General features: G+C 74.0%; 43 protein-coding genes (1 of these 43 running past the window's edge). 28 read left to right on the top strand and 15 right to left on the bottom strand.

Annotated elements, in window-relative coordinates:
• Nucleotides 1–387: 387 nt before the first annotated feature.
• From fdnG to K6U79_01035, 4 genes are read left to right on the top strand one after another with little or no spacing between them, the layout of a single operon-like run.
• Nucleotides 388–3,390: a formate dehydrogenase-N subunit alpha gene (gene fdnG / locus K6U79_01050; GenBank protein MCL6520946.1), complete on the top strand. Its 3,003-nt coding sequence runs from the start codon at nucleotides 388–390 to the stop codon at nucleotides 3,388–3,390.
• 4 nt (nucleotides 3,391–3,394) lie between these two features.
• Nucleotides 3,395–4,117 (top strand): formate dehydrogenase accessory protein FdhE, encoded by a 723-nt coding sequence (locus K6U79_01045; GenBank protein MCL6520945.1) that lies wholly within the window; start codon nucleotides 3,395–3,397, stop codon nucleotides 4,115–4,117.
• A 3-nt stretch (nucleotides 4,118–4,120) separates the two neighbouring features.
• Nucleotides 4,121–4,969, top strand: a complete 849-nt coding sequence (locus tag K6U79_01040; protein ID MCL6520944.1) for a 4Fe-4S dicluster domain-containing protein — start codon at nucleotides 4,121–4,123, stop codon at nucleotides 4,967–4,969.
• On the top strand, nucleotides 4,947–5,621 hold the full coding sequence (locus K6U79_01035) for a cytochrome b/b6 domain-containing protein (protein ID MCL6520943.1): 675 nt from the start codon (nucleotides 4,947–4,949) through the stop codon (nucleotides 5,619–5,621). The genes K6U79_01040 and K6U79_01035 overlap by 23 nt, the downstream gene beginning before the upstream one ends.
• A 62-nt stretch (nucleotides 5,622–5,683) precedes the next feature.
• On the opposite strand, the gene K6U79_01030 is transcribed toward K6U79_01035, so the two are convergent.
• Nucleotides 5,684–6,067 (bottom strand): hypothetical protein, encoded by a 384-nt coding sequence (locus tag K6U79_01030; GenBank protein ID MCL6520942.1) that lies wholly within the window; start codon nucleotides 6,065–6,067, stop codon nucleotides 5,684–5,686.
• 211 nt (nucleotides 6,068–6,278) lie between these two features.
• On the opposite strand from K6U79_01030, the gene K6U79_01025 reads away from it, so the two are divergent.
• The 3 genes from K6U79_01025 (at nucleotide 6,279) to K6U79_01015 (ending at nucleotide 9,593) form a co-directional block, all read left to right on the top strand.
• Nucleotides 6,279–6,863 carry a DUF981 domain-containing protein gene (locus tag K6U79_01025; GenBank protein ID MCL6520941.1) on the top strand — a complete coding sequence of 195 codons (585 nt, stop codon included), beginning with the start codon at nucleotides 6,279–6,281 and terminating at the stop codon, nucleotides 6,861–6,863.
• An 88-nt stretch (nucleotides 6,864–6,951) separates the two neighbouring features.
• Nucleotides 6,952–8,160, top strand: a complete 1,209-nt coding sequence (locus tag K6U79_01020) for an ROK family transcriptional regulator (GenBank protein MCL6520940.1) — start codon at nucleotides 6,952–6,954, stop codon at nucleotides 8,158–8,160.
• 122 nt (nucleotides 8,161–8,282) lie between these two features.
• Nucleotides 8,283–9,593 (top strand): MFS transporter, encoded by a 1,311-nt coding sequence (locus K6U79_01015; protein MCL6520939.1) that lies wholly within the window; start codon nucleotides 8,283–8,285, stop codon nucleotides 9,591–9,593.
• A 47-nt stretch (nucleotides 9,594–9,640) separates the two neighbouring features.
• Here K6U79_01015 and K6U79_01010 read toward each other — a convergent pair whose 3' ends face one another.
• Complete coding sequence (locus tag K6U79_01010; GenBank protein MCL6520938.1) at nucleotides 9,641–10,534, bottom strand: glycosidase; 894 nt, start codon at nucleotides 10,532–10,534, stop codon at nucleotides 9,641–9,643.
• A 137-nt stretch (nucleotides 10,535–10,671) separates the two neighbouring features.
• Between K6U79_01010 and K6U79_01005 the strand changes: the two genes are divergently transcribed.
• Nucleotides 10,672–11,148 carry a carboxymuconolactone decarboxylase family protein gene (locus tag K6U79_01005; GenBank protein ID MCL6520937.1) on the top strand — a complete coding sequence of 159 codons (477 nt, stop codon included), beginning with the start codon at nucleotides 10,672–10,674 and terminating at the stop codon, nucleotides 11,146–11,148.
• Between the two features lie 48 nt (nucleotides 11,149–11,196).
• On the opposite strand, the gene K6U79_01000 is transcribed toward K6U79_01005, so the two are convergent.
• On the bottom strand, nucleotides 11,197–11,391 hold the full coding sequence (locus tag K6U79_01000) for a DUF2905 domain-containing protein (GenBank protein MCL6520936.1): 195 nt from the start codon (nucleotides 11,389–11,391) through the stop codon (nucleotides 11,197–11,199).
• Nucleotides 11,392–11,631: 240 nt separating this feature from the next.
• Between K6U79_01000 and leuS the strand changes: the two genes are divergently transcribed.
• Genes leuS through K6U79_00985 form a run of 3 tightly spaced genes read left to right on the top strand, consistent with a single transcriptional unit; the run spans nucleotide 11,632 to nucleotide 15,625 of the window.
• Nucleotides 11,632–14,106: a leucine--tRNA ligase gene (gene leuS / locus K6U79_00995; protein ID MCL6520935.1), complete on the top strand. Its 2,475-nt coding sequence runs from the start codon at nucleotides 11,632–11,634 to the stop codon at nucleotides 14,104–14,106.
• Between the two features lie 50 nt (nucleotides 14,107–14,156).
• Nucleotides 14,157–15,155, top strand: coding sequence for a tryptophan--tRNA ligase (gene trpS / locus K6U79_00990; GenBank protein ID MCL6520934.1), 999 nt, complete (start codon nucleotides 14,157–14,159; stop codon nucleotides 15,153–15,155).
• A gap of 29 nt (nucleotides 15,156–15,184) precedes the next feature.
• The gene (locus K6U79_00985; protein ID MCL6520933.1) at nucleotides 15,185–15,625 is read left to right on the top strand and encodes a DUF4149 domain-containing protein; all 441 of its coding nucleotides are present in this window, start codon (nucleotides 15,185–15,187) and stop codon (nucleotides 15,623–15,625) included.
• 82 nt (nucleotides 15,626–15,707) lie between these two features.
• Here K6U79_00985 and K6U79_00980 read toward each other — a convergent pair whose 3' ends face one another.
• Nucleotides 15,708–16,490 (bottom strand): OmpA family protein, encoded by a 783-nt coding sequence (locus K6U79_00980; protein MCL6520932.1) that lies wholly within the window; start codon nucleotides 16,488–16,490, stop codon nucleotides 15,708–15,710.
• Nucleotides 16,483–17,286 carry a flagellar motor protein gene (locus tag K6U79_00975; GenBank protein MCL6520931.1) on the bottom strand — a complete coding sequence of 268 codons (804 nt, stop codon included), beginning with the start codon at nucleotides 17,284–17,286 and terminating at the stop codon, nucleotides 16,483–16,485. Before K6U79_00975 ends, K6U79_00980 begins: the two co-directional genes overlap by 8 nt.
• Nucleotides 17,287–17,402: 116 nt before the next feature.
• Here K6U79_00975 and K6U79_00970 point away from each other — a divergent pair, with 116 nt between their 5' ends.
• The 14 genes from K6U79_00970 (at nucleotide 17,403) to K6U79_00905 (ending at nucleotide 32,237) form a co-directional block, all read left to right on the top strand.
• Nucleotides 17,403–19,721: a hypothetical protein gene (locus K6U79_00970; GenBank protein ID MCL6520930.1), complete on the top strand. Its 2,319-nt coding sequence runs from the start codon at nucleotides 17,403–17,405 to the stop codon at nucleotides 19,719–19,721.
• Nucleotides 19,722–19,780: 59 nt separating this feature from the next.
• The gene (locus K6U79_00965; protein MCL6520929.1) at nucleotides 19,781–20,545 is read left to right on the top strand and encodes a fumarylacetoacetate hydrolase family protein; all 765 of its coding nucleotides are present in this window, start codon (nucleotides 19,781–19,783) and stop codon (nucleotides 20,543–20,545) included.
• An 80-nt stretch (nucleotides 20,546–20,625) separates the two neighbouring features.
• Nucleotides 20,626–21,081 carry a nucleoside-diphosphate kinase gene (gene ndk, locus K6U79_00960; GenBank protein MCL6520928.1) on the top strand — a complete coding sequence of 152 codons (456 nt, stop codon included), beginning with the start codon at nucleotides 20,626–20,628 and terminating at the stop codon, nucleotides 21,079–21,081.
• Nucleotide 21,082: 1 nt separating this feature from the next.
• Entirely contained in the window at nucleotides 21,083–21,871 is a 789-nt protein-coding gene (gene mtnP, locus K6U79_00955; protein ID MCL6520927.1) for an S-methyl-5'-thioadenosine phosphorylase, read from the top strand.
• The gene (locus K6U79_00950; GenBank protein MCL6520926.1) at nucleotides 21,838–23,112 is read left to right on the top strand and encodes an adenosylhomocysteinase; all 1,275 of its coding nucleotides are present in this window, start codon (nucleotides 21,838–21,840) and stop codon (nucleotides 23,110–23,112) included. The genes mtnP and K6U79_00950 overlap by 34 nt, the downstream gene beginning before the upstream one ends.
• 1 nt (nucleotide 23,113) lies before the next feature.
• Nucleotides 23,114–24,466, top strand: coding sequence for an amidohydrolase (locus K6U79_00945; protein ID MCL6520925.1), 1,353 nt, complete (start codon nucleotides 23,114–23,116; stop codon nucleotides 24,464–24,466).
• Nucleotides 24,467–24,469: 3 nt separating this feature from the next.
• Complete coding sequence (locus K6U79_00940; GenBank protein MCL6520924.1) at nucleotides 24,470–25,111, top strand: histidine phosphatase family protein; 642 nt, start codon at nucleotides 24,470–24,472, stop codon at nucleotides 25,109–25,111.
• 97 nt (nucleotides 25,112–25,208) lie between these two features.
• The gene (locus K6U79_00935) at nucleotides 25,209–25,676 is read left to right on the top strand and encodes a hypothetical protein (GenBank protein MCL6520923.1); all 468 of its coding nucleotides are present in this window, start codon (nucleotides 25,209–25,211) and stop codon (nucleotides 25,674–25,676) included.
• Nucleotides 25,645–28,512, top strand: coding sequence for a ribonuclease H-like domain-containing protein (locus K6U79_00930; protein ID MCL6520922.1), 2,868 nt, complete (start codon nucleotides 25,645–25,647; stop codon nucleotides 28,510–28,512). Before K6U79_00935 ends, K6U79_00930 begins: the two co-directional genes overlap by 32 nt.
• A 71-nt stretch (nucleotides 28,513–28,583) precedes the next feature.
• Nucleotides 28,584–28,799, top strand: a complete 216-nt coding sequence (locus tag K6U79_00925) for an alpha/beta-type small acid-soluble spore protein (protein ID MCL6520921.1) — start codon at nucleotides 28,584–28,586, stop codon at nucleotides 28,797–28,799.
• Nucleotides 28,800–28,948: 149 nt separating this feature from the next.
• The gene (locus tag K6U79_00920) at nucleotides 28,949–29,335 is read left to right on the top strand and encodes a TIGR04086 family membrane protein (protein ID MCL6520920.1); all 387 of its coding nucleotides are present in this window, start codon (nucleotides 28,949–28,951) and stop codon (nucleotides 29,333–29,335) included.
• 133 nt (nucleotides 29,336–29,468) lie between these two features.
• On the top strand, nucleotides 29,469–30,947 hold the full coding sequence (locus tag K6U79_00915) for an aldehyde dehydrogenase family protein (protein MCL6520919.1): 1,479 nt from the start codon (nucleotides 29,469–29,471) through the stop codon (nucleotides 30,945–30,947).
• 70 nt (nucleotides 30,948–31,017) lie between these two features.
• Complete coding sequence (locus tag K6U79_00910; protein MCL6520918.1) at nucleotides 31,018–31,470, top strand: cupredoxin domain-containing protein; 453 nt, start codon at nucleotides 31,018–31,020, stop codon at nucleotides 31,468–31,470.
• A 38-nt stretch (nucleotides 31,471–31,508) separates the two neighbouring features.
• Nucleotides 31,509–32,237, top strand: a complete 729-nt coding sequence (locus K6U79_00905) for a hypothetical protein (GenBank protein MCL6520917.1) — start codon at nucleotides 31,509–31,511, stop codon at nucleotides 32,235–32,237.
• Between the two features lie 72 nt (nucleotides 32,238–32,309).
• Here the strand turns inward: K6U79_00905 and K6U79_00900 are convergent, their stop codons facing one another.
• On the bottom strand, nucleotides 32,310–33,572 hold the full coding sequence (locus K6U79_00900; GenBank protein MCL6520916.1) for an arginine deiminase: 1,263 nt from the start codon (nucleotides 33,570–33,572) through the stop codon (nucleotides 32,310–32,312).
• Between the two features lie 38 nt (nucleotides 33,573–33,610).
• Between K6U79_00900 and K6U79_00895 the strand changes: the two genes are divergently transcribed.
• Together K6U79_00895 and K6U79_00890 are read left to right on the top strand one after the other, a co-directional pair.
• Nucleotides 33,611–34,600 (top strand): RluA family pseudouridine synthase, encoded by a 990-nt coding sequence (locus K6U79_00895; protein MCL6520915.1) that lies wholly within the window; start codon nucleotides 33,611–33,613, stop codon nucleotides 34,598–34,600.
• Nucleotides 34,587–35,120: an acyl-CoA thioesterase gene (locus K6U79_00890; GenBank protein MCL6520914.1), complete on the top strand. Its 534-nt coding sequence runs from the start codon at nucleotides 34,587–34,589 to the stop codon at nucleotides 35,118–35,120. The genes K6U79_00895 and K6U79_00890 overlap by 14 nt, the downstream gene beginning before the upstream one ends.
• 166 nt (nucleotides 35,121–35,286) lie before the next feature.
• Here the strand turns inward: K6U79_00890 and K6U79_00885 are convergent, their stop codons facing one another.
• From K6U79_00885 to K6U79_00855, 7 genes are all read right to left on the bottom strand, one after another.
• Nucleotides 35,287–35,739, bottom strand: coding sequence for a hypothetical protein (locus K6U79_00885; protein ID MCL6520913.1), 453 nt, complete (start codon nucleotides 35,737–35,739; stop codon nucleotides 35,287–35,289).
• A 111-nt stretch (nucleotides 35,740–35,850) separates the two neighbouring features.
• The gene (locus K6U79_00880) at nucleotides 35,851–36,396 is read right to left on the bottom strand and encodes a 2-oxoacid:acceptor oxidoreductase family protein (GenBank protein ID MCL6520912.1); all 546 of its coding nucleotides are present in this window, start codon (nucleotides 36,394–36,396) and stop codon (nucleotides 35,851–35,853) included.
• Nucleotide 36,397: 1 nt separating this feature from the next.
• Nucleotides 36,398–37,147, bottom strand: a complete 750-nt coding sequence (locus K6U79_00875; protein MCL6520911.1) for a hypothetical protein — start codon at nucleotides 37,145–37,147, stop codon at nucleotides 36,398–36,400.
• Between the two features lie 36 nt (nucleotides 37,148–37,183).
• Nucleotides 37,184–38,254, bottom strand: coding sequence for a 3-methyl-2-oxobutanoate dehydrogenase subunit VorB (vorB, locus tag K6U79_00870; protein ID MCL6520910.1), 1,071 nt, complete (start codon nucleotides 38,252–38,254; stop codon nucleotides 37,184–37,186).
• Nucleotides 38,255–38,327: 73 nt separating this feature from the next.
• Complete coding sequence (locus K6U79_00865) at nucleotides 38,328–38,558, bottom strand: 4Fe-4S binding protein (protein ID MCL6520909.1); 231 nt, start codon at nucleotides 38,556–38,558, stop codon at nucleotides 38,328–38,330.
• Between the two features lie 172 nt (nucleotides 38,559–38,730).
• Nucleotides 38,731–39,330, bottom strand: a complete 600-nt coding sequence (locus K6U79_00860; GenBank protein MCL6520908.1) for a hypothetical protein — start codon at nucleotides 39,328–39,330, stop codon at nucleotides 38,731–38,733.
• The gene (locus K6U79_00855) at nucleotides 39,327–40,031 is read right to left on the bottom strand and encodes a phosphopantothenoylcysteine decarboxylase (GenBank protein ID MCL6520907.1); all 705 of its coding nucleotides are present in this window, start codon (nucleotides 40,029–40,031) and stop codon (nucleotides 39,327–39,329) included. The genes K6U79_00860 and K6U79_00855 overlap by 4 nt, the downstream gene beginning before the upstream one ends.
• A 114-nt stretch (nucleotides 40,032–40,145) precedes the next feature.
• Here K6U79_00855 and lexA point away from each other — a divergent pair, with 114 nt between their 5' ends.
• A complete protein-coding gene (gene lexA, locus K6U79_00850; GenBank protein ID MCL6520906.1) occupies nucleotides 40,146–40,808 on the top strand; it encodes a transcriptional repressor LexA in 663 nt (220 codons plus the stop codon).
• On the opposite strand, the gene K6U79_00845 is transcribed toward lexA, so the two are convergent.
• A complete protein-coding gene (locus K6U79_00845) occupies nucleotides 40,796–41,965 on the bottom strand; it encodes an acyl-CoA dehydrogenase family protein (GenBank protein MCL6520905.1) in 1,170 nt (389 codons plus the stop codon). The two genes, lexA and K6U79_00845, sit on opposite strands and share 13 nt — an antisense overlap.
• A gap of 49 nt (nucleotides 41,966–42,014) precedes the next feature.
• Nucleotides 42,015–42,979, bottom strand: partial view of a 4Fe-4S dicluster domain-containing protein gene (locus K6U79_00840; protein ID MCL6520904.1) — the 3' portion only. Its footprint extends 1,048 nt past the window's final position; only the last 965 of its 2,013 coding nucleotides appear in the window; the start codon falls outside the window, past its right edge; its stop codon occupies nucleotides 42,015–42,017.

Here is a 42,979-nt window from a genome sequence, read left to right as displayed (position 1 = left end):
GCCAGATGGCCCTCCGGCAGCCACTCGTCCAGCGACGGCGGGAGCAGGTAGACCTGCTCGGGGTGGTAGGGGCGGAATGTCTTCTCCATAGGGCTCCCATTAAGCGCCAGGAGCCGAACTCCTGCCGGCCTGGGCGGGATTACTCGCACAGGCTGCTAGCATTCGGCAGGGTTTTCGGCCTTTGGCTCAAAATCCAATGCCGGATCGCACATCCGGATCCATAAATATCTTCCAAACTGGGTTAACAAGCGACGGCTTCGTCGGGGAGGTGAAGACGGGTCGGATCGCCTGGTGCCGATCCTTGGAAACCTGGTACCCCCGCCGGCCGCCGGCCGGACGGTGGAACTGCGTCGATGCGCCAACGGAGCAGAAGGGAGCGATCGTACCTTGGAGATCACGCGCAGGGAGTTTCTCAAGGGGGCGACGTGGACCGGCGTCGGCCTGGCGCTGGCTCAGCTCGGCTTCGATCCGCGCCCGGTGCAGGCGGCGGCCGCCGAGCTCCGCACCGTCGGCGCCCGTGAGGTCTGGAGCACCTGCACCTACTGCTCGGTCGGCTGCGGCCTGGTCGCCTACGTCCGCGACGGAAAGGTGATCCACATCGAGGGCGACCCGGAGCACCCCAACAACGACGGCGGCCTCTGCAGCAAGGGCTCGTCGCTCTCGGTCATCCCCAACTCGCCCCGGCGGCTCACCCGGCCGCTCCGGCGGGCGCCCGGCTCCGACCGCTGGGAGCCCATCTCCTGGGAGGACGCCTTCGACCGCATCGCCTGGAAGATCCACGAGGTCCGCGAGCAGTACTGGATCCGCCAGGAGACGCTCGACGGGCAGGTCTACACCGTCAACCGGAACGAGGCCATGGGCTTCTTCGGCACCGCCCTGGTCACCAACGAGGAGGCGTACCTCTGGGTTAAGATGGCGCGGCTCCTGGGCGCCGTCTACATCGACCACCAAGCGCGCCTCTGACACTCCCCCACGGTTCCCGGTCTGGGAGCCTCGTTCGGCAGGGGAGCGATGACCAACAACTGGCCGGATCTCGAGCACGCGCAGGTGATCCTCATCGAGGGGTCCAACGCGGCCGAGAACCATCCGCTCTCCATGCACCACATCATGAAGGCCAAGGCCAACGGCGCGGTGGTCATCCACGTCGACCCGCGCTTCACGCGCACGTCGACCATCGCCGACCTCCACGCCCAGATCCGGCCAGGGACGGACATCGCCTTCATCGGCGCCATCATCCGCTACGTGCTGGAGAACCGGCTCTACGACGAGGAGTACGTCAGCGCCTACACGAACGCGCGCTACCTGGTCAACCCGGAGTATGGCTTCTCGGACGGCCTCTTCGCCGGCTTCAACCCCGAGACGCACAAGTACGACGCGACCAAGTGGGCCTACCGGCTCGGTCCCGACGGGAAGCCGCTTGTCGCCGACAGCCTGGAGGCGGAGGGGACCGTCTTCGCCGCCCTCCGGCAGCACTTCCGCCGCTACGACCTGCAGACGGCCCAGCGGATCACGGGCATCCCCGCCTCGAAGATCGAGGAGATCGCCCGCACCTTCGCCAGCCGCCGGCCGGGCACCATCCTCTACGCACTCGGCATCACGCAGCACACCACCGGCGTCCAGAACATCCGCGCCTACGCCATCCTGCAGATGCTCCTGGGGAACATCGGCGTGCCGGGCGGCGGGGTGAACGCGCTCCGCGGCGAGACCAACGTGCAGGGCGCCACCGACATGGCCGTCGCCTTCAACTACCTGCCCGGCTACCTCAAGCCGCCGGCGCCCGCCGACAAGGACCTGAAGGCCTGGTTCGAGCACAACGGCTCCTTCCGGGGGAAGTTCCTGGTCAACCTGCTGAAGGCCTGGTTCGGCTCCAACGCGACACCGGAGAACGATTTCGGCTTCGGCTGGCTGCCCAAGGGGCAGAAGCCCTACTCGAGCTACCACATGTTCGAGGCGGCGCTGCGCGGCGATCTGAAGTTCCTCTGGATCATGGGGCAGAACCCGGCGGTCTCCAACGCCAACGTCAACTTGACCCGGCGGGCGCTGGAGAAGGTGGAGTTGCTGGTGGTGACGGATCTCTTCGAGACGGAGACCGCTTCCTTCTGGAAGCGGCCGGGCGTCGACCCGAAGACGATCCCGACCGAGGTGATCCTGCTGCCCGCCGCCTCCTTCCTGGAGAAAGAGGGGACGGTCACCAACTCCAGCCGCTGGGTGCAGTGGCGCTACCGCGCCGTCCCGCCGGTCGGCCAGGCGAAGACCGACGCCGAGATCATCGACGCCGTCTTCCGCCGCGTGCGCGACCTCTACGCCGGCAGCAGCGACCCCAAGGACGAAACGATCCTGAAGGCGGCCTGGAACTACGACCCGGGTTCGATCTACGACCAGGTGCTGCGCGAGATCAACGGCTACCACGCCGACGGGAGCCCGGTGAAGGGGATCGCGGAGCTCCAGGCCGACGGTTCCACCTCCTCGGGCAACTGGATGTACGCCGGCCTCTACGCCGGCGGCGAGAACCTGACCAAGCGGCGCGACCGGAGCTACGACCCGGGCGGCCTCCACTACTACCCGCATTGGGCCTGGAGCTGGCCGGGCAACATGCGCGTCCTCTACAACCGCGCCTCCGCCCGGCCGGACGGAAGCCCGCGGCGGCCGGATCTGCCGCTCGTCTGGTGGGACGCCGCGGCCGGCAAGTGGGCGGGCTACGACGTGCCCGACGTGACTGCGGCCACCGACGCGCCGGATTCGGCCGGCGGGAGGAAGGCCTTCCGCATGAACGCCGAGGGCGCGGCCCGGCTGATGGCCCCGACCTACGCCGATCCCGGCGCCAAACCGGGCGATCCGCCCCGGGACGTCTCCACCGTCCTGGCCGACGGGCCCTTCCCGGAGTTCTACGAGCCGGTGGAGAGCCCGGTCCCCAACCCGCTCCACCCGGACGTCCCGGTCAACCCGGTGGTGATCTATCCGCGGCTGAAGAGCGGGCAGCCGGTGGGGAAGCCCGACCGCTACCCGGTGGTGTTGACCACCGGCCAGCTGACCGAGCACTGGCTCTCCGGCGGCATCACCCGCAACATCCCGTGGCTGAACGAGATCATGCCGGAGCCCTTCGTCGAGATGAGCCTGGAGCTGGCGCGCGAGCTGGGCGTCCGCCCCGGCGACAAGGTCCGGGTCGAGACCGCCCGCGGCCAGGTGGTGATGAAGGCGTTGCCCACGGCCAGGATCCGGCCGCTGCAGGTGGACGGCAGGACGGTCCAGGTGGTCTGGATGCCGCCGCACTGGGGCTACGCGGGCCTCGACCACGGTCCCTCGGCCAACGAGGTGACCATCGACGCCCTCGACCCCAACGCCTCCATCCAGGAGACCAAGGCCTGCCTCTGCCGCGTGGAGAAGGTGTGAAGCGATGGAACTGCAAGCGCTCTACGACTGGGTGATGGAGGAGGAGGCGGATGCGCCGGCGACGCTCGACCCCGAGCGGGTGCGCGAGCAGCTGGGCCGCGGCCGGCCGCTGATCGAGCTGGTGGCGGCGGCCGGCGCGGCCAGCCGCCGCTTCGCGCGGCTCGTCGAGCGGGCGCCCGAGCGGCTTCCTCTCCGTCTCGAGGCGGGCTGGGCGGAGGGACCGGGCTGGCGCTACACGCTGGCCTGGGCCAGCTGGCTGCCCGAGCTTCGGGAGGCGGCCCGCCCCCACCGGGAGCTGATCCGCCAGCTCTGGCACGAGCCGCGCTGTCCGGTCTGCGGGGGACTGGCGGCCTGGGCGCTCCTCCGCCAGAGGAAGTGGCACCGCGACCGCTCGCTCCTCTGCGCCCGCTGCGGCGCCGAGTGGCCCTACGCCCGCTTCCGCTGCCCCGCCTGCGGCAACGAGGAGCCCGAGGCGCTGGGCGTGCTCGAGGTAGAGGGGCTGGAGGGGTACCGCCTCGACGTCTGCCATCGCTGCCAGACCTACACCAAGGTGCGCCTGGTGCCGGCCGACCAGCCGGTGGACGGCGTGCTGGAGGACTTGATGACGCTCCACCTCGATGCGCTGGCCGAGCGGGAGGGCTTCCTCCGCCGGGGGGCCGGCATCCTCCCCTGGGAGACCGCCGGCCGCGAGCTGCCCGGGGCGGAGCCCGCGAAGGGAGGGGCCTGACCCGTGGCGGCCCAGGAAGTGGCCATGCTGACGGACGTCTCGCAGTGCATCGGCTGCAAGGCCTGCGAGGTCGCCTGCAAGGAGTGGAACCAGCTGCCGGCGGAGAAGACGAGCTTCCAGGGAAGCTACCAGAGCCATCCCGGCCTGACGGCGCACACCTGGACGGTGGTCCGCTTCACCGAGCAGGTAAAGCCGGACGGCCAGCTCCGCTGGCACTTCGACAAGATGAGCTGCATGCACTGCACGGAGGCCGCCTGCGTCCTGGCCTGCCCGGTGGACGCGCTCCGCCACGACCCCAGCGGCGTGGTCCGGCTGGAGACGGCGCGCTGCGTCGGCTGCGGCTACTGCGAGGAAGCCTGCCCCTTCCAGGCGATCCATGTCGACCGCCAGGCCTTCGACACCGCCAAGGTGGCCGGCAAGTGCACCTTCTGCTACGACCGCATCTCCAACGGCCTGGAGCCGGCCTGCGTCCACGCCTGCCCGACCGGCGCCATCCGCTTCGGCCCGCGCGAGCAGCTGGTCGCCTACGGCCGCCAGCGCGCGGCCGAGCTCCGCCAGCAGGGACACGCCGACGCCAGCCTTTACGGCGAGAAGGAGCTGGGCGGCCTCCACTACATGTACGTGCTGACGGAGAAGCCCGAGGTCTACGGCCTGCCCGTCGACCCGCAGGTCTCGCCGACCCAGCGCCTCTGGAAGAACGTCCTTCAGCCCGTGGGGCGGACCGTTCTGGGCGCCGGCCTCTTCGCCGCGGTGGCCCACTTCGTCGCCGCCCAGCGCGCCTTCGGCGCCCGGGAGGCGGGCCGGAAGGGAGAGGGGGAGGGAGCGCCCCATGGACCGCATACCGAGGTTTAGCGCCTTCCAGCGCGCCTTCCACTGGACCTACGCCGCCGCCTTCCTGGTCCTCCTGGCCACGGGCCTGACCTTCTTCGTTCCCGCCCTGGCCCCGTGGAACGGCCCGGCGACGCGGCTCGTCCACCGGATCGCGGCGCTGGTCCTGATGCTGAGCGGCCTCAGCTACGCCCTCCTGGACGGGAGAGAGTTCCTCGTCGACCTGCGGCAGATGCTCCACTGGCCGCGCGAGGACTGGCGCTGGATGAAGGCCGGTCCCGCCTTCTACACCACGGCGCGGGGCGAGCTGCCGCCGCAGGGGCGGTACAACGCCGGCCAGAAGCTCAACCTCTGGATCCAGATGGTGGCCTTCGTCCTCTTCGCGGCGACGGGCCTGGTCATGTGGTTCGGCCGCGGCTCCGTCTCCCAGGAGCTCTTCCGCTGGATGGTGGTGGGGCACGACCTCGCCTTCATCCTAGCAAGCGGCATGTTCCTGCTCCACCTCTACCTCTCGCTCGTCCACCCGTACACGCGCAGCTCGCTCGAGGCGATGAAGACGGGCTCGGTCAGCCTGGCGTACGCCGCGCAGGAGCATCCGCTCTGGCTGGAGGAGCTGGGCATCCGCCCGCCCTCCGGACATCCGGGCACGAAGGCGAAGCGGGGAGGACGGCGCTGAGCGGCGACGGGCCGTGCAGATGCGCGCAGGAGGCGGGGTGGCTGGCCGCCCCGCCTCCTTCCTCAACCGTGGACGAGGCCGGCGCCGATCCAGAAGCCCAGGTAGGTGAGCGCCAGGAGCCCGAGGGCGACGAAGGCCACCGTCCGCCACGGGTTCCGCGCCGGCGGCGCGGGGGGCGCCTCGTCCTCCTCCTCGTCCTCCGCGTCGGGCGGAAGCCCGGGCCCCTCCCAGCCCTCGCGCCCGGCCGCCAGCTCCTCCGTCCGCCCGAGCCCGCCCCCCGCCTGGGCCATGGCGTCCTCCTGCATGGCGCGGGCGCTCTCGGCGATACGCTGGGCCAGTCGCCGTTCGGCGCGGTCGGCCTCCTCCCCGCGCGCGATGCGGTCGGCCCAGTCCACCACGTCCTCCAGCAGCGTCGCGATCAGGAGCCAGATCAGCCGGGTCGGCACGGCGCCTCCCCCCGTCCCTCGCATCTCCCGCCGCTCGTGGTCACGGCCTCCTTCCCCGGGTAGCGTAACCGGCGACCGGTCCGCCGGACGCCGAAACCTTCCTGTGTTGCGATATGCGAAGATATGGAATAGCCGGTCCTCCGCTGGAAAAGATGGTAGCGCGGGCCGGGGGAACCGGCAGCGAAGCGGAAGCGGGAGGGAGTGGACAGGCATGTTCATCGACTACGCGGGCGTCATGCTCGTCGGTATGGCCGCAGGGTTCGTCATCCTGGCGCACTACCTCTACAAGAACCCGGGACCGGAGGAGCGCGAGCCCTGGGCGGCCGGCTTCTTCGCCGCCGGCCTGGTGGGGCTGGCCACCTCGGTGCCCATGCTGGTCAACTGGCCGCTCCCCGGCAGCTACAACGTCGCCTTCGGCGAACCGGCCCTCTTTCTCTCGGCCGCCTTCCTCGGCGCCGCCGTCACCCTGGCCATGCGCTGGGAGCCGCTCATCCCGGCGCTCTACGGCTTCTGGGGCGGCCTGATGGCGGTGGTCATCGGCCTCCGCATCATCAACCTCGGCCTCACCCAGGAGCCGCTCCTGGCGGGTGTGGGCTACCTGGCCGCCGGCCTGGGAGGCATGCTGACCCTGCCCGCCATCCAGTGGCGGCAGCAGCGCGCCTGGGCGCTGGCCGCCGCCGTCCTCCTCGGCCTCGCCGCCGCGGTCTTCCTCCTCACCGGCTATATGGCCTTCTGGAGCCACCTGGCCAGCTTCTCCAAGTGGGTGCCCGCCACCATGGGGCGCGGTACCCCCTGAGCCCGAGCCTGCCCCCCAGGCAGGAAAGCGGCCGCCCGGGGGGCAACTTCACCTTCCGAAGGAAGCACGGCCCACCGGGGGTGAGCGGGTGCGCACCGGCGACCGCGACCTGATCCGCGATCTGAACATCTCCATCGTGCTCAACACCATCCGCCAGCACCAGCCCATCGCCCGGACGGAGATCGCCGCCCGCACCGGCCTCAGCCCCGCCACGGTGACCGGCATCACCGCCCGCCTGCTGGCCGAGGGCTGGATCCGGGAGGCCGGCTTCGGCGAGGCCAGCGGCGGGCGGCGCCCCATCCTGCTTCGCCTGGACGCGCGCTCCCGTTTCTCCGTCGGCGTCAAGCTGGCCGCCGACGAGGTCTCCGCGGCCGTGGGCGACCTGGGCGCCGACCTGCTGGAGGTGGTGACGCTCCCGCTGCCCCAGGAGGCCCCGGGCATCGTGGAGCAGGTGGCGGAGGCGGTGCTGCGGGCGCTGCGCGGCGCCGGCGTCGCGCGCTCGGCCGTCATCGGCGTGGGCGTGGCGCTGCCTGGTGTCGTCGACCCCGTGCGGGGGCTCTCGCTCTTCGCCCCCTGGCACCCCTGGGAGCACTTCCCGCTCAAGAGCCAGCTGGAGGAGCGGCTCGGGCTCCCCGTCCTGCTGGAGAACGACGCCAACGCCTTCACCCTGGCCGAGCGCTGGTTCGGCGCGGGCCGCGGCGCGCACCACCTGGTGGGGGTGATGATCAGCGCCGGCATCGGCGCAGGCGTCGTCATCGACGGCCATGTCTACCGCGGCGCCGCCTACGCGGCGGGCGAGATCGGCCACCTGGTGGTGGAGCCGGAGGGGCCCGCCTGCGTCTGCGGCCAGCACGGCTGCCTGGAAGCGGTGGCCGGCGACCGGGCGCTGGCGCGGGAGGGGGCTCGCCTGCTGCAGGCCGGCCGCGCCCCCGTCCTCGCCCGCCTGGCCGGCGGCGACCCGGCCCGCGTCCGCCGCCAGGAGGTGGTGGAGGCGGCCCGCCGGGGCGACGCCGCCTGCCGCCAGCTCCTCGAGCGGGCGGGCGAGACCATCGGGCGCGCCGTGGCCGCCATGGTCAATACGCTCAACCCCGAGGCGGTGGTGGTGGGAGGAGGCCTGCCGGACCAGGCGGGGCCGCTCCTCCTGGAACCGCTGCGCAGGGCGGTCGATCGCCACGCCTTCCACGCGCCGGGCCACTCCTTCCGGGTGCTGCCCGCCGGCCTGGGCGAGCGCGCCTGGCTGGTGGGCGCCCTGACCCTGGCCGTGGAGGAGGCCTTCCGCGCCCCCATCCCGGTCTAGACCGGACGCTCGCGAGACGCGTTTCGGGAAATGTTTGACAGGCCGGTGCCGCCGCCGGAGAATGGGCCTGCAGGTCGTCGTTTCCAACAAGGCAGACCGGCCAGGAGGGAGCGGCCCAGCGCATGCGCGAGCTCTTCCGGCAGCCCGACTTCGCCCGGCTCCTCGCGGGGCGGGTGGTCACCACCGCCGGCGACGCCCTCTACGCCGTCGCCTCCATGTGGCTCGTCCAGGAGTTGACGCACAGCACCTTCTACACCGGGCTGGCGGGGACGCTCGCCTTCCTGCCCTACCTGCTCCAGCTCTTCGTCGGGCCGCTGGTCGACCGCTGGCCCATCCGCCGCACCCTGACGCTGACCCAGGGCCTCCAGGGAGCCCTGGTGCTGGCCGTGCCCCTCCTCGCCCTGCCCGGGCGGCCGCCGCTCTGGGCGATCCTGGGCCTGATCCCGCTCCTGGCCCTGGCCGGACAGTTCGGCGAGCCGGCCGAACAGGCGGCGCTGCCCCGCATCCTGCCGCCGGAGCACCTGGTGCGGGCCAACTCGCTCTTCACCTTCGCCGCCCAGGGCACCAGCCTCGTCTTCCGCGCCCTGGCCGGCCTTCTGGTGGCGGCCGTCGGCGCGGTCCCGCTCTACGCCCTGGACGCGCTCAGCTTCCTCGGCGCCGCCTGGATCTTCACCAGGCTGCGCGTCCCCCCGGCCCCGCGGGCGACCGCGGAGGCGGCCGGCGCCGGAGAGGAGTCCGGGAGCGGGGCCGGCGGCGAGACGCCGCTCCGCCGCTACCTGGCCGAGCTGGGGGAGGGGCTCGGGCTGGTGGCGCGCTCGGTGGCCGGGCGGATCACGCTGGGCGCGGTGGCGCTCAACTTCGTCATCGCCGCCATGATGGTCGTCCTGCCGGCCCACGCCGCCGCCCACGGCGGCCCGAACGTCTACGGGGCCATGCTCTCGGCCATGGCCGCCGGCACCATCGCGGGGGCGCTCCTGGCCCCGCGCCTGGAGCGATGGCGCATCTCCACCGCCATCGGGCTGGTCAGCCTGGCGGGCGGCGCCGCCTGGCTGCTGGCCGCGCTGGGCACGCTCCCGCCGCTCCTCGTCGGCGCCTTCGGACTGGGCTGGGTGCCGGGCGGGGTGGTCAACGCGCTGGTGGGCGGCGGCCTGCAGCGCATCGTGCCGCGCCAGCTGATGGGGCGGGTGGCCTCGGCCATCACCAGCCTCGTCTCCCTCGCCATGCCGCTGGGCTCCTTCCTGGGCGGCCTGGCGGGCGAGGCCTGGGGGCCGACGGCGGTCATCGCCGGCACCGCGCTGGTCCAGCTCCTCTTCGGCCTCTACTGGCAGGCGGACCCTGTCCTGCGCCGCCTCCCCGCCACACGCCAGCTGGGCGAGGAGCACCTCTTCCCGCGGCCTCCCGGCTCCTCGGCCGCCCCCGCCGCCGGCGCCTGAGGCGGGAGGGCGCCTGCCGCCACCCGCCGGGGGAGGGCGGCCTCCGCTCAGAAGCGGATCTCGGACTTTCTCAGCTCGGCCACGCCGATGCGGGTGTCGGCGGCGCCATAGTAGACGAGGAAGCGGTCGCCCACGTCGACGGCGCCGCAGCTGAAGACCACGTCCGGCACCAGCCCCTCCCGCTCCCACTCCAGCTCCGGCTCGAAGATGGGCTCCGGCAGCCGGGCCAGCACGCGGTAGGGGTCGCGCGCGTCCAGGAGCGCCGCGCCCAGACGATACGTGTTCCTCTCGTCGACCCCGTGGTAGATGAGCAGCCAGCCCTGCTCGACGCGCAACGGCTGCGGCCCGATGCCGATGCGGCTCGACTCCCAGCTGCCGGGGCGGGGCCGCAGGATGACGCGGTGCTCCTCCCAGTGGTACAGGTCGCGCGAGACGGCCAGCCAGATGTCGGGCGGACGGCGGTGGAAGAGGAAGTAGCGTCCGTCCAGGCGCTCGGGCAAGAGGCCACCGTCCTTGTTGGGCTCCTCCAGCAGCACCCGGCGGCCGCCCCAGCGGACCAGGTCGCGCGAGACGGCCATGGCAATGCGGTAGTCCTCCGGCTCGCGCCCGCCGAAGGCGGTGTAGACCATGTAGTAGCGGTCGTCCAGGCGGACCAGGCGCGGATCCTGCACCCCCCGTCGCGCCTGGCCGCCGTCGCCCACCATCACCGGCCGGGGACGGCGCAGGAAGTGGATCCCGTCCAGGCTCTCGGCGTAGCCGATGGCCGAGACATAGGGCTCGCCCTCGGCGCGGAAGGGCCGGTCGCTGCCCCGGTAGAGGAGGACGACGCGGCCGTTGTGGAGGATGGCGCCGGGGTTGAAGACCGCCGCCGCCTCCCAGCGGTGGGCCGGGTCGGGTTCCAGGATCGGACGCTCGCTCAGCCGGCGGAGTCGGAAGGCCATGGCGGGAAGTAGCCTCTCCGGCCGCCGCCGCCCTTAGACGGAGCGCCCCGTGACCGCCGTCACGGCACGCCGGCGCGGGAGCGCTAGGATGGCCGCCGGGCGCCCGGCGGGCGCCGGCAAGCAGGGAGGTGGAGTACGTGGAACCGCGGATCGACTACCGCAGCCTGGCGCCGGAGGCGGCCGAGGCGCTGCGCGGTCTCAACGCCTACGTCCGTCGCAGCGGGCTTCTGGAGCCCTCGCTGGTCCGCCTGGTGGAGGTACGCGCCTCGCAGATCAACGGCTGTGCCTTCTGCCTGGACATGCACACGCAGGAGGCGCGCCTGGCGGGGGAGGGGGAGCAGCGCCTCTACGCGCTGGCCGCCTGGCGCGAGGCGCCTTTCTACACGCCGCGCGAGCGGGCGGCGCTGGCCTGGACCGAGGCGGTGACGCGCCTGGAGGACGGCCACGTCCCCGACCAGGTCTACCAGGAGGCGCGGCGCCACTTCAGCGAGCGGGAGCTGGTCGACCTGACGTTGGCGGTGGTGGCCATCAACGGCTGGAACCGGCTCAACGTCGCCTTCCGGACGCCGGCCGGCACCTGGCGCCCGCCGCAGGACGGCGCCGCGCCCTCCTGACCGGCCGCCGAGGAGCCGGCGCGCGCAGCGCCTCCGGCCGGCGCCGCCCTACCGCCGGCCGAGGAAGAGGTTGAGCAGCAGGGTGAGCAGCAGGCTGAGCAGGAGCGAGGAGGCCAGCGGGGCGTAGAGCGTGAAGGAGCCGTGCTGCCAGACGAAGTCCCCGGGCAGCCGCCCCAGATGCAGCCAGCGGCCGCCCAGGTAGAAGAGGGCGCCCACCGCCAGCAGCAGGGCGCCGAAGAGCATCAGCCAGCGCCCGATCTCCAACTCTCCCGTCCCCTCCCGGAGCGGCTCCCGGCGCGTGTCGCCGCCCCGGCCGGCGCCGTCTCCAGCGCCTATTCTAGCGGCAGGCTGGCGGCGAATTGACAGCGCGGCGCCGGAATCGCTAGAATTCGAGCCAAATCATGCCGACTGCGGCGCGGCCGAAGCCCGTCCCGGGTGGGAGACGGGCTTCGCCTTTCGAGGATCGGAGACGGGGGGAAGCGCGTGCCCGACTACGACTTCCGGGGCATCGAGGCCAGGTGGTCGCGGAGCTGGGAGGAGCAGGGACTCTACCGCACCGTCGTCCGCGAGGACCGCCCCAAGTTCTACGCGCTGACCATGCTTCCTTATCCCAGCGGCGACCTGCACATCGGCCACTGGTACGCCATGACGCCCTCGGACGCCCGCGCGCGCTTCCTGCGCATGCGCGGCTACAACGTCCTCTTCCCCATGGGCTTCGACGCCTTCGGCCTGCCGGCCGAGAACGCCGCCATCAAGCGCGGCGTCCACCCGCGCGTCTGGACCTACCGGAACATCGAGCGGATGCGCGCGCAGCTCCGCTCCATGGGCGCCATGTTCGACTGGAGCCGCGAGGTGGTCACCTGCGAGCCCGAGTACTACCGCTGGAACCAGTGGTTCTTCCTGCGCATGTACGAGCGCGGGCTCGCCTACCGGAAGATGGCGCCGGTGGACTGGTGCCCCAGCTGCAACACCACGCTGGCGCGCGAACAGGTGGTGGGGGAGGACCGGCGCTGCGAGCGCTGCGACACCCCGGTCGTCCGCCGCGACCTGGAGCAGTGGTTCTTCCGCATCACCGCCTACGCGGACGAGCTGCTCGACTTCTCCAAGATTGAGTGGCCGGAGCCCGTCGTCACCATGCAGCGCAACTGGATCGGGCGCTCGGAGGGCGTCGAGTTCGAGTGGCAGGTGGCGGGGCGGCCCGAGCTGCGCTTCCGCACCTTCACCACGCGCATCGACACCCTCTTCGGCGCCTCCTTCTGCGTGCTGGCGCCCGAGCACCCCCTGGTCGACGCGATCGTCACCCCCGACCGGCGCGAGGAAGTGGAGCGCTACCGCTACAAGAGCTCGCGCGAGTCCGAGATCGAGCGCCTCTCCACCGAGCACGTGCGCGACGGCGCCTTCACCGGCGCCTACGCGCTCCACCCCTTCACCGACGAGAAGGTGCCCGTCTGGATCGCCGACTACGTCCTCCTCTCCTACGGGACCGGCGCCATCATGGGGGTGCCCGCCCACGACGAGCGCGACTTCGACTTCGCCCGCCGCTACGGCCTGCCCATCCCGGTGGTCATCGCGCCGCCGGACTGGGACGGCCAGCCGCTCCGGGAGGCGTACACGGGCCCGGGGCGGATGGTCCACTCGGGCGAGTTCACCGGGCTCCCCAACGACGAGGGCTGGCGGCGCCTGGCCGAAGCCGTGGAGGCGCGGGGGATCGGGCGGCGCACCGTCCACTACCGCATGCGCGACTGGCTGATCAGCCGGCAGCGCTACTGGGGGACGCCCATCCCCATCGTCTACTGCGAGCGCTGCGGCACGGTTCCCGTGCCGGACGAGCAGCTGCCGGTGCTCCTGCCCGAGGAGGCGGAGTTCCTGCCCACGGGCGAGTCGCCGCTCAAGCGCGACGAGGCCTTCCTGCATACCGCCTGCCCGCGCTGCGGCGGCCCGGCGACGCGCGAGACGGACACCATGGACACCTTCGTCGACTCCAGCTGGTACTGGTTCCGCTACCTGAGCCCGCACGAGCGCGAGCGGCCCTGGGATCCGAAGGAGGCGGCCTACTGGCTGCCGGTGGACCAATACACCGGCGGCGCCGAGCACGCGGTGATGCACCTGCTCTACGCGCGCTTCTTCACCAAGGTGCTGCGCGACCTGGGCCTGGTCGACTTCGACGAGCCCTTCCTGCGCCTGAAGAACCAGGGCGTGGTGCTGGGCGAGGACAGCCAGAAGATGTCCAAGTCGCGCGGCAACGTGGTGGCGCCCGACGAGCTGGTGGAGCGTTACGGCGCCGACGTGGTCCGCGTCTACCTGATGTTCATGGCGCCCTGGGAGCAGGGCGGGCCCTGGAGCTCCAAGGGGATCGAGGGCGCGCACCGCTTCCTCAACCGCGTCTGGCGGGTCGCGCTGGCGGCGCTGGGCGAGGCCCCGGAGGGGCCGGCCGCCGGCGAGGCGGAGGAGGCGGGGGAGCGGGTGACGGAGGCGGAGCTGCTCCGCGCCATGCACCGCGCGGTCCAGCGGGTGACCGCCGACATGGAGCGCTTCGACTTCAACACGGCTGTGGCCGCGCTCATGGAGCTGACCAACCTCCTCATGCGCGCGGCGCAGCAGGGCCTGGCCCGGAGCGACGCCTACCGCCGGGCGGTGGAGCGGCTCCTCCTCTGCCTGGCGCCCATGGCGCCCTTCGTCACCGAGGAGCTCTGGCACCGGCTGGGTCATGCCGGCTCGATCCACCTGGAGCGCTGGCCCGAGGTCGACCCCGCCGCCCTGGTGGAGGAACAGGTGCTGGTGGTGGTCCAGGTGAACGGCCGCGTCCGCGAGCGGATCTCCGTCCCGCGCGGGCTCCCGGAGGAGGAGCTGGCGCGCCGCGCCCTGGAGTCGGTGCGCGACCGCCCCTACGTGGCGGGGAAGCCGGTGCGGCGCCTGATCACCGTCCCGGATAAACTGGTCAACGTGGTCGTCGGCTAGCGCCGCCCGGCGGTTCGCGGGCGCGCCGGCGGCGGCAAGGAGGCAGGGGAGTGAAGCGAGCGTTCTCCGGCGTCCAGCCCTCGGGGAACATCCACATCGGCAACTACCTGGGCGCCGTCCGCCAGTTCGTCCAGCTCCAGGACGTCTACGAGGGCATCTACTGCGTCGTCGACCTGCACGCCATCACCGTCCCGCAGGAGCCCGCGGAGCTGCGCCGGCAGATCCGCGAGGTGGCCGCCTTCTATCTGGCGGCCGGCCTGGACCCGGCGCGCTCGACGCTCTTCGTCCAGTCCGACGTCCCCGCCCACCCGGAGCTGGCCTGGATCCTCAACTGCTTCGCCACCTTCGGCGAGCTGAGCCGCATGACCCAGTTCAAGGACAAGGCGCGCAAGAGCAGCCAGGAGTCGGTCTCCGCCGGCCTCTTCAACTACCCGGTGCTGATGGCCGCCGACATCCTCCTCTACCAGGCCGACGTGGTGCCGGTGGGGGAGGACCAGAAGCAGCACGTGGAGCTGACGCGCGACCTGGCCGAGCGCGTCAACCGCCGCCTCGGCCCGCTCTTCCGCGTCCCCGAGCCGCTCATCCCCCAGCTGGGGGCGCGCATCATGGGCCTGGACAACCCCCAGGCCAAGATGTCCAAGAGCGCCGAGAGCCCCTGGAACTACATCAGCTTCGGAGACGACCCGGACCTCATCCGCCGAAAGATCGCCCGCGCCGTCACCGACTCCGGCCGCGAGGTGGTCTACGACCCCGAGGCCAAACCGGCCATCGCCAACCTGCTCACCATCTTCTCGGGCTTCACCGGCCGCCCGGTGGAGGAGCTGGAGCGCGAGTACCGCGACACCGGCTATGCCCGCTTCAAGGCGGACCTGGCCGAGGCGGTGATCGCGGGCATGGAGCCCATCCGGCGCCGCTTGGCCGAGATGGAGGCCGAGCCTGGCTACCTGGAGGAGGTCCTCCGCCAGGGGGCGGAGCGCGCGGCCGCCATCGCCGAGTCGACGGTGCGGCAGGTGAAGGAGGCGCTGGGGCTGGGGCTCGGTCGCGCCTGAGCGCCCCCGCCCGCATGCCCCAGGAAGGGGTGCACCCGGTGCGCACGCTGCTCGCCTTTCTCTACTTCGGCTCGCTGGGCGTCTGGCTCGGTGCCATCCTCTTCTTCAGCCTGACGGTGGCGCCGGCCGTCTTCCGCCTCCTGGGCTCCGACGGCGGCGGACGCGTGGTCGGCGCCATCTTCCCCACCTACTACCTGCACGGGGCGCTGACCGCGCTCCTGGCCCTGGCCGTCCTGGCCCTGGCGCAGCGGCTGCCCGCCGCGCGGCCCCTCCCGGTCTCCGCCCCCGGCGCCGCCGCCGTCGCGCTCCTCGTGGCGCTGGCGGTCGACCTGCTCGCCTGGTGGGTGCTGGAGCCGCGCGTCCGAGCCGCCGCCGGCTCGCCCGCCTTCGGCGCGCTCCACGGCCTCAGCATAGGCCTCAATCTGGTCGTCCTTCTCGCCGTGGCCGCCGCGCTCTGGCTCTCGCTCTGAGCCGCTCCGACTCCGGCGGGCGCGAGGAGGGGGAGGGGGGCGGCCGAGCAGAGCCGCGCGGCCGCGAGCGGTCGCGCTCCGCTCAGCCGCCCTCGGGCGCCTTCTGTTGCGGCGGCCAGATCTGCTGCGGCGGCGTGTCCGTCGCCGTCTGGCGCAGGACGACGATGTCCACGCGCCGGTTGAGGGCCAGGCTGGCCGGGTCGCTGCCGGTCGCCAGCGGGTGGTACTCGCCGTAGGCGACCGCGGCCAGCCGGTGGGGGTCGATGCCCTGCGACTGGAGGTAGCGGATGACCGTGGTCGCCCGGTAGGCGGAGAGCTCCCAGTTGCTGGGGAAGAGGTCGGTACGGATGGGACGGCTGTCGGCAAAGCCGTGCACCTCCAGCGGGTTGGCCACGTCGCGCAGCGCAGCCGCGATGGAGTCGAGGACGGGCAGGGCTTCCGGCTTCAGCGCGGCGCTGCCGGTGTCGAAGAAGACCGACTCGCCCAGGCTGATCTGGAGCTCGCGCCCGGTGAGCACCACCTGCACGCGGTCGCCCAGCCCGCGCTGGCGAAGCGCCGCCGCGATGCGCTCGCCGATGGTGCGCAGGTCGCTTCCTTCCGCGGTCTCGCCGCGGGAGGGCGCGGGCTGGAGCACGTCCCGCCCCGCCGGTACGGCCGGCGTCACCACGATGGCCGAGCTCCCCCCGCCGTTGAGAAGCGCGCGCAGCGCCGCCGCCAGCTGCTGGTACCTGGCCTGGTCCACCTGCGACATGGAGTAGAGGACGATGAAGAAGGCCAGAAGGAGCGTGATCATGTCGGCATAGGTGAGCAGCCAGCGCATCATGCCGGCCGCCTCGGACTTGGGGCGCTCCGCCGGCCTACGCATGCTGCTCCCGGGCCGCCACGCGCGAGGCGGGCGGCTCGCCGCCCTGCCCGAGGGGGATGCCGCTCAGGGTGGCCAACTTCTCGCGGACCACGTTGGGGCTCTCGCCGTTGGCCACGGAGAGGATGCCCTCCAGGATCACCCGCCGCCACTCCGCCTGGCTCTGCGCGCGGGCGTGGATGCGGGCGCCCAGCGGCAGCCAGAGGACGTTGGCCAGGAAGATCCCGTAAAAGGTGGCCATGAAGGCGACGGCGATGGCGGGGCCGATGCGCGAGGTGTCGGAGAGGTTGCCCAGGACGTGGACGAGGCCGAGCACGGTACCGATGATCCCCATGGTGGGCGAGTAGCCCCCGGCCGCCTCCAGCACGGCCGCGGAGCGCTCCCAGCGCGCGAGTTCCGCTTCCGTCTCCGCCTCCAGCATCTCGCGGACCATTTCGGGCTCGCTGCCGTCGACCACCATCTGCATGCCGCGCGCCAGGAAGGGCTCGCGCACGCCCGCCAGGTCCTCCTCGATGGCCAGCAGACCCTCCCGCCGCGCCTTCTGCGCCAGCGTCACCAGCTCTTCCAGGAGCCCGCGGCGGTCGGCCGGCTCCGCGCGGAAGACGGCCGCCAGGCTGGCCGGGACAGCGGCCACGTCGGCCCGACGGGAGCTGACGACGGTGGCGCCGACGGTGCCGCCCAGCACCAGCAGGATGGCGGAGGGGTTGAGGAGCGCGGCCAGGTGGGCGCCCTCCATCAGCTGCGAGCCGAGGATGGCGGCCACAGCGATGACGAGGCCCAAGGGAAGCGTGATGTCCAAGACGGCCACCCCTCTCCTGCCCGGGCATCGGACGCCGGGCGCCCGCCTTAAGACGCCGGCGCCGCCGGCCGCCGTGCTACAATCGCTCCGTTCGTCCGACCTCGCGCCGGGGAGGGATGGCTACGCGCCCCGCGGCGGCCCGGCCTCTTGCCGTCATCCTGACGGGCTTCCTCGTGCTCCTTCTTTCCGCACCGTTCCTCGGGCCCGGCCGCGCCCTGGCCGCCGGCGGCGCCACCGCCCCGGCCGCCAGCGACGGCGGCCGCGTGGTCCTCGTCCTCCTGCCCTACGTGGACTGGCCCGACCTGGCGGGCGGCGACCTGCCCGCCTTCCGGCGCCTGGAACGGGAGGGGGCGACGGGGCTGGTCAACGTGCTCACGCCGCAGCGGAACGCGCCCGCCACGGCCGCCCTGGCGCTGGGCAGCGCTTCCATCCAGCCGGGCGCGCCCGGCCTGGCGGAGGCCTACCAGCGCGGGGAACGGATCCCAGCCGCGCTTGCCGACGCCGGCGCCCGCGCGGCGGAGGTCTACGCCTGGCGGTACGGGCGCCGGCCGCCGGCGGGCCGCGCCATCCTCGAGCTGGGCATGGGGCCGCTCCTCGCCCAGGCCGCCGCGGCGCCGCTCGCCGTCCAGCCGCCGTACGGCTTCCTGGGCGACGCCCTCCACGCGGCAGGCTTCGAGACGGCCGTCCTGGGCAACTCGGACGCCGCCGGCCTGCCCCAGCGCTTCGCCGTGCCCGCGGCCATGGACGGCGCCTGGAGCGTGGACGCCGGAGAGGTGGACGACGGGCTCCTGGTCGCCGATGCCTCTTTCCCCGGCGGCGTGCGCACCAGCCTCTCGCGCCTCTTGGCCGCCTACGACCGGCTTCCTCCCCGGGTGGGCCTGGTGGTGGTGGAGGCCGGCGACATGGCCCGGGTGGAGAGCGAGGCGTCGGCCATGAGCCCCGCGGCGCTGCAGGCGGCGCGGCGGCAGGCCCTGACCGGAGCCGACCGGCTGGTGGGCGCCCTCCAGGCGCGTCTCGACCCGCGGCGCGACCTCCTGCTGGTGCTCAGCCTGGCGCCCACGCCCGCCGCCGGCCGCCAGGACGCCTACCTGGTTCCCGTCTTCGCCTGGGGGAAGGGGGTGGCCGCCGGCAGCCTCCTCACCTCGCCCACCACCCGCCAGGCCGGGGTGGTGGAGGTCACCGACGTGGCGCCCACGGTCCTCGAGGCGCTGGGCGTCACGCCGCCTGCCGAGCCGGGCGTCACCGGGCGGCCCATGGGCACGGTGGCGGCCGCCGACCCGGTGGCGGCGGTGCAGGCGATCTACACCTCGACGCTGGCCAACGCGGCGCGGAGGCCCTCGCTTCTCTACTTCTTCGTGATCAGCGGCATCGTCCTCTTCTTCGCCTCGGCCGCGGCGCTGGTGGCCATCCACCTCAGCCGGCCCGCGACGGCGGCGCGCATCCGCCGCCTGCTGCGGGCGGCTCTGGTGGCCTTCAGCCTCTCGCCGCTGGCCCTGCTGCTGCTCGCCTTCTTCCCGCAGCTGGGGCCCGGCACCTCCATGGCGCTCTTCCTGGCCATGCTGGCGGTGCTGGGCGCCCTGGCGCTCCGCCTGCCGGCGCCGCGCGGGCGGCGCCTTCTGGCCCCGCTCCTCTGGATCGACCTGGCCACCGTGGCCTTCGTCCTGGGCGATCTGCTGACCGGCTCCTGGGCCGACGCCAACTCGCCCCTGGGCTACAGCGCCCTCTACGCGGCCCGCTTCTACGGGCTTGGCAACGAGTACGGGGGCGTCCTCATCGGCGCCAGCCTGATGGGCGTCACCGGCCTCCTCGACCTTCTGGGCAACCGCCGGGGCTGGAGGGAGGCGGCCGTCCTCCTCTTCGCCGTCATCGGGGCGGTGCTGCTGGACCCGGAGCTGGGCGCCAACTTCGGCATCGCCCTGGCCGCCCTGGTCGGCTACTTCGTCGCCACCGTCCGCCTCTGGGGGCGGAGGCTGGGCGTCCGCGAGGCGGTGCTGGCGGTTCTCCTGCTGCTCGTCGGGACGGGCGTGATGGTGGGGATCGACCTCCTGGCCGGCCACGCCTCGCACATCGGGCGCGCCTTCGCCCAGGCGGCGCAGGGCGGAGGCGGGCTCGCGGACTTCCTGGCGCTCGTCGCCGGGAAGCTGGGGATGAACTGGAAGCTGATCCGCCTGACCAACTGGAGCTGGCTCTTCCTGGCCGCGCTCTTCCTCTACCTCCTGGTCGCGCTCCGGCCGGGAGGATTCGGGGAGGCCTTCGAGAAGCGCCATCCTGCACTGGTGGCGGGATTCGCGGGCGCCGCGCTGGGCAGCGTGGCGGCGCTCCTCTTCAACGACTCGGGGATCGTGGCGGCGGCCACCGCCATGGTCTACGTCTCGCCGCCCGCCATCGTGCTGGCCGCCTACCGCGACGGCGGGGCGGAGGGCGGGAATCCGTAGACGCCGGGAGCGCCGGGGGCGCACGCCCGCCGGGCTCGATGCCAAGGAGGGGGCAGGGTATGACGGAACGGCTGGTGCGTCTGGCGCTGCCGGACGGGCGGGTGGCCTACGGCCGCCGCCAGGACGACGTGATCGAGCTGCTCGGGGGAGCGCCCTGGACCGTCTGGGGGAAGCCTACCGGCGAGCGGGTGGAGGCGGCCACGGCGCGCCTGCTGGCGCCCGTCCAGCCCGGCAAGGTGGTGGCGGTCGGCCTCAATTACCGCATGCACGCCGAGGAGATGAAGGATCGGCTGCCGGACGAGCCGGTCCTCTTCCTCAAGCCGGCCAGCTCCGTCATCGGCCCGGGCGAGCCCATCCGCTGGCCGGCCATGAGCCGGGAGGTCCACTACGAGGCCGAGCTGGCGGTGGTCATCGGCCGGCGCGCGCGCAACCTGGAGCCGGACGAGGTGGAGGGCGCCATCCTGGGCTACACCTGCGGCAACGACGTCACGGCGCGCGACCTGCAGCGCAAGGACGGGCAGTGGACGCGCTCCAAGTCCTTCGACACCTTCTGCCCGCTGGGGCCGGAGGTGGTCCGCGGCATCGACCCCTCCGGCCGGGGGATCCGCACGCTGGTCAACGGCGAGGTGCGCCAGGAGGGGAACACCGGCGACCTCCTCTTCGACGTCGCCTACCTGGTCCGCTTCGTCAGCCAGGTGATGACGCTGGAGCCCGGCGACGTCATCCTCACCGGGACGCCGGCCGGGGTGGGACCCGTGCGGCCGGGTGACGAGGTGCGCGTGGTGATCGACGGGCTGGGCGAGCTGGTCAACCCGGTGGAGTAGGAGCGCCGCCGCCCGCCGGCCGTCCCCGGGCGGGGACGGCCGGCGGCGCGCGACGGGGAAGGAGAGGGGTGCGGTTGGCGATCGAACGGACCTTCGTGATGGTCAAGCCCGATGGCGTACAGCGCGGCCTGGTGGGCGAGGTGATCCGCCGCCTCGAGCAGAAGGGGCTGAAGCTGGTGGCCATGAAGCTGGTCCGCCTCGACCGGGCGACGGCCGAGGCGCACTACGCCGTCCACCGCGAGAAGCCTTTCTACCGCGCGCTGGTCGACTTCGTCACCGCCGGGCCGGTGGTGCCCATGGTCTGGGAGGGCCCCTCGGCCGTCGAGGTGGTGCGCAACCTGCTGGGCGCCACCGACGGGCGCAAGGCGGCCCCCGGCACCATCCGCGGCGACTTCGGAGCCGACATCCAGATGAACCTGGTCCACGGCTCCGACTCGCCGGAGACGGCCGCCGGCGAGATCGCGCTCCACTTCCGGCCGGAGGAGCTGGTGGAGTGGAGCCGGACGCTGGACGCCTGGCTGCACGAGGAGGGCTGAGATGCGCCTGGCCTTGATCGGCGGGACCGGCGTCTACGATCCGGAGGTCCTGGAAGGGGTGCGCGAGCTCTCGGTGGAGACGCCCTACGGGCTCGTCCACCTGCTGGCCGGGCGCTTCCCGGGGGGCGAGGAGGTGGCCTTTCTGGCGCGCCACGGGCGGCATCACAGCATCCCGCCTCACCGCGTCAACTACCGCGCCAACCTCTGGGCGTTGAAGAGCCTGGGCGTCGAGCGGGTGCTGGCCACGGCGGCGGTGGGCTCGCTGGACCGGGAACTGGCGCCGGGCACCTTCGTCCTGGTCAACCAGTTCCTCGACTTCACCCGCGGCCGGCCCTCCACCTACTTCGACCGGGAGGGCGACGGCGTGGCGCACGTGGACGTGAGCGAGCCCTACTGCCCGGAGCTGCGCGCCCTCCTGGAGGAGGAGGCGCGCGGCCTGGGCATCCCCGTGCGGCAGGGGGGCGTCTACGTCTGCACCGAGGGCCCGCGCTACGAGACGCCGGCCGAGATCCGCGCCTACCGGCGGCTGGGCGGCGACGTGGTGGGCATGACGGGCGTGCCCGAGGTGGTGCTGGCGCGCGAGCTGGGCCTCTGCTACGCCGCGGTGGCCATGGTGACCAACCTGGCCGCCGGCATCGCCGACCACCCGCTCACCCACGCCGAGGTGAACGAGGTGATGGAGCGGAACGGCCGGCGCCTGCGGGAGCTCCTGGCCGCCACGCTGGGGCGGATCCCGGCCGAGCGGGCGCGCTGCGGCTGCGCGGTCACGCCGGAGGTGTACGGCCGGTGAGCGTGGTCCGCGACCCCTCCCTGGCGCCCTCGGGGAGGCGAAAGATCGACTGGGCGGCTCGCCACATGCCGGTGCTGGCCAGCCTGGCGCGCGAGCTGGAGGAGGGCGGCGAGCTGCGCGGGCGGCGCCTGGCCCTCTGCCTCCACCTGGAGGCGAAGACCGCCCGGCTGGCGGAGGTCCTACACCAGGCGGGCGCCGAGGTGAGCGTGGCCGGCTCCAACCCGCTCTCCACCCAGGACGACGTGGCCGCCGCGCTGGCCGAGGCAGGGGTGGAGGTCTTCGCCTGGCGGGGCGCCACCCCCGAGGAGTACCGCGAGTTTCTGGAGCGGGCGCTGTCCGGCCGACCCGAGCTGGTCATCGACGACGGCGCCGACCTGATCGGCCTCCTGCACGGCGAGCGGCGCGACCTCCTCGGCGGCGTGCGCGGCGCCGCCGAGGAGACGACCACCGGCATCCGGCGCATCCGCGCCCTGGAGGCGGAGGGGCTGCTCGCCTTCCCCGTCATGGCCACCAACGACGGCCTGGCCAAGCACCTCTTCGACAACCGCTACGGCACCGGCCAGTCGGTCTGGGATGCCATCATGCGCACCACCAACCTGACCGTGGCGGGGAAGACGGTGGTCGTACTGGGCTACGGCTGGTGCGGCAAGGGGGTGGCCGCCCGCGCGGCCGGCCTGGGCGCCCACGTCGTCGTCTGCGAGGTCGACCCCGTCCGGGCCAACGAGGCGCTGATGGACGGCTTCCGGGTGATGCCCTCGCTGGAGGCGGCAGCCGTGGGCGAATTCTTCGTCACGGTCACCGGCATGCGCGACGTGCTCCGCCGCGAGCACTTCGAGCGCATGCGCGACGGGGCCGTGCTGGCCAACGCCGGCCACTTCGACGTGGAGATCGCCAAGCCCGATCTGGCCGCGCTCGCCGTCCGCCGCGAGGAAGTCCGCCCCCACGTGGAGGGCTTCGTGCTGGCGGACGGCCGCCGGCTCTACCTGCTGGCGGAGGGGCGGCTGGTCAACCTGGCGGCGGGCGACGGCCACCCGGTCGAGATCATGGACCTCTCCTTCAGCCTGCAGGTGGAGGCCATCCGCTACGTCGACCGCCACGCGGACGAACTGGGGCGGCGCCTGGTGCCCATCCCGCGCGAGCTGGACGAGCGCGTCCTCGGTCGCCGCCTGGAGGCGCTGGGCGTCCGCATCGACCGGCTGACGCCGGAACAGGAGGCCTACGGCCGGAGCTGGAGGGTCTGAGATGGGCGGGGCGGAGCGGAACGAGGCGGGGCGGCCGCTGGAGGCGGCGCTGGCCATCGAGGGGGCGACGCTGGTCGACCCGGTGCTGGGCGTGGTCGAGGAGGCGCTCCTCCTGGCCGATCCGGCCCGCATTCTCTGGGTGGGCCCGCGGGCGGAGGCGCCCGCCTGGCGGCTGCGCCCGGAGGGGGAGAGGGTGGAGGCGCGGGGCCGCTTCCTGATGCCGGGGATGGTGAACGCCCACTCCCACGCCGCCATGACGCTGATGCGCGGCTACGCCGACGACCTGAGCCTGATGCCCTGGCTCGAGACGCGCATCTTCCCCGTCGAGGCGCGCCTCCGGCCGGAGGATACCTACTGGGGGGCGCTCCTGGCGGCGGTGGAGATGCTGGAGGCGGGCGTCACCGCCTTCGCCGACATGTACTTCTTCATGGAAGAGACGGTGCGGGCGGTGGTGGAGGCGGGCGGCCGCGCCGCCATCGCGCGCGGCATGGTGGAGCCGGGCGACGGGAGCGGCGCGCGTGCGCTGGCCGAGGCGGAGGCGCTCTTCCGCGACTGGCACGGCGCCGCCGGCGGGCGCATCCGGGTGATGCTGGGGCCGCACGGCGTCTACACCACCACGCGCGACTTCCTGGGCCGGGTGGCGGAGCGGGCGGCGGCGCTGGGCGCCCGCGTCCACATCCACCTCTCGGAGAACGACGACGAGAACGACCAGAGCCGGGCGAAGTACGGGAAGAGCCCGGCGGAGGTCTGCGCCGAGACCGGCCTCTTCCAGGTGGGCTGCCTGGCGGCGCACTGCGTCCGGGTGGGCCCGGGCGACATCGAGCTCCTGGCCGAGCACCGCGTCGGCGTCGCCCACAACCCCGTCTCCAACCTGAAGCTGGCCAGCGGCATCGCCCCGGTGGTCGAGATGCGGCGCGCGGGGGTGACCGTCGGCCTGGGCACCGACGGGGCCGCCAGCACCAACCGCCTGGAGATGTTCGAGGAGATGCGCCTGGCCTCCATCCTGCAGAAGGCCCGCCTGGGCGACGCCGCCGCCCTGCCGGCGCGCGAGGCCTTCGCCATGGCGACGCTGGAGAGCGCCCGCGCCCTGGGCTGGGCGGACGAGATCGGCAGCCTGGAGCCGGGGAAGGCCTGCGACGCCGTCCTCGTCGACCCCGACCGCTCGCCGGCGCTCTGGCCGCGCTTCGATCCCTTCTCGGCGCTGGTCTACTCGGCCGAGCCGGCGGCGGTGGAGGCGGTCTGGGTGGGGGGGCGGAAGGTGGTCGAGGACGGGCGCGTGCGGACGGTGGACGTGGAGCGGCTCCGCCGCGAGGTGAGCCGGCGGGCCGCCCTCCTGACGCGGGAGGCGGGCTGAGCCTTGCCCCGCCGCCGCCTTCTCCTGGTGCGGCACGGCGAGACGCTCTTCAACCAGAGCGGCCGCTACCAGGGCCACACCGACATCCCCCTGAGCGAGGAAGGGCGCCGCCAGGCCGAGGCGCTGGCCGGGCGGCTGGCTCCGCTCACCCTGGCCGCCGTCTGGTCCTCCGACCTCTCCCGTGCGCGCGAGACGGCGGAGCGGCTGGCCCGTCCGCACGGCCTCGAGGTGCGCGTCGACCCGGACCTGCGCGAGATGTCCTTCGGCGCCTGGGAGGGGCTGACCCGCGCCGAGATCGAGGACCGCTACGGCGAGGACTGGCGCCTCTACGTGGAGGACGCCACCCGCCACCCGCCCACCGGCGGCGAGACGCTGGCGCAGCTGGAGCAGCGGTCGGTGGGCGCGCTGCGGCGCGCGCTGAAGCAGCTGGAGGAAGAGGGGAGGAGGGGTGCGCTCCTCCTCGTCTCCCACGGGGGGACGATCAAGGTGATCACCTCCTTCCTGATGGGTTGGAACCTGCAGCACCGCTACCGGCTGGTGCTGGAGAACACCTCGCTCACCCTGCTCGACCTCGAGACGGAAGAGCTCGGCCGGAGCCGCCTCCTGCGCTGGAACGACACCGCCCACCTCGGCCTCGGCCTCTGACGGCGCGCCGCCGGGCGGCCGCCGGCCGGCGGGGGTGGCATGCCGCGCCGCGGCTTCCCATAGGCTCGGGTAGCGCGCGGTGAAGGCGGTGGAAGCCGTGTCGGCGGTGCGCCATCTGGCCGTCCTGCTGCTGGCCGGGGCGGCGGCAGGGCTGGCCGCGCTCCTGATCTTTCTCGGGCTGAGCGCAGGGCGCGAGCTCTTCGCGCCGGCCTACTGGGCCTACCTGCTGCGGGCGCTCTTCAGCGGCGCCGAGGGGCCGCTCGTGCCGCTCTTCCTGCTCCTGGGCGTGCTCGGCCTGGGCCTGGGCGAGCTGGGCCTCCTCCTGCCCTGGCGCCTGGCGCCCTGGCTGCGCGGCCTCGCCGGCGGCGGCCTGGCCTCGCTGGGCTACGTGCTGGCCGTGCTCGGCTCCAACCCCCTCCCCTGGCGCGGCTTCTGGGCCTCGCTGGCCTACGCCCACCTGGCCGTCCTCCAGTTCTGCCTCCCGCTGGCGCTGGCCGTGGCCCTGGCGGAGAGAACGTTACAATGGGCCGGGGGTGGCCGGCTCGAAGCGTTTCGTCGCCTTTGACACCGAGACCAGCGGCCTCGATCCGGCGCGGGACCGGATCCTCCAACTGGGCGCCGTCCGCTGGGAGGACGGCGCCGTCGCCGCCCGCTTCGACCGCCTGCTGCGCTTCGAGGGCGAGCTGCCGCTGGCCGTCGTCCGGCTGACCGGCCTCCGCCCCGAGGCGCTCCGGCGGGCGCCGCCGGCGGCGGAGGCTCTGCGCGACTTCGCCGCCTTCGCGGGCGACGACCCCTTGGTGGCGCACAACGCCGCCTTCGACCTGGCCTTTCTCGACCGCGCGCTGCACCAGGAAGGCCTCCCGCCCCTCACCAACCGCTGCTACGACACCCTGGAGCTGGTCCGGCTGCTCGACCCGCTCCTGCCCGGCTACCAGCTGGCGCAGCTGGCGCGGTCCTACGGGCTAGGCCTCGAGCGCGCCCACGACGCCGCCGCCGACGCCGAGGCGACGGCCCGCCTCTTCGCCCGCCTGCTGGAACGCCTGGAGGAGCTGGCGCCGGAGCTGCGCGAGACGCTCCTGGCCTGGCTTCTGCCCACCGCCTCGCCACTGGTCGACCTGCTCGCCGGGGAGGCGGCGCCCCCCGGTCCCGCCGCGCCGCCGCCCCGGCCGCGCCTTCTCCTCGCCCCGGAGGCGGACGGGGAGGAGAGGGAGGCGGCGGGCGGAGAGGCCTTCGTCCTCGTCGGCCGCGGCGACGGCGGGCGGCCGCCGTCCGGGGCGGCCGAGCTCTTCGCTCCCGACGGGCTCCTCGGCCGCCTGGAGGGCTTCGAGGCGCGTCCCGGCCAGGCGCGCATGGCGGCGGCGGTGGAGCGGGCGCTCCGCCGGGGCCTCCACCTGGTGGTGGAGGCGGGGACGGGCACGGGCAAGTCGCTGGCCTACCTGGTGCCCGCCCTCCTCTTCGCCAGCCGGGAGCGGCGCCGGGTGGTGGTGGCCACCCATACCGTCAACCTCCAGGAGCAGCTCTGGGAGAAGGAGCTGCCCTGGCTGGCCCGCCACCTGCCCGTCCCCTTCCGCGCCGCCCTGCTCAAGGGACGCAGCCAGTACCTCTGCCTCCTGCGCTGGGAGCGGCTCGCCTCCGACCCCGCCTCGGTGGAGGAAGCCGAGCGGCCCGCTCTGGCGCGCCTGAGCAGCTGGCTCGCCCGCACCCGCCGCGGCGACCGCAGCGAGGCGCCGCTCTTCGGCGAGGAGGAGCGGCTCTGGGCGCGGCTGGCGGTGGACGCCCAGGCCTGCCTGGGCGCCGACTGCCGCTGGGCGGAGCGCTGCTTCTGGCTGCGGGCGCGACGCGAGGCGGAGCGGGCCGACCTCCTGGTGGTCAACCACTCGCTGCTCCTCGCCCACTACGCCGCCGGCGAACAGGTCCTGCCGCCCTTCGCCCACGCCGTCCTGGACGAGGCCCACCACCTGGCCGAGCAGGCCGCCCACCACTTCGGCGTCCGGCTCTCGGCCGAGGAGGCCGAGGAGAACGCCGAGCGGCTCCTCTCGCCGCGCCGCGGGCTCCTGGGCGCCCTGGCGCCCCTGGCGGCGGCGCCCGCCTTCGGCGCCGAGCTGGCCGCGGCGCTGGAGCGCGCCCGCCTGGCCGCCCAGGAGTCGCGCCAGGCGGGGCGCGACTTCTGGCAGGCCCTGGGGGCGCGCTGGCGGGCGACCGCCGGTGCGGGCGGGGAGACGGTGCCGGCGGGGGCGGAGCGGCTTCCCGGCGGGCTCGGCCGGCAGGGCAGGCTGGCCGAGCTGGGAGCCACCTGGCGCGACCGGCTCGGGCGGCTGGCGGCCGAGCTGGAGCGGCTGGCCCAGCGGCTCCCGGCGGGGCGCGAGCTGCGCGCCGAGCTGCGCCTGGAGCTGGAGGCGGCGCGGGCGGAGACGGCGCGCGAGCTGGAGGCGATGGAGAGCATCCTCGCCGCCGACCCCTCGTCGACGGTGGTCTGGCTGGAGCCGCTGGCCCGCCGCCGCGACGGCCGCCTGGCGGTCAGCCCGCTCCTGGCGGCGGCGCCGGTGGAGCCGGGCGCGCTCCTGCGCGAGCGCCTCTGGCAGGACCTGGAGGCCGCCGTCCTCACCTCAGCCACGCTGACCGTCGCCGGCGACTTTTCACCCCTCCTGGGACAGCTCGGGCTCGAGGAGGACGATCGCCTGGAGCGGCTGGTGGTGGAGTCGCCCTTCCGCTACCGCGAGCAGGCGCTGCTGGCCGTCCCCTCCGACCTGCCCGACCTGGGCCGTGAGCCGGCCGCCTCGGCGGCGGTGGCCGACTTTCTGGCCGCGCTCCTGCCCCGCACCGGCGGGCGCGCTCTGGTCCTCTTCACCTCCCACCGGATGCTCCGCTCGGTCTACTTCCTGCTCAAGCCGCGCCTGGAGGCGGAGGGGCTGGAGCTGCTGGCACAGGGGCTGGACGGCAGCCGCAGCCGGCTGGCGGAGGCTCTCCGCGCCGACCAGGGCAGCGTGGTGCTGGGCTCGAGCAGCTTCTGGGAGGGCGTCGACGTGCCCGGCGATGCGCTCAGCTGCGTGGTGATGGTCAAGCTGCCCTTCGCCCCGCCCACCTCGCCGCTGCTGGCGGCGCGGAGCGAGCTGATGGACCGCGCGGGGGGGAACGGCTTCCTGGGGGTGGCGGTGCCCGACGCCGTCATCCGCTTCAAGCAGGGCTTCGGCCGCCTCATTCGGCGCGCCGGCGACCGGGGCGCGGTGGTGGTGCTGGACAGCCGCCTGGTCGATCCGCGCCGGAGTTATGGGAAAATTTTCCTCGACTCGCTGCCCGGTCCCTCTCTGCTCGTGGCGCCGGCCGGCGAGGTGGTCGAGCGCGTGGCCGAGTGGCTGGGCGAGCCAGGGACGCCTAGGGCCGGCTCCGCCGCCGGGATCTGACGCGAGTAGCGGGCGGCGCGGCGGCGCAGGGTATAGGTGTCGGCGGCGCGCGCCGACACGGGGGGTTGCAGATGGCGAGGCACGGTGGCCGTCGCGTCGAGAACCCTCGGGCCGAGCGGGAGCTCGACCAGCTGAAGTACGAGGTGGCCGGCGAGCTGGGTCTGCGCGACGACATCCGCCGGCGTGGGTGGGGTGGCATGACCACCCGCGAGGTGGGACGGATCGGCGGGCAGATGGTGCGGCGGATGATCCGCTTCGCCGAGAAGAGGCTCGGCCGGCCCGAATAGGCGCCCCCGCGGTTCGCGGCGGCGGCGCGGGGGATGCCGATGACGGGCCACCCGGGGGCCCGCTCCGAACGGGGCCGGTCCGCATGCAGCGGACCGGCCCCTGGCATGGGACGACCCCCTCCGCACATAGGAGCAGGAGGGGAGAGGGCGTGCGGACGAGTCGGGAGACGGCCGGGGCGGCCTTCTCGGCGGCGGCGCTGGCGACGGGGCTGGCGGTCTCCCTCGTGGCGGCCGCGGTGCTGGCCGTGGCGCTGACGCTGGTGGGGCACTTCAGCCGGTTGAGCGATCCCTGGCTGGCGCGGGGCGGCTTCTACGCCGGCCTGCTGGCGCCGCTGGCGGGCGGTCTGGCGGCCGGCCGCGCCGCCGACCGGCTGGGCTGGCTGCACGGCGGCCTGGCGGGCGCGGTCTACGTGCTGCTGGCCGTGCTGGTGGACACCCTGGCCGGCGGGGGCGTCGCCCGCCTCCCGCTCCTGCGCGAGTTGGTCCTGGGGATGGGGCTCGGGGCGGCCGGCGGCATGCTGGGGGTCGCGCTCTAGAGCCGGGCGCGCCGGCGTCGGCGGAACCCGGCGGCGGCGAGCCGGGGCCGGGGTCGCGCGGGAGGCGCGCCGCACGGCGCGGCGAAATCCCTTCCTGCGGGTCGGCCGAGACGACCTCTAGGGAGGGATTCCGTTGGAGCGCTTGCGCAACCTGATCGGCGGCCAGTGGGTCGACGCCTCGGGCGGCGAGACCTTCGCCAGCATCAACCCCGCCACCGGCGAGGTGGTGGCCGAAGTCCCCGCCTCGGGCCCGGAGGACGTGGACCGGGCCGTCCAGGCGGCCCGGGAGGCCTACCGCTCCTGGCGCCTCTACCCGGCGCCGCGGCGCGCCGAGATCCTCTTCCGCGCCGCCCAGCTGATGGTGGAGCGGAAGGAGGAGCTGGCACGCGCCATGACGCGCGACATGGGCAAGGTGCTGACCGAGTCGCGCGGCGAAGTGCAGGAAGGCATCGACATGACCTTCTACATGGCGGGTGAGGGACGCCGCCTGACCGGCGAGGTGGTGCCCTCGGAGAGCCCGGACAAGTTCGCCATGGCCCAGCGCGACCCCATCGGCGTGGTGGCCGCCATCACCCCCTGGAACTTCCCCTTCTCCATCGCCACCTGGAAGCTGATGCCCGCGCTGGTGGCCGGCAACACGGCCGTCTTCAAGCCCGCCAGCGACGCGCCGCTCCTCGGCTACCTCCTGGCCCGCATCCTGGAGGAGGCCGGCCTGCCGCCGGGCGTCCTCAACGTGGTCTTCGGCTCCGGCGAGGCCGTGGGCGACGCGCTCCTGCGCCACCCCGGCGTCGACCTGATCTCCTTCACCGGCTCCAACGCGGTGGGGCGCCAGGTGGCGCGGATCGCCGCCGAGCAGATGAAGCGCTACCACCTGGAGCTGGGCGGGAAGAACGCCATCACGGTCCTGGACGACGCCGACCTGGACCTGGCCGTGCAAGGCATCCTCTGGAGCGCCTACGGGACGACGGGCCAGCGCTGCACCGCCGGCTCGCGCGTCATCGTCCAGCGCGGCATCCACGACGCGCTAGTCGAGCGGCTGAAGGAGGGCGCGCGCAGGCTCCGCCTGGGCGACGGCCTCGACCCGGAGACGGAGGTGGGCCCGCTCATCAACCGCCGGGCGCTGGAGAAGGTGGAGCGCTACGTCCGGATCGGCCAGGAGGAAGGGGCCGTGCTGGTAGCCGGCGGCCATCCCGTGACCACGGGCGAGCTGGCGAAGGGCTTCTTCTACGAACCGACCCTCTTCGACCAGGTGGGGCCCCGCTTCCGCATCGCCCAGGAGGAGATCTTCGGCCCCGTCCTCTCCATCATTCCCGTCGACTCGCTGGAGGAGGCCGTCGAGGTGAACAACGGCGTCGAGTACGGCCTCTCCTCCAGCATCTACACGCGCGACGTCAACAAGGCCTTCAAGGCCATGCGCGACCTGGTGACGGGCATCGTCTACGTCAACGCCGGCACCATCGGCGCCGAGATCCAGCTGCCCTTCGGCGGCACGCGCGGCACGGGCAACGGCCACCGCGAGGCGGGCCGCGCCGCCCTGGAGGTCTACACGGAGTGGAAGGCGGTCTACGTCGACTACAGCGGCCGCCTGCAGCGGGCACAGATCGACCGCTGAGCCCGGGCCGGCCGGCGCCGGAATAAGCCGGGCGGAGCGGGGGAAGGGCTGGAGCCGGAGGTGGGGAAGGATGCGGCGACCCGCCCGGACCAGCCCGGGGAGGGCCGGGCGCGCCCTGCGCCCGGCCCTTCTGGCCGCTCTCCTCCTGCTGGGGAGCGCCTGCTCCAGCCTGCCCGTGGAGCAGCGGACGGTGGTGACGGCCCGTCCCTACTACTACGACCCGGCCACCATCCGCGTCCGCGCCGGCACCCCGGTCCGCATCGACATCCGCGCCTATGACCGGCGAGCCTATGGCTTCGTCGTCGACGGCCTCGGCCTCCGCGCCCGCGTGCCGGCGGGCGGTCGCTCCGAGGTCCGTTTCACGCCGGAGCGGCCCGGCACGTACACGATCCGGAACGACGTCGACTGCGGCGCGCCCTGCCGCTCCATGCGCGCCCTCCTGATCGTCGAGCCGAAGCAGGGGGGAGGCGGCGGCCGCACGGCGGGTGCCCCGCCGGCGGGGCGGTCCGGCGCGCTAAGATAGCCGTAGCTGCCAACCTGGAAGGAAGGGGGCGGGGAAGCGTGCTCCTCGTCTATCCGCTGGTCGTGGCGCTGGTCTGCGCCCTCTTCGGCTACGGGACGCTCCGCCAATATCTGGAGCGGCGGCGTCCCCACCAGCTGCTCTGGACCGTCTCGCTGGCGATGGGCTTCCTCGGCGCCGTGGGCTACCTGCTGGCACTCCGGACCGCCAGCCTGGCCTGGTTCCGTATCTACTACCTCTTCGGCGCCATGCTCATGGCCGCCTACCTGGGGCTGGGCAGCCTCTTCCTCCACGACCGCGGCGGGCGCTGGTCACGCCCGATCTTCTGGCTGGTCCTCCTCCTCTCGCTGGCGGGGGCGGTCGCGCTCTTCCGGACGCCGGGCGACGCCGCCGCGGTGGCCCGCCTGGACGGCGGGCCGGGCACGCAGGTGCTGGCCCTGGACCGGAATCCGGCGGCCCTCGTCCTGCTCATCCTGCTCAACACCTTCGGCCTGGTGGCGGTGGCGGGGCTGGCGCTGCTCTCCGCCTGGCAGCTCTCGAGGAAGCAGGCCTCCGGCGCCTTCACCCAGGGGAACGCGCTGATCGCGCTGGGCACCATCCTTCTCGGCGCGGCGGGCTCGCTGGCGCGGCTCGGCCAGCCCGCCTGGTTCTGGCCGCTGATGGCGCTGGGCTTCGTCGTCCTCTACGGCGGCTTCGCCCGGGTGAACGCCGCCGCCGGCGCCGCCCGCCAGGCGACGGCCGGCCCGGCTGCCCCGGGCACGGGGCGCTAGGCCGGTCGCGGGCGGGGGATGCCGGCAGCCGCGCGCACCGGTCGCCCCCGCCGCGCGCGGGTTCCTTCCGGACTACCCCTCCGGCTCCGCCCGGCGCAGCGGCATGGTCATGCAGCGCGGGCCGCCGCGCCCGCGCGAGAGCTCCCCGCCCGGGATCGTCTCCACGCGGATGCCGTGCCGCTCCAGCTCGCGGTTGGAGACCTCGTTCCGCTCGTAGGCCACGATGTGCCCCGGCTCCAGCGCCAGCGTGTTGGCGCCGTCGTTCCACTGCTCGCGGGCCGAGGCGACGGGGTCGTCGCCGCCGGTGGGGATGAGGTCCACCTCGCCGCCCACCACCCACTCCAGCGCCCGCCGTACCCCCTCGACGCCCGCCACCTCCGGCCGCCCGTCCCTCCCGGGGAGAAGGGTGTAGACGCGGAGGCCGCGCTCCACCACCACCTGGTGGACGGCGAACTGGCGCGGCGCCACCATGGTCAGGACCGTGTCCAGGTGCATGAAGGCACGGTGGCGGGGCAGCTCCACCGCCAGCACGCGGGAGGCGACGCCGGCCTCGAAGAAGTCGGCGGCGACGCGCTCGACGGCCCGCGCGCCGGTCCGCTCGCCCATGCCGACGGCGACGCACTCCGGCGAGAGGACCAGGATGTCGCCGCCCTCGACGGGATAGGGAAGGTCGCGCGCGTACCAGCGCGGCGGGTCGCCGCGCGCGAAGAGCGGGTGGTGGCGGACCACGTACTCCAGCAGCAGGCTCTCCCGGCGCCGGGCCTCGCTGGCCATGCGGTTGACCAGCACCCCGTGGCCGACCACAGCCGCCGGGTCGCGCATGAAGTACAGGTTGGGCATCGGCTCGAGGACGAAAGGGGTGGGCGGTTCCACCAGATCGGCCAGGCGGCGCCGGGCGGGCGCCGGCAGGCGGCTCCGGCGGAGGCCGGCGACGGCGGCGGAGACCAGCTCCGCCGGGGCGAGCGTGGCCAGGTGGTCGGCCAGGAGGCGCCCCTCGTCGCGCCAGGGGTCGTCGGGCGGGTAGCCGCTCTCCTCCAGGAAGCGGGCGATGAAGCTCCGGCGCACCTCTTCCTCCGCCAGCACCTCTTCCAGCTGCTCCTCCAGGTAGAGCACCTCGACGCCGTGCCGCCGCAGCACCTGGACGAAGGCGTCGTGCTCGCGCTGCATGCCGGGCAGGTAGGGGATGTCCTCGAAAAGGAGCGCGTGGAGCCGCTCGGGCGTCAGGTTCTCGATCTCCTCGCCCGGCCGGTGGACCATCACCCGCTCCAGGCGGCCGATCTCGGAGCGGACCGCCAGCGACGCCCGCCGGCTCTCGTTCCCCGCCTCCGTTTGCAAGCCTTCCCACCCCCGTCTACCATGGGCGCTGAGATGTGGTGGCGCTGAGCCGTCGAAGAGGCTGCCCGCCCTATCCCCTGGAGAGCATCCCCGGCGGGGCGGTGGCGGTAACCGTGGCGGCGGAGTGGGAGGGGGCCACGCTCCAGACCTTCTGGCGGAGCGGGCTCGGCCTCTCGCTCCGCCTCTTCCGCGCCTTCAAGCGTGGCGGCTCGGTCCTCCGCCAGGGCGGGGAGGGGGAGTGGGAGCGCCTGCGGGGGCCCGACCGGCTCCGCGCCGGCGACCGCCTGCGGCTCCTTCCTCCCGAGGAGGAGAGCCGGGTGCGGCCGGAGCCGCTCCCGCTCCGGGTGGTCTGGGAGGACGCCCACCTCCTGCTGGTGGCCAAGCCGCCGGGACAGGTGGTCCACCCGACGCACGGGGTGGCGGGAGGCACGCTGGCCAACGCGGTCGCCCATCACCTGGCGCGGACGGGCGAGAAGGCGGGCGTCCACCCGGTCCACCGCCTGGACCGGCCGACCAGCGGGCTCGTCCTCTTCGCGCGGAGCCGGCTGGCCCACGACCGCCTTTCGGCCTGCGGGCTCCACCGCTTCTACCTGGCCCTGGTGGAGCGGCCGGAGGGGAGAGGGGCGCTGCCCCGGCGCGTGGAGGCGCCGCTCGCCCGGGAGCCCGGCCGGGCGCGCCGCCTCGTCGCCGCAGGCGGCCGGCCCGCGCGCACCCGTCTGCGCCCGCTCGCCGCGACGGAGCGCTGGGCGCTCCTCCTCGTCCGGCCCGAGACCGGGCGGACCCACCAGATCCGCGCCCACCTGGCCTGGTCGGGCTTCCCGGTCCTGGGCGACGCGCTCTACGGAGCGCGGATAGCCGGTCCCGACGAGCCCGCCGGGGCCGTCGCGCTCCACGCCTGGCAGCTGGCCTTCCGCCATCCCGTCGACGGGCGCCCGCTCCGTTTCCGGCTGGCGCCGCCCGACGGCTGGCGTCCCTGGCTGGAGCTTCTGGGAAACACAGGAAGGAGGCTCTTGCATGACCCCCGCTGAACCCGCCGCCGGCGCGACGGACGAGCCGTCCTGGCAGCCGGACCGCCCGCGCCCGCCGGAGGCCTCGCGCGCCCAGCTGGTGCTGATGGTGGAGCCGTCCGACGCCAACGCCCTGGGCATGATGCACGGCGGCCGCCTGCTCTACCTGATGGACGAGGTGGGCGGCATCTGCGCCATGCGCCACGCCCACCGCCAGGTGGTGACGGTCAGCATGGACGAGGTGGTCTTCCACCAACCGCTGCCCGTCGGCCAGGCGGTCGTCCTGGAGGCCCGTCTCAACTGGGTCGGCCGCACCTCCATGGAGGTGGAGGTGACGGTCTGGGCCGAGGACCTGCTGACCGGCAGGCGGCTCCTGACCACCACGGCCTTCCTGACCTACGTGGCGCTGGACGCCGCGCGCCGCCCGACGCCGGTTCCGCCGCTGGAGCTGCTGAGCGACGAGGACCGGCGGCGCTTCGCCGCCGGCGCCGCCCGCCACGAGGCGCGCCTGGCCCGGCGCGCCGCCTCCTCGGGGCGCTAGCCCGCGCCACCCGCGAGGACGGAGGGCCCGGCCGCGACCGCGGACGTTCGCCGGGCGTCGCGCCCCGTCGGCCCGGGGCAGGAGCGGGGCGCCCCTCCGGTTCCCCGTGATCTTGGTTGACATAATGCTTCTTATAGGCAGTAAAGGGGAGGAGCGCCGGCGCCCGCTAGTACGGCTGGCGCGCCTCCACCAGCACCGGCAGCCATCGCGCCACCTCGGCCGCGCTGCCCGGCCCGAGGATCGGCTCGTAGCCCTCGCCCGGCAGCTCCGTGCTGGCCAGCAGGCGGCCCGCCTGACGGTAGTCCGGCGGCGGGAAGCGGAGCCAGGTGGTACCGGGCACGTCCCGTGCCGGCGAGAGCCGGTACGGGTAGTAGCCCTCCACGTCGAACTGGAGTCCCCAGGCGAGGCTGTCGCCGTCGCGGCCTTCCGGCTCCACCACGTAGCCGCGCTCGCGCAGCAGCCGCGCCAGGAGGGGACGGTCCACCTCGAAGGGCAGGCGCACCTGCACCTCGCCACCCTCCAGCCGGCACTCCAGCGCCCGCTCCTCCCAGAGGAGCCGGCCGCTCCGGTCGTCCGCCAGCTCCAGGCGGAGCCCGCCCGCATCGGCCTGCAGGCCCATTTCTCCGCGCTCACCCCGCCCCCATTCTTCCCGGGCCGGGCGGGCGGCTTGCGGCCGAAAAGGACGGAAGCGCCGGGGCTGTGCCGCCCCGGCGCCATGCGCTCCCGTTTCTCAGGCCCGGACGGCGGCCAGGAGTCGCCCCCCGGCCCGGATGGCCTCCAGGTCGAGCGGCAGCAGGTCGTGATGGCGCTTGGAGATGACGCGCCCCAGCGCGTCCTCCACCGCCGCCTGGCCCAGGACCGGGTGGAGCTCGAGCCAGGCGCCCAGCATGACCATGTTGGCCGCGCGCGTCTCGCCCAGGCGGTTGGCTTCCTGCAGCGCGGGAATCGGGTAGAGGCGGACGTCCGAACGCCCCACCGCCTCCTCCAGGCCGCTCTCCAGCAGGATCTCGCCACCCGGCTGGACGCGCTGCGCGAACTTGGCCAGCGAGGGCAGGTTGAAGGCGATGAGCGTCCGCGGCCGGCTGATCAGCGGGCAGGCCACGGGCTCGTCGGAGAGGATGACGTGGCAGTTGGCCGTGCCACCCCGCTGCTCCGGCCCGTACGAGGGCAGCCAGGAGACCTCGTAGCCCTCGCTCATGCCGGCGCGGGCGATGATCATGCCCAGGCTGAGCACGCCCTGGCCGCCGAAGCCGGCCACGATCAGCGTCTGCTCCACCTCAGCGCACCCCCTCGGGGCGCCGCAGCTCGCCCAGCGGGTACTGCGGCACCAGCCGGTCGCGGATGAAAGCCAGCGCCTCCACCGGCTCCAGGCCCCAGTTGGTCGGGCAGCTGGAGAGGAGCTCCACCAGCGAGAAGCCGCGGCCCTCGATCTGCGCCTGGAAGGCGCGGCGGATGTACCGTTTCGCCTGGAGGATGTGGGCGGTGTCGTGGAGCGAGCCGCGGGCGAGGTAGGCCGGGCCGTCCAGCGCATTCAGGAGCTCGGCCACGCGGATGGGATAGCCCGCCTGGACCGGGTCGCGGCCGGCCGGCGTGGTCGTCGTCCGCTGCCCGACCAGCGTGGTCGGCGCCATCTGGCCGCTGGTCATGCCGTAGTTGGCGTTGTTGATGAAGACGACGGTGATGTTCTCGCCGCGCGCGGCGGCGTGGATGATCTCCGCCATGCCGATGGCCGCCAGGTCGCCGTCCCCCTGGTAGGTGAAGACCACCCGGTCGGGCAGGACGCGCTTGATGCCCGTCGCCACCGCCGGCGCGCGCCCGTGGGCGGCCTCCTGCATGTCGACGCGGAAGTACTCGTAGGCCAGGACCGAGCAGCCCACCGAGGCGACGCCCACGGTCCGCTCCAGCACGCCCAGCTCCTCCAGCACCTCGGCCACCAGCCGGTGGGCGACGCCGTGCGTGCAGCCCGGGCAGTAGTGGGTGACACGGTCGGCGCGAAGGCCGCTCGTCGGCTCGAAGACGGGGTGCAGCGTGACGCTCATGTGCGTTCCTCCCTCCCCCGCCGGTCAACGGTGCGCCGGGTGCGGCGCGGTCTCGGCCACCATGCGGCGGATGGCCTCCACCGCCTCCTCCACCTCCGGCACCACCCCGCCCGTCTTGCCGAAGAAGCGGACCGGTACCGCGCCCTCCACCGCCAGGCGGACGTCCTCCACCATCTGCCCCGCGCTCATCTCCAGCACCAGGACCCCCCGGCTGGCCGCGGCCCGCCGGGCCAGGGGCCGCGCGGGGAAGGGCCAGAGGCTGATCGGCCGGAAGAGCCCGACGCGCAGCCCGTCCTCCCTGCGCACCTGGCGGATGGCGGCCAGGGCGATGCGCGCCATGCTCCCGTAGGCCACCACCAGCCAGTCGGCGCCCTCGGCGCCCTCCTCCTCCCAGCGGGTCTCCTCCGCCTCGATGCGGCGGTACTTGGCCTGCAGGCGCTGGTTGAGCGCCCAGAGGTCCTCGGCCGCCAGGTAGAGCGAGTTGACCACGTTGGTCTCCTGGCGCCGGCCGCGCCCCACCGTCGCCCACGGCTTGGCCGGCAGGCCAGCCGGGTCCCGCGGCGGCGGCAGCTCGACCGGCTCCATGGCCTGGGCCAGGATGCTGTCGGCCAGGATCAGCACCACGTTCCGGTAGCGGTCGGCCACGTCGAAGGCCTCGTAGACCAGGTCGGCCGCCTCCTGGGGGCTGGAGGGCGCCAGCACCACCAGCCGGTAGTCGCCGTGGCCGCCGCCCTTGGTCGCCTGGAAGTAGTCCGACTGCGCCGGCTGAAGCCCGCCCAGCCCGGGGCCGCCGCGCACCACGTTGACCAGCACCGCCGGCAGCTCGGCGCCCGCCATGTAGGAGATGCCCTCCTGCATCAGCGAGAAGCCGGGGCTGGAGGTGGCGGTCATCACCCGCGCGCCAGCCCCGGCAGCGCCGTAGACCATGTTGATCGCCGAGACCTCGCTCTCGGCCTGCAGGAAGACCCCGCCGTGCTCGGCCATGTGCTTGGCCATGTACTCCAGCAGCTCGCTCTGGGGCGTGATCGGGTAGCCGAAGAAGTAGCGGCAGCCGGCCCGGATGGCCGCCTCCGCCATCGCCTCGTTGCCTTTCATCAACTCGCGTTCGCCCACGGCGCTCCCTCCCTCGCGCGCGCCGGCGCACCCGCCCCTCCGGGGCCGGGCCGCCTCAGCGGGCCGGCACCGCCGCGGCGGCGGGCCGGTAGACGCGGATCACCAGGTCGGGACAGATGACGGCGCAGAGCCCGCAGCTGATGCAGCGGTCGGGCTCGGCCAGATAGGCGGGATGGTAGCCCATGCGATTGGTGCCGTCGCGCTGGGCCAGGGCGCCCTCCGGACAGGCGCTGACGCAGAGGCCGCAGCCCTTGCAGCGCGCCTCGTCGAAGAGCACGCGGTCCATCGACCTCGCCTCCTTCGCCCCCGGTCGCCGTCCGGGCACGGGGCCCGGCCCCCCGCCGGCGACCGAGGCGGCTTCCACGGCCAACCTAGCCCTGGCCGGCGAGGCGAGGAATTGCCTCCTCGGGCGATCTTTCGCCACCAGAAAGGGGATTGCGGGGCCCACCCGGCGGGCGCTAGCCGTCCGCGCCGGGCGGGGCGAGGAGTTCCGCCAGCGCCTCCACGATCCGCTCGGGCTCGCTCATCCGGCCGATGCCGCTCTCCTCCTCCGCCAGTCGGCCGCTCTCCGGGCCGACCAGACGGGCGCCCAGCTCCCGCAGGAACGCCACGTTGCGCTGCGTGATGGGATGGCTCCACATGCGGCTGTTCATGGCCGGCGCCAGCAGCAGGGGCACCTCCGGGAAGGCCGCCAGCAGCACGCTGCCCAGCAGGTCGTCGGCGAGGCCGGCCGCCGCCTTGGCCAGGAAGTGCGCCGTCGCCGGCGCCACCACCACCGCCTCCGCCCAGCGCGCCAGGCGCAGATGCTCCAGCGCCGCCTCCCGGCCCGGGCCCAGGAGCGCCCGCCGCACCGGCCGCCCCGCCACCGTCTCCAGCGCCAGCGGCGTGACGAAGGCCTCCGCGCCGCGCGTCAGGACCACCTCCACCTCCGCCCCCTGCTCGCGCAGGCGCCGAACCAGCTGCGGCGTCTTATAGGCGGCGATGCCGCCCGTCACGCCCAGGAGCACGCGCCGTCCGGCCAGGCGCAAGCCCCCGGCCCCGTCCCGCCCCTCCGTCACGTCCCCCCGCCCTCCTCGCCGCCCGGCTCCGGCAGTGCCACACCCCGCCCCAGCCGTTCCGCGATCCGGTCCAGCAGCAGGGCGGCCAGCTCCTCGTTGCTCTCGCAGCGCCGCACCTCGCCGCCGCGCGGGTCCACCACGTAGGTGACGTGCCGCTCGGGCCCCACCTGGCGAAGGCTGTTGGCCACCACCAGGTCGGCCCCGTGGCGTGCCGCCGCCTCGCGCGCCGCCGCCGCCAGCCGCTCCGGCTCCTCCGTCGCCTCCAGCTTGAAGGCGACCAGGAAGAGGCCGGGTGCCCAGCGGCGCACCTCCTCCACCACCTTGGGCGTCGGCACCAGGCGGATCCACCACTCCCCCCGCGAGGAGACCTTGCCCTCCTCGCGCCGCTCGGGCTCGAAGTCGAGCACGGCCATGGCGTGGACGAGCGCGTCGACGGGCCGCTGGGGATCGTGCAAGAGCCGCTCCAGCGCCGCCTCCAGGTCGGCGACCGTCCGCACCGCCACCAGGCGGAGCCAGCCGCTGCCTCCCCCGGGCAGCGCGCTGCCCGGGCCGTGGACGAAGGTGACATCCCAGCCGCGCTCCAGCGCCAGGCGCGCCACCGCGGCGGCCGTCCGCCCCGAGGAGCGGTTCGACAGGAAGCGGACCTCGTCCAGGGGCGCCTCCGTCGGCCCCCCGGTGACGATCAGGTGTGGCGGGCGCACGTTCGACCTCCTTCGCGGCCTCTCGGGAGAACAGCTGTTTGACCCGCTCCGCCCCCCATGCTAGCATGCAGCCGGCGATGCACCGCAGGAGGCCCGCCATGGGGGGGAGGCTGCGTGGAGCCGGCGCCCTCGCTGACGCCCCGGGAACGCCAGGTGCTGGACTCCATCGAAGCGTTCATCCGCGAGCATGGCTACCCGCCGTCGGTGCGCGAGATCGGGGCGCGGGTGGGACTCCGCTCCAGCTCCACGGTCCACGCCTACCTGCGGCAGCTGGTGCGGAAGGGCTTCCTTCGCCAGGAGGCCTCCCGCCCGCGCGCGCTGGGCCTCCTCGCCCCCCCGCAGGAGGAGGCCCCCGGTGCGCTCCGCCGCATCCCGCTCCTCCGCCGCCCGCCCGAAGCCGGCGACCCGCCGCCGGGAGAGTCCGCCCCCGACCCCCTGGGCTGGCTTCTCCTGCCGCCCGGGCTGCCCGGCGCCGAGGCCGCCTACGCCCTCCGGGTGCACGGCTCGGCCATGGAGGACGCCGGCATCGCGGAGGGGGACGTGGTCCTCTGCCTTCCCGCCGCGGCGGCGCCGGCGGGCGAGCTGGTGGTGGCGCTGGTGGGCGACGAGCCGGTGGTCCGGCGGCTCCTCCCCGACGGCGAGAGCTTCCGGCTCGAGGCGGCCAACCCGGGCGTCCAGCCGCTCCTCGGCCGCGAGGCGCGGCCCGTGGGCCGCGTCGTCGCCGTCCTCCACCGGGCGGGCGGGGCGGCCGGTGGCCGCCCGCCTCAGCCCAGGTAGCTCCTGGCGATCACCAGCCGCTGGATCTGGTTCGTCCCCTCGTAGATCTGCGTGATCTTGGCATCGCGCATCATCCGCTCCACCGGGTAGTCGGCGATGTAGCCGTAGCCGCCGAAGATCTGGACCGCGTCGGTGGTGACGCGCATGGCCACGTCCGAGGCGTACGTCTTGGCCATGGCCGAGAAACGGTTGGCCAGCCGCCACTCTGCCCGGCCGGCGTCCGCCTCCTCCACCACCGCCGCCGCCTTGTAGGTCAGGTAGCGCGCCGACTCCACGCCGATGGCCATGTCGGCGATCATGAACTGGATGGCCTGGAAGTCGGCCAGAGGGCGGCCGAACTGGCGCCGCTGCCGGGCGTAGGCCACCGCCTCGTCCAGCGCCCCCTGGGCGATGCCCAGCGCCTGGGCGGCGATGCCGGGGCGGCTGTGGTCCAGGGTGGCCATGGCGATGCGGAAGCCCTGGCCCTCCTCGCCGATCCGGTTCGTCGCCGGCACCTCCACGTCCTCGAAGCTCAGCTCGGCCGTGGGCGAGCCGTGGAGGCCCATCTTCCGCTCCAGCTTGGTCACCGTCAGCCCGGGCGTCTCGCGCTCCACCAGGAAGCAGCTGATCCCCCGCGACCCCTTCTGCTCCGGGTCGGTGCGGGCGAAGACGGTCAGCCAGTCGGCCACGTTGCCGTGCGTGATGAAGCGCTTGGTGCCGTTGAGCACGTACCGGTCGCCCCGCCGCTCGGCGCGCATGGCCAGGCCGGCCGCGTCCGAGCCCGCCTCCGGCTCGGTCAGGGCGAAGGCCATCAGCTTCTCGCCCGAGGCGATGGCCGGCAGCCAGGCCCGCTTCTGCTCCTCGCTGGCGCCCAGCAGGACCGGCAGCAGGCCCAGCTCGTGGTCGGCCACGATGAGCGAGGCGGTGGCGCTCACCCGCGCCAGCTCCTCGATCACCAGACAGACCGAGAGAAGCCCGGCGCCTCCCCCGCCGTAGGCCTCCGGGATGCCCAGGCCGAGCAGCTCCAGCTCGCCGAAGAGGCGCCGCAGGTCCTCCGGGAAGCGGTCCTCCTCGTCGATGGCCGCCGCCCGCGGCGCCACCCGCTCCCGGGCCACCTGGCGCGCCAGCTCCGCCAGCGCGCGCTGCTCCGCGCTCAGTTCGAAGGAAGCCTCTCCCACTTCGCCCGCCCTCCCCGCGCGCGTCCGTCCGGCGCCCGCCCGGCCGCGCTCACTCCAGCGGCCGCGTCGCCTCCTCGACGATCTCGGCCAGGTCGCGCACCTCCACGCTGCCGTCGCCACCCGTCTCGCTCTTGACGCCGTCCTCCAGCATGGTCATGCAGAAGGGGCAGGCGGTGCCCACCCGGCGCGCGCCGGTGGCCAGCGCCTGTCGCGCCCGCTCCCGGTTGACGCGCTGCGAGGGCTCCTCCTCCGCCCACATGCGACCGCCGCCCGCGCCGCAGCAGAAGGAGCGGTTCCGGTTCCGCTCCATCTCCAGGAGCGGCCCGCCGCCCACCGAGCCGAGGACGGCGCGCGGCGCCTCGTACTCCTCGTTGTACCGACCCAGATAGCAGGGGTCGTGGTAGGTGGTCTCCAGCAGCGAGGGCCGCGTCACCCGCAACCTGCCCGACGCCAGCAGCTCGCGCAGGAGCTGCGAGTGGTGGACCACCTCGTACCGCCCGCCGAAGCGCGGGTACTCGTTGCGGAAGGTGTTGTAGCAGTGCGGGCAGAGCGTCAGCAGGCGGCGGACGCCGTAGCGGCCCAGCAGGTCCACGTTCTCCTGCGCCGTCATCTGGAAGAGGAACTCGTTTCCCATGCGCCTGGCCGGGTCGCCCGTGCAGCGCTCCTCGTCGCCCAGGATGGCGAAGCGGACGCCGGCCCGCTGGAGGACCGTGGCCAGGGCGCGGGCGATCTTCTGGTTCCGCTCGTCGAAGGCGGCGCTGCAGCCCACCCAGAAGACGTACTCGACCTCGTTGGCGCTGCCCAGCTCGGAAAGAAGCGGGATCTCCAGCCCCTCCGCCCAGTCCAGGCGCGAGGCGGCGGAGCCGCGGAAGGGGTGACCCCGCTCCTCCAGGCTGGTCAGCGCCTCCTGCATGGTGGCAGGGTAGTCGGCCAGCTCCATCACCTGGTAGCGGCGCATCTGGAGAATGGTGGGCACGTGCTCGATGAAGACCGGGCAGGCCTCCATGCAGGCGC

This window comes from Bacillota bacterium (genome assembly GCA_023511835.1).
Taxonomy (GTDB): Bacteria; Bacillota; Sulfobacillia; order JAIMAT01; family JAIMAT01; genus JAIMAT01.
Note: the sequence above shows the minus strand (reverse complement) of the source record. Positions and strands in the feature narration are given on the sequence as shown.

Coding starts and splice junctions, on each gene's coding strand:
- K6U79_01045 (MCL6520945.1), top strand. CDS start 3,395: ATGGAACTGCAAGCGCTCTACGACTGGGTGATGGAGGAGGAGGCGGAT.
- vorB (MCL6520910.1), bottom strand. CDS start 38,254: ATGAAAGGCAACGAGGCGATGGCGGAGGCGGCCATCCGGGCCGGCTGC.
- K6U79_00890 (MCL6520914.1), top strand. CDS start 34,587: ATGACCCCCGCTGAACCCGCCGCCGGCGCGACGGACGAGCCGTCCTGG.
- K6U79_00885 (MCL6520913.1), bottom strand. CDS start 35,739: ATGGGCCTGCAGGCCGATGCGGGCGGGCTCCGCCTGGAGCTGGCGGAC.
- K6U79_01025 (MCL6520941.1), top strand. CDS start 6,279: ATGTTCATCGACTACGCGGGCGTCATGCTCGTCGGTATGGCCGCAGGG.
- K6U79_00945 (MCL6520925.1), top strand. CDS start 23,114: ATGGGCGGGGCGGAGCGGAACGAGGCGGGGCGGCCGCTGGAGGCGGCG.
- K6U79_00980 (MCL6520932.1), bottom strand. CDS start 16,490: ATGCGTAGGCCGGCGGAGCGCCCCAAGTCCGAGGCGGCCGGCATGATG.
- K6U79_00925 (MCL6520921.1), top strand. CDS start 28,584: ATGGCGAGGCACGGTGGCCGTCGCGTCGAGAACCCTCGGGCCGAGCGG.
- K6U79_00965 (MCL6520929.1), top strand. CDS start 19,781: ATGACGGAACGGCTGGTGCGTCTGGCGCTGCCGGACGGGCGGGTGGCC.
- K6U79_01010 (MCL6520938.1), bottom strand. CDS start 10,534: ATGGCCTTCCGACTCCGCCGGCTGAGCGAGCGTCCGATCCTGGAACCC.
- K6U79_01035 (MCL6520943.1), top strand. CDS start 4,947: ATGGACCGCATACCGAGGTTTAGCGCCTTCCAGCGCGCCTTCCACTGG.
- K6U79_00910 (MCL6520918.1), top strand. CDS start 31,018: ATGCGGCGACCCGCCCGGACCAGCCCGGGGAGGGCCGGGCGCGCCCTG.
- mtnP (MCL6520927.1), top strand. CDS start 21,083: ATGCGCCTGGCCTTGATCGGCGGGACCGGCGTCTACGATCCGGAGGTC.
- K6U79_01000 (MCL6520936.1), bottom strand. CDS start 11,391: ATGCTCTTCGGCGCCCTGCTGCTGGCGGTGGGCGCCCTCTTCTACCTG.
- K6U79_00865 (MCL6520909.1), bottom strand. CDS start 38,558: ATGGACCGCGTGCTCTTCGACGAGGCGCGCTGCAAGGGCTGCGGCCTC.
- K6U79_00970 (MCL6520930.1), top strand. CDS start 17,403: ATGGCTACGCGCCCCGCGGCGGCCCGGCCTCTTGCCGTCATCCTGACG.
- K6U79_01015 (MCL6520939.1), top strand. CDS start 8,283: ATGCGCGAGCTCTTCCGGCAGCCCGACTTCGCCCGGCTCCTCGCGGGG.